The organism is Bifidobacterium scardovii JCM 12489 = DSM 13734, from assembly GCF_001042635.1.
Classification (GTDB): domain Bacteria; phylum Actinomycetota; class Actinomycetes; order Actinomycetales; family Bifidobacteriaceae; genus Bifidobacterium; species Bifidobacterium scardovii.
Genome location: NZ_AP012331.1, coordinates 628,553 through 686,223, shown reverse-complemented (window position 1 = coordinate 686,223; position 57,671 = coordinate 628,553). Strand labels below are relative to the sequence as shown.

Sequence of the window (57,671 nt, the reverse complement as noted above, 5' to 3'; positions counted from 1 at the left end):
CGCGTCGAGGACGAGCACGGCAAGCCGATCGAGGTGGTGACCGTGGGCGACGCGCGCCCGAGCGCGCAGACCGACGCGCTGCTCGACGCCACCCAGCAGGCGCTGATCAACGCGGTGACGCATGGCGGCGAGCCGATTTCCGTGTACTGCGAGGCGAAGCAATCCCAGATCGAAGTGTTCGTGCGGGACCATGGCGACGGATTCGACGTGGACGCGATCCCCGAAGGGCGGCTGGGCATCCGCGAATCGATCATCGGGCGCATCCACCGCCGCGGCGGCACGGTGGAGATCGTGTCGAGGCCGCAATGGGGCACCGAGGTGCGCATGCACATGCCGATCGCCGAGGAACGCGCCGAACGCTCCGGAGACCGTGCCCCCGATCGCACCTCCGACCACGCCACGGTTGCCGGCGACGCCGCGGCGGGAGATAATACCGAAGGCAGCACGCATGGCGGGATTCGTAGCGAGGAGCGAATATGACCGAGCAATCAACCGCACCGATCCGCGTGGCCGTCGTGGACGACCACGAAATGTTCCGGGCAGGCGTGATTTCCACGCTGCAACCGTATTTCGACATCGTCGGCCAGGCTCCCGACGTGGAGGGGTCGGTGGCGATGATCGCGACCACCAAGCCCGATGTGGTGCTGCTGGACGTGCACGTACCCGGCGGCGAAGGGGGTGGCGGTGCCGAGATTCTCACCAAGGCGCATCAGTACTCGCCGGAATCCGTGTTTCTGGCGCTGTCGGTGTCGGATTCGCCGCAGGATGTCGGCTCGGTGATCCGCGCGGGGGCGCGGGGCTATGTGACCAAGACCATCACCGGCAACGATCTGATCAATTCGATCCGTCAGGTGCATGAGGGGTATGCCGTGTTCTCGCCCAAATTGGCGGGATTCGTGCTGTCGGCGTTCCAGGGGGTGCCTGTCGGCGGCGAAGGGGGCCAGTCCGGCCGCGACGAGGAGCTGGACCGGCTGTCGGCCCGCGAGCAGGAGGTCATGCGGCTGATCGCGCGCGGATACACCTACAAGGAAGTGGCGTCGGAACTGTTCATCTCGATCAAGACCGTGGAAACGCATGTCAGTTCGGTGCTGCGCAAGCTGCAGCTGTCGAACCGCACCGAGCTGACCCGGTGGGCCGCCGACCGTCGGATCGTGTGAGGCCCCGCCGATACCGCACAAACGAGTATGGGACCCGGGCGATATCGCGCCGGATCCCATACATTCCCAAGCGGACAGGGCGAGATTCGAACTCGCGGTGGGTTGCCCCACAACGGTTTTCAAGACCGTCTCTTTAGGCCGCTCAGACACCTGTCCCTAGCCGTGCCGACAGGCACAGTTGTTCATTATAGCGGAGCGCCGAACAAAAACCCGTCCGCCCCGCGCACGCCGCAGGCCACCGCCGAAAACGACTGAGGGGAATCGCAGAACATATCTGCGATTCCCCTCAGTCGATTACGCTGGCAGCCCACCGGAGAAAACCGGAATCAGGCGGGAATCAGGCTTCCCACTTGGTCGGCTCGATGACCTCGCGGCCGCCCATGTAGGCGCGCATGGCCTTCGGGATCTCGATGGAGCCGTCCTTCTGCTGGTGGTTCTCCATGATGGCGACGAGCCAGCGGGTGGTGGCCAGCGTGCCGTTGAGCGTGGAGACCGGACGGGTCGAGCCGTCCTCGGTGCGCTCGCGGATGTTGAGGCGGCGGGCCTGGTACTCGGTGCAGTTCGACGTGGAGGTGAGCTCGCGGTAGCGGCCCTGGGTCGGTACCCAGGCCTCGCAGTCGAACTTGCGGGCGGCGGAGGAGCCGAGGTCGCCGGCGGCGGTGTCGATGATGCGGTACGGCACCTCGACCTTGGCGAGCATCTCCTGCTCCATCGAGAGCAGGTGCTGGTGCTCGGCGCGCGAGTCCTCCTGCTTGGCGTAGACGAACATCTCGACCTTGTCGAACTGGTGGACGCGGATGATGCCGGAGGTGTCCTTGCCTGCGGCGCCGGCCTCGCGGCGGTAGCAGGAGCTCCAACCGCAGTAGCGCAGCGGGCCATTGCCGAGGTCGAGGATCTCGTCCTCGTGCATGCCGGCGAGCGCCACCTCGGAGGTGCCGACCAGGTACTGCTCGTCGGGCTCGCGCAGGCGGTAGATCTCATCGGCGTGGGAGTTCAGGAAGCCGGTGCCGCGCATCACTTCAGGGCGCACCAGCGTCGGGGTGATGGCGAGCGTGAAGCCGTGCTCCTCGGCCTGGTCCACGGCCATGGTGAGCATGGCGATCTGCATGCGGGCGACCATGCCGCGCAGGAAGTAGAAGCGGGAGCCGCCGACCTTGACGCCGCGGCGCATGTCGATGCCGGCCACGCCGGTGCCGAGGGTCAGATGGTCCTTCGGCTCGAAGCCTTCGGCCGCGAAATCGCGGATCTGGCCGACCTTCTTGACGACCACGTAGTCATCCTCGCCGCCTTCGGGCGCTTCCGGCTCGACGATGTTGGACAGCTTCCACATCGCGGTCGTGTATTCCTCGGCCGCGGCGTCGGCGGTCGCCTTGTATTCGGACACCTTGGCGGCCAGTTCCTTGGTCTGGGCGATCAGCGCGGCCTTCTCGTCCGCCGGAGCGGCGGCGACCTTCTTGCCGATCTCCTTCTGCTGGGCGCGGGCGGCCTCGAACTCCTTGAGCGCCTCACGGCGCGCGGTGTCGGAGGAGAGCACCTCGTCGACGAGTTCGACGGATTCGCCGCGCTTGCGCTGCGACTCCTTGACAACATCAGCATGTTCACGAATGAATTGAATATCGAGCATAGCCTTAAGACTATCGCCGCAAGCCGACACGGGAGACGGTCCCCCGAAGCCGTTCGCGACGCCGCCAGGCGGTGGGACGTACGGGGGATGCACCCCTTACGCTCCTTATCATCGCGACGAACGTGCAGGAATCGTCGAATTTCGTCGGTTGCCAGCTGAATTGTTCCGCCGGTACGGCCACAATGGGAACCATGCCTAAGCCTGTTGTCATCACCATCGCCGCGATAGCGTTCGTTCTCGTGCTCATCATCGCGGCGGTGCTCGCCGTGCGCCTGTATCGCCGCCGCCGCTTGGTCGAGAGACTGGACGCGCGCGACGACGACCAGGTGCATTACGCGTTCATCGTCAATCCGTCCAAACCCCAGGCAGCGGAGCGCAAGCGCCATATCAAACGGTTCTGCGCGGCCAAGGGCCTCACGGAGGTCGAGTTCATCGAGACCCGGCTGGACAAGGACGGGCGCGCCTGCGCGCTGGAGGCGCTCCGCAACGGCGCCGACGTGATCGTGGCGGTCGGGGGTGACGGCACGGTGCGGACGGTGGCGAGCGCCGTATCGGGCACCGGGCACGCGCTGGGCATCATCCCCATCGGCACCGGCAACCTGTTCGCCCGCAATATGGGCATTCCGGTGGACGACATCGACGCGGCGCTGACCGTCGCCACCTCGCACGGCTCCCGCCATGTGGATGTCGGCCGCCTGACGCTGCTCGACGACAGGAACGCCGATCACGGCCACGCGTTCCTCATCATCGCCGGCATCGGCTTCGACGCGGTGATGATCGGGGATACCGATCCCGAGCTCAAGAAGAACATCAGCTGGCTCGCCTACTTCGTGTCGGGCGTCAAGAACCTGTTCGCCCCCAAATACCGCGGCAACGTGACGATCACCAGCGCGGACGGCAGCACGCACACGATCAGCGGGCTGGCGTTCCGCACGTTCATGGCCGGCAACTGCGGCCAGATCCCCGTGTTCTCGCTGATGCCGGACGCCTCGTACGACGACGGCATCCTCGATTTCGAGGTCATCGACACTTCGGGCGGCCTGCTCGGCTGGGCGAACCTGTTCGGCGACGTGGTACACCAGACGATCAGCGGCAAAGCCGGTTCGAGCCCGCTGTCCACGAATTCGACGATCGACCAGATCCAGGGCGTGAGCGCCGAGATCATGCTGGAGAAGCCGGTTCTGGCGCAGGTCGACGGCGACATGCTGCCGGCGACGAAGCATCTTCGCTTCGACGTGGAGCGCAAGTCGCTGTGCGTGCGCGTGCCGGAGGTCGACCCCGACCTGTCGGTGACCGGCATCATCCCGACGATCAAGGACTAGGCGCGCCCCGCCTGGGCGCTTCCGGGCGCTCAGGCGTCCGAAACGACGCGCGACACATGCAGCGCCAGATAGGCGATCTCGTCCTCGGTCAACGGCGACCCCAGCCGGATCCGCACCACGTCGGCAATGGTCGTGGCGCAGGACATTGCCTGGGGAAAGGACTGGCGGATGGATGCGATGATCGGTTCCGGTTCGTGGTCGAGCTGCTTGTTCTGGCTGATGCGCACGAACAGATACCGCAGATGCGTGATGAACCGCCCGACGTTCACGCTGTGCTGGTCCAGCGTGACGCCGTAGGTCTGCTCAATGACGGCGAGCATCTGCTGGATGACGCCCGTCATGCGGTAGGTATAGGACAGGTCGCCGGTGGAGAACCCGGCGTTGACCAGATGCATGGCGAGCGCGACCGCCTCGTTGGCGGGCAGGATGCCGTTCAGATTCCTGTTGAGCTCGGCGATCAGCCGCTCGGCCTGCGCATATTCCTGCGCGTACAGCGACTGCACCTCCACCTGCAGCGGATACTCGATCGCCGTGCCGTCCTTCAGCCGGCGCACGGCGCCGGTGATGTGGTCGGCCAGCGCCATGACCAGCGTTGGCTGTGATTCGGCTTGCGCCTCCAGCCCGACGCGGGTCATGGCATCGGCCACCAGACGGATGATCTCGGGCGGAATGCCGGCGAGCAATTCCGCCATATGGTCGGGATCACGGCCATCCGAGGGGACGAATATGCGTACGACCTTCGCGTCATCGACCTGCTGGCCGGGCCGGGCCTTGAAGCCCAGCCCTCGACCGGTGACGATCACTTCGCGCGTGCCGTCCGAGGCGAGCACGACGTTGTTGTTGAATACGCGAAGCACTTCCATGACGCCCCCCTTGCCAGATCCCTTTCGGCTCAGTGCTGGATGTCGAGCACCGGGTCGCCCGCGGCGACATCGACGCCCGTCCGTGGGGTGACGCCAGCCAGAGCGGCGGTATTGAGCACCGTCATCAGCGTCGTGGTGCTGTATCCCGCTTCCCTGACCTTATCAAAATCCACGGTCGCCAGCGTGTCACCGGCGTTGACACGCTGGTTTGCCTTGACCGCGACGGTGAATCCCTCGCCGTTGAGCTTGACCGTGTCGATGCCGACGTGCACGAGCACCTCGACGCCGTCATCGGTGGTGATGCCGAAGGCGTGCCCGGTTTCCGCGACGGTCTGCAGCACGCCGGACACCGGGGCGACCACGGTGGAGTCGGTCGGCTGGATGCCGACGCCCTCGCCGAGCGCGCGGGACGCGAAGACCGGGTCGCCGGTCTCGTCCAGCGAGATCACATGGCCGGCGACCGGGGCGTTCACCGTCGATTCGGCCGGTTCGGCGGGTTCGGCCGGCGTGGCCGGAGCAGCCGGAGCGTCGTCCGGCACGGCAGCCGGGGAGCCGGCGGGCGCCGCGGCCTCGGAGACGGCGGCCGGAGTCTCGGCCGACCCGGACCCGGCGGCGGCCTCAAGCTTGCGATCGGCCTCCTCCTGCGCGACACGGGCCAGCACCTCGGCCTTCTGCTCGGGGGTGCGGTAGTCGAGCATGACGATCAGGGCCATGGAGACGGCGAACGAGACGGCGATGGAGATGCCGTACACCCACATGCGGTCGAACACCGGCACGGTGAGCAGCGAGGTGAACGCGAACGCGGTGGTGGTCACGCCGCGCACGGATTCGCCGGACGCCACGACGGACGGGAACAGCCAGCCGAGCACGGCGATGACGACGCCGCCGACGCCGCAGCCGATGAGCATGCGCTTGTAGACCAGCTTGTAGCGCAGATGGATGCCGTACAGGGACGGTTCGGACACGCCGCCGAGCAGGCCGGCCGCAAGCGCGCCGATCGAGGTCTGGCGCATCTCCTTGTCCTTGTCGCGGATGGAGATGAACAGCACGCCGGCGGTGGCGCCGAAGCAGGCGAAGTTCCATACGCCCATCGGGCCCTGGATGAAGTCGTAGCCCATCGACTGGATGTTCATGAGCATGAGGGCGTTGAGCGGCCAGTGCAGACCAAGCGGCACGAGGAACGGGTAGAGCAGCGGGATCGCGATGGCGAAGACGAACGGCGCGTACGAGTTCATCCACGCGAGGATGACGCCAAGGCCGTTGCCGACCCACACGCCGAGCGGGCCGATGATGAAGGCGGTGAGCGCGCCGACGATGATCATGGAGAAGAACGGCACGAACACCAGCTGCACACTGTCGGGGATGATCTTCTTCAGGCCGTGGTAGACGAGCGCCAGCACGGCGGCCATCATCAGCGGCACGAACACGTTGCCGGAATAGTCCGACAGCTGCATCGGCAGCCCGAACACGGTGGCGGTGCAGTCGGTGGTGCCCAGCGTGGCGTTCTCGACGCAATGAACGGCGTCGCCCCACGTCTTGGCGTCGGACAGCGCGGCGAACTGCGGCGTCATGAGCATGGCCATGATCGAGCCGCCGAGCCACGGGTCGACCTTGAGCTTCTTCGACGCGTTGTAGGCGACCATGATCGGCAGGAAGTAGAACACGCCCTTCCAGATGGCCTTGATGAACATCAGGGAGGTGTTCGCCTCGTCGTTGGCGATCACGCCGAGCGAGATGAAGAGGTTGACCAGCGCGATGATGATCGACGCGCCGAGCAGCACGCCCAGGATCGGGCGGAACGAGTCGGCGAGGTACTCGAAGAACGAGTCGAGCCAGGCGACCTTGCCGCGCCCCTTGGCGCGGGCCGCGGCCTTGACGTCGGCGTTCGACATCGCGCCGGAGCCGGACTCCTTGGACGCCGCCGCGCCGCCCATGCTCGCCATCTGCGGCAGGTGCATGATCTCCTCGTACATGGAGGCGACCGCGCCGCCTATGACGACCTGGTAGCGGTTGCCGGACTGCGGGACCGCGCCGAGCACGCCCTTCATCGTCTCGAGGCGGTGCTGGTCCACCTTGCCGGCGTCGACGAGCTCGAAGCGCAGTCGTGTGGCGCAGTGGGTCAGGCTGGTGACGTTGCCCGCGCCACCGACGGCATCGATGATCTGCGATGCGGTTGATGCTGCCATCTGGGATTCCTTCCTTGGTTCCTGTGTTCCTCCGTTGCCCTCCGTCTTCGCAGGGCGCCGAACAACAAAAAAGACCTGAGATATGGCTATGCCACATCTCAGGTCTTGCGTCTCATTGACTTGCAACCCTGCAAAAGTAGAAGTTCATGTGCAGTATAGACCAATCGCCCAAGACCGACAAATACGGCGAGTCTCGTTCCACAACGACACACCATTCGCACAAAAAGCGACAATATTTAACATAAAGCTGCATACGTATCGGGAAAATCGTGGCAGAATAGAGGCATGGTAGCAAACAATGCGGGCATGCCCGCCACCCCAGCTGATCTGATCAACGTCGACGAAGTCATCGGCAAATACTATGACCTCGTCCCCGATCCGTCCGTTCCCGAACAGCGCGTCATTTTCGGCACCTCCGGCCACCGCGGATCGTCCCTGAAGACCTCGTTCAACGAGGCCCACATCGTCGCCATCACGCAGGCCATCGCCGAATACCGCAAGAAGGCCGGCGTCACCGGCCCGCTGTACCTCGGCTCCGACACCCACGCGCTGAGCGAGCCGGCCAAGAAGACCGCCATCGAGGTGCTCGTCGCCAACGGCGTGCACGTGCGCATCGACTCGCGCGGCGACTTCGTGCCGACCCCGGTCGTCTCCCAGGCGATCCTGACCCACAACCGCGCGGCCGACGGCACGCAGCGCTTCACCGGCGAGGGCCTCGCCGACGGCATCGTCGTCACCCCGTCGCACAACCCGCCCACCGACGGCGGCTTCAAGTACGATCCCGTCACCGGCGGCCCCGCCCCGGCCGAGACCACCAACGCCATCGCCGCCCGCGCCAACGAGCTGCTGGCCGACTACAAGAACGTCAAGCGCGTGCCCTACGAGGAGGCCGTCAAGTCCGAGTACGTCGAGGGCTTCGACTTCCGCGAGCACTACGTCGACGATCTGGAGAACGTCATCGACTTCGACGCGATCCGCAACTCCGGCGTGCGTCTGGGCATCGACCCGCTGGGCGGCGCGTCCGTGAACTACTGGCCGCTGATCAACGAGAAGTACGGCCTGTCCATCGGCGTGGTGCGCCCCGAGGTCGACCCGACCTGGCGCTTCATGACCATCGACCACGACGGCAAGATCCGCATGGATCCGTCCTCCCCGTACGCGATGAAGGGCCTGGTCGACGAGCTCAACGGCGGCGCTTGGGACAAGTACGATCTGGTCGGCGGCACCGACCCGGACGCCGACCGCCACGGCATCGTCTGCCCGAACTGGGGCGTGATGAACCCGAACCACTACATCGCCGTGTGCGTGGAGTACCTGTTCGGCGGCAACCGCCCGGGCTGGCCCGAGGGCGCGGCCGTGGGCAAGACGCTGGTCTCCTCCTCCCTGATCGACCGCGTGGCCGCGTCGATCAACGCGAAGGTCATCGAGGTCCCGGTGGGCTTCAAGTGGTTCGTCGACCCGCTGTTCAGCGGCGAGGTCGCGTTCGGCGGCGAGGAGAGCTCCGGCATGAGCTTCCTGCGCAAGGACGGCCGCGTGTGGACCACCGACAAGGACGGACTGATCCCCGACCTGCTGGCCGCCGAGATCACCGCCAAGACCGGCAAGAACCCAGCCCAGCTGCATCAGGAGCAGGTCGAGCGCTTCGGCGAGAGCTGGTACAAGCGCGTCGACACCCCGACCACGCTGGAGCAGAAGGCCAAGTTCGCCGCGCTGTCCGGCGACGACGTGACCGCGTCGACCCTGGCCGGCGAGGACATCACCGCCAAGCTGACCGAGGCGCCGGGCAACCACGCCAAGATCGGCGGCCTGAAGGTCACCACCAAGGACAACTGGTTCGCGGCCCGCCCCTCCGGCACCGAGAACATCTACAAGGTGTACGCCGAGTCCTTCGTCTCCCCCGAGGCGCTGGACAAGGTGCTCGACGAGGCCACCGAGGTCGTGGACAAGGCCTTGGGCGAGTGATCGCTCTGGGCGAGTGACCTCGCCACGGGCGAATCGCCACAGCCGATAACCGGTTGAAATCGCATACTGCGGTGGGTTCCGCGCGGACATGACGGTCCGCGCGGAACCCACCGCCGTTGTCGTTTATGGCGGCGGAACCCGCCGCATGATCCCGCTCATTCGTTCATTCGCTCGCTCATTCACTCCAGCGAGGCAAAACCACCCCAGCGAGGAAAAACCGCTAAGGTCCCGAGGGAACGCTCCTCTCAGAGCTCTTCCGGCGGAACATATCACTCAGAGGATCGACGTATTCCCCCACTCAGCGCCGACAGCGAGGAACAACGCATAGCCACCCACACCCACACCCCGCTGAGCACCGCCCCAGCAAAGCATATCGACTACAGGATCAACACCCTTCCCCGCACAAACCCCCATCGAAGAACAACGCACAACCACTCATGACGACGCCCCGCTAAGCATCACCCCAGCAAGGCATGCCACCTACAGGACCGACGTTCTCCCCCCGCTCAGCATCGCTATCGAGGAACAACGCATAGCCACCCACACCCATGCCCCGTCAAGCACCACCTCAGCGGGATACACCTCCTACAGGATCAATGCCCTCCCCCGCACAAAGCCCACCACCGAAGAACAACGCACAGCCTCTCACGACCACACCCCGCTAAGGACCATCTCAACGACGCACACCGTCTACAGGCCCGATGACCCTCCCCGCACAAAACCAATCATCGAAGGACAACGCACAGCCTCTCACATCCACGCCCCGCTGAGCACCATCCCAGCGAAGCACATCAGCTACAGGATCAGCACCTTTCCCCGCCAAGCACCGCCGTCGAAGAACACCGCACAGACCCTCATGCCCACACCCCGCTAAGGACCATCTCAACGACGCACACCGCCTACAGGCCCGATGGCCCTCCCCGCACAAAACCAATCATCGAAGGACAACGCACAACCACTCACGACCACGCCCCGCCGAACATCACTCCAGCGATGTACACCGTCTACAGGCCCGATGCCCTTCCCCGCACAAAGCCCATTTCCGAAGGACAACGCACAGTCTCATGCAGTCACACCCCGATGACCGCCACCTCAGCGAGGCATATCAGCTACGAGGTCAGCGCTCTTACCCGCCCAGCACCATCATCGAAGGACAACGCACAACCACTCACGACCACGCCCCGCTGAGCACCATCCCAGCGGGGCACATCAACTAGAGGGCCGATGCCCTTCCCCGCCCAGCACCGTCATCGAAGAGCAACACGCACAGACCCTCACAAAGACGTCCCGCCGATCTCCGCCCCAGCCGGCTTCGCCGATCCAGCCTTTCCACCGATCCAGCCTTTCCACCGGGAGCATAATATGCCTAATATGCCGAAAAATCGGCCTGCCAGAGCCAAGCAAAAAAAGGCCGTAGGCGCAATGCAATCCCGGCATTTGACAACAAAACTGCATCTGTTATGATTACAGTATCAAAACTGTAAACAAACCGATTACAGAATCCAAACGGCAAGGAGGAATCATGAACGGCGACTACTCGCTGGCGGTGCACGCACTGGTCTATCTGGACCATCGCGCGACGAACCTGCCCAGCCAGATCCTTGCCGACAACATCTGCACCAATGCGGCGCGCGTGCGCAAGGCGATGCGCCCCCTGGCTGCCGCCGGGCTCGTCTTCACCAAGGAAGGCCCGGAGGGCGGCTACGCCCTGGCCAAGCCGGCCGAAGCGATCACGCTGCGCGATGTGGCCGAGGCGGCCGGCGCCACATTCGTGGACGTCAACTGGACCCCGGGGGACATCCACGAGGACTGCCTCGTGTCGTCCTCCATGGGCGCGGTGATGGACGGCATCTACGCCTCGCTGAACGAATCCTGCCTCACCCAGCTGGAGCGCATCACCGTCCACGACATCACCAGCTGGATCTTCAACCACGGCGATGGCCAGAAGCCCGCGGCGGAGCCCGCCCCGGACGGCACACCGACAACCGACACGATCTTCACCCCACCAACCACAACCCCACCAACCACAACCCCACCCATTGCAACCCCACCAACCACCGCAACGCCGCCGACCGCGGCATGACCAACACGAAGGAACCACCATGAGCAGCACGCCAACCACCATCACCGCGGACGCCATGATCATCGGATTCGGCAAGGGCGGCAAAACCCTCGCCGGCAAGCTCTCGGCGGCGGGCCAGAAGGTCGTCGTCGCCGAAGCCAGCCCCGATATGTACGGCGGCACCTGCATCAACATCGGATGCCTGCCGTCGAAATCACTGATCCTCAGCGCCGAGCAGGCGCACCGCACCGGCGAGTCCCTGACCGGAGAGACCCGCGAGCTCGCATTCAAGAACGCCATCGCCGAGAAGCGACGCGTCACCTCGATGCTGCGCGGCAAGAACTACCACAAGCTCGCCGATCAGGACAACATCACCGTGCTCACCGGCAAGGCGCGCTTCGCCGGCAAACACACCGTGGAGGTGAGCACCGCCGAAGGCGTCGTCACCGTGGAGGCGGCGAAGATCTTCATCAACACGGGCGCCACGCCCCGCATCCCGGACATCCCCGGCATCGGCACCACGCCCGGCGTCTACACCAGCACCGGGCTGATGGATCTCGACGAAATCCCGCAACGGCTGGTGATCATCGGCTCCGGGTTCATCGGCCTCGAATTCGCCTCGATGTTCGCCGATTTCGGCGCCGCCGTCACGGTGCTGCAGCATAACGACGAATTCCTGCCGCGCGAGGACGAGGATATCGCCGCCGCGATCCGCGAGAGCCTCGAGCGCCAAGGCGTCAAATTCCTGTTCAATGCCAGCACCACCGCCGTCGCGCCGGCACCCGAAGGCGGCGTGCGCATGTCCGTCACCGTGAAGCCCAGGCCGGAGAACGCCCCGCAGTGCCCCTGCTGCGTCATTTCGGACCAAGACGACGAGGACGAGACCGACGGCGGCGCCGAGGCGCGGCTGTGCATCACCACCGACGCGGTGCTGGTGGCCACCGGCCGCGTGCCGAACGTGCGCGATCTGAACCTGCAGGCCGCCGGCGTGGAGCTGACGGAGCGAGGCGCGGTGAAGGTCGACGAGCTGCTGCGCACCACGGCGGACGGCATATGGGCCCTGGGCGACGTGAACGGCGGCCCGCAGCACACGTACATCTCCCTGGACGACTACCGGGTGGTGCTCTCGCAGTTCAACGGCTCGCCCCGCCCGTATACGGTGAAGGACCGCAGGAACGTGCCCTCGAGCACCTTCCTGCACACGCCCTACTCGCGCGTCGGCCTCAACGAGCGCGAGGCGAAGGCCGCCGGGCTGGACTACACCGTCAGGAAGCTGCCGGTCGCGGCCGTGCCGAAGGCGCAAGTGATGCGCCGGACCGAAGGATTGATGAAGGCGATCATCGAGAACGGCACCGACCGGATTCTCGGCGCGATGCTGTTCGCCGCCGAATCGCACGAGGTGATCAACATCGTCAAACTCGCCATGGATACCGGCGCGACCGCCGGAACCCTGCGCGACATGATCTTCACGCACCCGACCATGGCCGAGGCCCTGAACGACCTGTTCGCCTAGGTAGACACCCAGGGAACACCCCGCGCCCCGCCGCTCCGCACGCCCGACAACGGGCGGAACGGCGGGGCGTTCGGCGCCTTCGGCCCATCAGGCGAAACAGTAATAGTCATAATGACTATATGTAGGTATACTTTTAGCGGAAGCGTTCGGGGAACATCATGGCACTCCCGAACACGCACCGTCGTCGCGGCGCCACCGCCGCGGTCAAGAAAGGACCACATGATGAATGACCTGATGAATGGCGTGAGGAACGCCGTCAATCCCAAGCGCGTGATGCAGGAGCTGCTCGACTTCAAGGCGGGCGAGTTCGCGCTGATCGCGGTGATGCTGCTCGCGCAGATCATCTCCTTCGTCTTCGCCGGATCGTACGGCGCGGCGGACTGGATCGGCCTGATCTCCGGCATCTGCATCGTATTCAACCTGATTCTCGTCGACCGCGGCCGCCTGACGAACTACCTGTGGGGCTTCCTCGGCTGCGCCACCTGGCTGTGGGTCGCGGTGATGAACCACCTGGTCGGCGACATCTTCTCCCAGATCTTCTACGTGATCATGCAGTTCGTGGGCGTCTACGTCTGGCAGCGCCAGCTGGACCGCCAGAAGAACGCCGACTCCAGCAAGACCGAAGAGGTCAAGGCCCGCAACATCACCTGGTGGCAGGCGCTGCTCGCCGTCGTGTTCACCGTCGCCGTGTACCTGATCGTCGTGTTCACGTCGCACGCGACCGGCGGCGTGCAGATCTGGCTCGACGGCACGCTGCTGCCGCTGGGCATCATCGGCCAGGTGCTGATGATCTACGGCTACCGTTCCCAGTGGATCGCATGGCTGCTGCTCGACGTGATCAAGGTCGTGATCTGGTGGAACCAGCTCGCCGCCGGCGGCCCGGGCGCCATGTCGATGTTCGTGCTGCAGGTCGTCATGCTCGTCAACGGCTTCTACGGCACCTGGGTGTGGTTCCACAAGGACAACGTGATCTCCGAGGCGGCGTCCAAGCAGTCCCAGTCGGACGCCTCGAACACCTCCGTCGCGGCGGCGAAGGCCTGATATGCCAAGCTGCAACCTGTCCACCGCCCCACTCACCGGATCGCGCTTCGCCGTGGTCGTCAGCCGGTTCTCGCCGCTGCACGCCGGACTGGAACAGCGCATCTACGATCTCGCCTCCGTATACGACGGCGTGATTCTCGTGCTGGCCGACCGCCCGGATACGGATAGCGGACTGACCGGCCTGAGCGCGCGCAACCGCTATCGCTATCTGCGCGAGGCATTCAACGACGATCCGGCGATTTCGCCGCACAAGCTCATCGTGGACGCAGGCGTGGCGGACGACCCGCGCGCATGGGCCACGCAACTGCAGGACACCGTGATCGCCGCGGTGTCCGCCGACGCCGCGGCCGAAGCCCGGTTCACGGTGGAGACCGATCTGCGCGACGCCGACACGGCGCTGCGCGCGCAATGGGACTCCCCCGCGGACGACAATCCGCGCTGGAGCGTCGGCCCGTTCATCAACGGCTCGGACGCCCTGCAGGAATCGATATGCGCCGATCCGCACAACCGCGCGTTCTGGCCGGTGATCAACCACGCGTTCCGCCGCGAGTTCACGACCATCGTGCTCGTCGTCGGCAGCGCATCCGTCGGCAAGACCACCATGGTCACCCGGCTGTCCAAGCTGTACGATGCCCCGATCGCCGTCGAATACGCGCGCGAGTTCGAGGAGAGCTACAACGTTGACGACGACGAACTGACCGCATTCGACTACCAGCGGCTGATCCTGAGCAAATTCGGCCAGAACGAGCAGGCGCTGGCCTCCAGCGCGAACAACGGCATCGTGTTCCTCGACACGGACGCCATGGTCACCAAGACCTATGTCGAGCGCTATCTGCCGCCCGAGGAAGCCGCCAAGCTGGACAGCACCTTCGACATGGTGATCGAGCAGGAGCGCCCCGATCTGGTATTGGTGATCCCGCCGGTCACCGAGTATGTGGACGACGGGTTCCGTGCCATGCAGTGGGCATCCGACCGTTACAAGTTCCACGAGACGCTGATGCGCGTGCTGCACGATTCCCCGTATGCGGACCGTGTCGTCATGCTCGACGACAAGACCTTCGCCGAACGTGACGACCATGCGGTTCGGGTGATTCGCGAGCGCACGGGATTCGAGCCCCGGCCGAATCCGATCGCCGACTGACAACGCCGGCGCTTGCGTCGTGTTGAGGGGCGTGACGGCCTATTGATATGGGCCGTTACGCTCCTCAATGCATTTGCGGAATCGATTTTTGGCACGTTCCCGCCGCCAGACCCTACGGATCGCGGAGCGAGACCGAGGATGGGCGGTTCGATACCACCGGCCCCCCAGTCGGCTTCGCCGACAGCCCCTGATTGTTACATACGACTACAATACGACGTGCGCTTCGTGCACCGCTGAACGAACGATCCACCGCATCGTCCGTTCAGCGGGGGCTCGAATGATCGATTCCACGAATACACCACTAGAGTGGAGAACATGACGATTATGGCATCAACTGACGGCAGTGACCTAATGCCCCGCGCCATAAGTTCGTGTACTATATTTGGCTCCCCTCCCTGAAGGGGAGCTAGCCGTGCAGCGGCCTGAGGGGGCATTCCCGAAGAACGCCTGAATCAAGCCGATTCGTGCGCACTCCCCTCAGTCGGCTACGCCGACAGCTCCCCTCAGAGAGGGGAGCCAGAATTACTAAACGAATGAACGACGCAGGACACTGGGCAATCCGAATGCCGAGCCGTCAAACGGGCGGTCCGGCGGACCGACCGTAGGCGAGGTGAGCGGGCGCGCCACCAGCGCCCGCGAAGGGGCCACTCGGATTGACCAGAAAGCGAGCCAAGCATGACCATCACCGTATCCACCGACGGAAGCGCCCTGGGCAATCCGAATGCCGAGCCGTCAAACGGGCGGTCCAGCGGACCGACCGTAGGCGAGGTGAGCGGGCGCACCACCAGCGCCCGCGAAGGGGCCACTCGGATTGACCAGAAAGCGAGCCAAGCATGACCATCACCGTATCCACCGACGGAAGCGCCCTAGGCAATCCGAATGGCCCGATGGGCTGGGCCTGGGCCGACCACGCCCCCCACGCCGGAGGTAGGCCCGGCCATGAGCACCCGGGCGACTGCGACGCGGGCGGCGCCACGAACGGCACGAACCAGATCGGCGAGTTATGCGCGGTGCTGGAGGCTCTGCGGGCGCACCCGGGAACCGAACCGCTGATCATCGAAACCGATTCGCAGTATGCGATCAACTGTTCCACGAAGTGGGTCCATGGCTGGAAGAAGAACGGCTGGAAGAACTCGCAGAAGAAGCCGGTCAAGAACGCCGCGCTGATCAAGGCGATCGACGCCGAGCTGAGCCGCCGCGCCGGCTCGGTGAAATTCGTATGGGTCAAGGGCCATGCCGGCAACGCCGGCAACGAGAAGGTCGACGAGCTGGCACGCACCTATGCGTGCGACTGCCGCTCCGGCGCACGGGACGGCTACCTGCCCAAGGAGGGGTGGGAGTCGCTGCTCGCCTCCGAATACTCGAAGGGCACCGACGTGCCGGCCGACGCTCAGATGCTGATGGATGGCCACATTTCGGCCGTGGAATACCATCTTGGGCGCGGTGAATCCTCGGACGGCTCCCCCACGCCGGACGGGTCGAATCCCGCCGGCCCGACCGCCCCCGCACGCGGGAGCTCCGGAGCGCGACCCGGCTCGCGGTCGCTGGCCGACGTGCTGTCCGAACCCGAAGGCGTGCCTCAGGACCTGGGCGGATACACGGCGGGCGCCGCCGGCGCGGATGACGCCGCAGACAAGAGCGGTCCGCTCGATTCTCCCGCCACATCTGCCGACGACACCGGCGACGGCCGCGCCTCCGGATCGTCCGAGAGCACGGCTTCCCTGTCTTCCGACGCCGACAAGCACGACGGCGGATCCATCGACGCCCCCGCAGACGACTTCGGCTCCGGCAACGGGGACCAAGCCACGACCCCGTCCGCATCCCAGTCGACGACATCGACACCGCAACCGGTGCAGACAATGCAACCGGCCGCAAACCCGGCCACGCGACCGACCGTGCAGCCATCCGGCCTGACGGTGTCGGGCACGCTGCGATTCTCGCCGCCGCCGTCCTCCAGCCCGACGTACGACGGCACGCCGCGGCTGATCCGCGGACTCATCGCCGTGGAGGGGTACGTCGACGGGGATGGCACCATCACGCTCGAACAGGTGCCGTTCGCCATACGGCACTCGTGAACGCCCCGCAAGCGCCCAGCAACAAGCACCCAGCGAACGCCAACAAACGCCTGCAACCACCCGAGAACAGCCGTGAAACATCACATGAAACAATGCGTGGGGTCGGTATAAGACTGATCGAGCGGATGAATACCCTCGTAAAGCTTACATATCAGACCAATAACATGACTCAATGTCACATCAAGGAACAAATCGGATAGTATAGGATATGGGCTTCGCGCCTTCCTCGCGAAGCGACACTTCCGTCTAAGGAGCATTATGGACAAGGCACAGCAGGATGCACTGAAGAAGGCGGCCGGCATCGAAGCCGCCAAGCTGATCACCGACGGCATGATCGCCGGACTGGGCACGGGCTCGACCGTGCGCTTCCTCGTCGACGAGCTTGGCCGCCGCGTCAAGGAGGAAGGACTGCAGTTCACCGGCGTCACCACCTCCCGCCGCACGCAGGAGCAGGCCGAGGGCTACGGCATCAAGATCGTTGACGTCGACGACGTGGATCACATCGACGTGACCATCGACGGCGCCGACGAGGTCGACAAGAACTTCAACGGCATCAAGGGCGGCGGCGCCGCGCTGCTGTGGGAGAAGATCGTGGCCACCAACTCCAACCGCATTGTGTGGATCGTGGACGAGTCCAAGGTCGTCGACACCATCGGCAAGTTCCCGCTGCCGGTCGAGGTCATCCCGTTCGGCGCCGGCCACGTCATCAAGAAGTTCGAGGCCAAGGGCTACAAGCCGGTGCTGCGCCTCGACGCCGAGGGCAAGCCGGTGCGCACCGACGAGAACAACTACGTGGTCGACCTGCACCTCGAGCGCATCGACCACCCGGAGGATCTCGCCGAGGACCTCATCACCACGGTCGGCGTGGTGGAGCACGGCCTGTTCCTCAACATGGTCGACAAGGTCATCGTCGGCGACCCGAACGGCCCGCGCGTCATGACCAACGGCAACAAGTAGGATCCGCCCGACGGCCAAGGCCGGCGACGAATAGGCGAATCCACCGGATGATGGCGTCGTACCCAGCACGGGGTACGGCGCCATCATCGTTCTATGGGGCAGCACGCCGGCAAGACTCCCGACTCACGCTCCCGCCGGCGGGAGCTGGCTCGCGAAAGCGAGACTGAGGGTGGTCCGACGGCACCAGTCGCACCCAGCCGGCTACGCCGTCAGCCTCCCCCGACACTCCATGCAACGTGCACTTCGCGCACTGCTATGGACCGCATATGCCCGAACCTGCGCACACCTGGCCGACATACGAAAAATCCCCGCGAACCGAGGTCGAAACCCAGGTTCACGGGGATCCATACTGCTCGAAACGAGCGAAAGACTACTTGCGCTGGTGGCGAGTCTTACGCAGCAGTTTGCGGTGCTTCTTCTTGCTCATCCGCTTGCGGCGCTTCTTGATGACCGAACCCATCTCAGCCTCCGTTCCTAAATAATCGTTAAGATTGCAACTTGCCCAATAGTACACGCATTCTGGGACGAACGGAACCGGCGTTCCGAGAATCCTGAAAATTCCCGGCAAACCGGACGACCACCGGGCATGCCCGGACGGATCAACCCGTCACCTTACAGCGGAAACTCCTGATAGAACCGCTGCACGGCGGCCTTCGCGCCCGTCGCCTGGAACACCACGGTGTCGTTCTGCCACACCGCGATGGCCTTCTTCTCGTCGTTGGCATCCGTCTTGGCCACGTAGCTGCCGGTCGCGTTGCCGGAGACCTTGACGCTGCCCGAACCGAGCTCCTGGCCGGTGAGCGCGCCGGACAGCGCATCATACTGGTTCTTCGCGCTGTCGGCGGTGGACCACTGCGCGACGGTGAGCGTCACGTCCTTGGCCTCGTCGCCGGTGGAATAGGTGAGCGTGTACTGCTCCAGCGGCGACGCCGCATCCCACGCGTTGGTGGAGTCGGCCTTCGTGCGCGCATAGTTCAACACCGTATCCGGCATCGCCTTGAGCAGCTCGGAGGCGCCGTCCGGCAGCGCCACGGCATCGATGCTCGGCGTCGTCGGCTCCTTCTCGGTCTTGGACGACTGCTGCTGCGACTGCGTGGCGGAACCGCCGCCGTCCACCGTCTTGTTCATCGCCCACCCCGGCCATACGAAGGCGGAGAGCAGCGCCAGGATGACGACCAGCGCCGCGGCGACCACAACGGCGATCAGCTTGCCATGGGATGATGAGGCTATTTGCGTATTCGACATGATGCCGATTCTCTCACATCCACCTGACTCGTAACCCGCCCGCGCACCGCCCGCGCTCCCTCTCGCGCGCTACTCGCGCACCGCCCGCGCACCGTTGTCCCGAAAGCTCGATAGCGTCGCTGTCATGGCTAAGTCGTCCGTACAGTACCTGTGTTCCGAATGCGGTTGGAACGGCCCGAAATGGTATGGCCGCTGCCCCGAATGCGGGCAGTGGGGCACCATCGAGGAATTCCATGAGGCGCGCCCGGCCGCGGCGTCGTCGCGCACGGCGGCCCCGGGCCGTACCGCGCGCACGACGGCCGGCACGGTCTCCGCCCGCCACAGCGCCAGGCCCATCACGCAGATCGACACCGATACGGTGACGCGCATGCCAACCGGCTTCGGCGAATTCGACCGGGTGCTCGGCGGCGGCATCGTGCCCGGGTCCGTGGTGCTGATCGCCGGCGAGCCGGGCATCGGCAAGTCGACGCTGCTGCTGGAGACCGCCGGCAACATCGCGCGCGCCCAAGCCGCCGCCGGCGGCAAGGTGCTGTACATCTCCGGCGAGGAATCGGCAGCGCAGGTGCGGCTGCGCGCCACGCGCATCAACGCAGTCGAGGGCAACCTGCTGCTCGCCTCGACCACCGATCTGGCCACCGTGCTGGGGCTGATCGAGCAGGAGCGGCCGGCGCTGGCCATCGTCGACTCCGCGCAGACCATCGTGTCGCAGGACGTCGACGGCATCTCCGGCGGGTCCACGCAGGTGCGCGAGGTGGCGAGCGCACTGATCGACACGGCGAAATCCCTGGACGTCCCCGTGCTGCTGGTGGGCCATGTGACCAAGGACGGCTCGATCGCCGGCCCGCGCACGCTCGAGCATCTGGTGGACGTGGTCTGCCAGTTCGAGGGCGACCCGGAGACCGCGCTGCGCATGCTGCGCGCGGTGAAGAACCGCTTCGGCCCGACCGACGAGGTCGGATGCTTCGACATGAGCGGCGAGGGCATCGAAGAGGTGTCGGACCCCTCCGGCCTGTTCCTGTCCGCCGGCGAGACGCCGGTCGAGGGCACCTGCGTCACCTTCACGCTGGACGGCCACCGCAGCCTGCCGATCGAGGTGCAGTCGCTGGTCACCGCCTCGGTGCTGCCGACGCCTCGCCGCGCGGTCAACGGCGTGGATTCGAATCGCATCGCGATGCTGACCGCCGTGCTGTACCGGCACGGCAAGGTCAACCTGCTGGCGAACGATCTGTATGTATCCACGATCGCCGGCGGCCTGGCGAAGGAGCCGGCCTGCGATCTGGCGATCGTCGCCGCGCTGGCGAGCGCCGCGAAATCCAAGCCGATCGCGCGCACGACCTGCGCGGTCGGGGAGATCTCGCTGACCGGCCAGGTGCGCCCGGTCCCCCGGCTGGAATACCGCCTGCGCGAGGCGGCCCGCCTGGGCTTCACGACGGCCGTGGCGCCCGTGTCGCGCAAGCGGATCGCCATCGCCGGGCTGACGATCGTCGAGGTCGGCACGCTGCGGGACGCCCTGTCCGCGCTCAAGGTGGTCTGACTGCGGCATCGCGGCGGGGCGCGGCGGGGGCGCGGCCGGCGGAAGCTGACAGGAGCGCCGTGACGTGGCATGATGAATGCATACGAGCGCACGGAGGGCAAGGAGTACACGCGCATGACCGATTCGCGTTTCGCCGAATGGGCGATGGAATATTCGCAGCGCACGAACCGGTCGCTGGCCGGGACCGGCCTGTCGGGGGCGCCCGATGACCGGTTCGCGGACGCGGCGCAGCAGTGGGGCATGATCGTCGGGACGGCCCCGCGGCCGGTCGGCATCGCCGATGCCGGCGATACGGCCGCAACGGCCGCCGTCCCGGTCCCGACGGCCGACGATGCCCCGTTCGCCGTCGACGCGTCCGCCCCGCTCAGCCGCACGCCCGATGCCCGCGACTGGACCGGCGCCGAGGCGATCGCCCATGCCGAACGGCATATGCCGGTATTGCGCACGCTTATGGGAGAACTGTGCCGTGACGCCGATTTCCGGAACGTGCGCATCGCCGTATGCCTGGTGCTGGAGCCGAAGACCGCCGTATTGCTGCGCGCGCTGCGCCGCGCCGGAGCGACGGTCGGCGTGTTCTGCGACCCGGCCGAGACCGACCGGCGCGTCGCCGACCAGCTGCGTGCCGAAGGCATCGCCGTCGAGGCCGACGCCGAATGGACGCCCGAGCAGGCCCATCAGGGCGCGCTGCGCCTGCTCGACGAGATCCGCCCGCACATCATCATCGACGATGGCGCCAGCTTCTCCCGTCTGGCCGCCGCGGAACGCCCTCAACTGCTCGGCGATCTGATCGGCGTGTGCGAGGAGACCACCAGCGGCGTGCGCGCGTTCCAGGCCATGCAGGATGCCGGCCGACTGCCCTTCCCGGTCGTCGCGGTCAACGACAGCGTGCTCAAAACCGGCTTCGACAACGCGCACGGTACCGGCGAAAGCTGCGTGACCACCATGCAGGGCATTCTCGGAGCCAAGGCGTTCGCTGGCAGCCGGGTCACGGTGATCGGCTACGGCCCGGTCGGACGGGGGTTCGCGTTGCGCGTGCGCGCGCTCGGCGCGCGGGTCACGGTCTGCGACACCGACCCGGTCGCCGCGCTGCAGGCCGTGTTCGACGGGTTCGCGGCGCGGAGCATCGACGACTCGCTCGAGAACGCCGACATGGTCGTTTCGGCGACCGGCGTGCGGCACACCGTCACGATGCGGCACATGCGCCGCATGCGCACGGGCGCGGTGCTGTCCGTGATCGGCGGCATCGCCAATGAGATCGCGCTGGACGACATCCCCGGGTTCCGCCACGTGGCCGAATGCTGCCGACGCGACATCGCGATCCCCGATGGCCCGACCCTCACGCTCCTCGCTGAGGGCGACGGCGTCAACTACACCGCTGGCGGCGGCAATCCCATCGAGATCATGGACCTGAGCTTCGCCGTGCAGGCGAGCGCCGTGGCCTGGCTGCTCACGCATCGCGACGAGACCGCGCCCGGTCTCATGCGGCTGGGCGCCGCATCCGACCGTCGCATCGCCGCCGCGGCCCTCGCCGTACGCGGATTCGCCGCAAGTTCCGCCGAGCCCGACAACGGCTACGACTGGACGCTCACCCGTTTCGCCGACAGCGCCGGAACCGACCAGCCGCCCGCCGACCGGGCATCCGGCGGCCAGACCGGCCCCGACCATGCACAGGAGGCATGATGTCCGACGATTCCTTCGACCCGTTGTACGCGGCGGCCCATCCGGCGCCGCTGGAGTCGGTCACCCTGTACAGCGCCCCGCTGATCATCCCCGTGACCGGACCGGTGATCATGGACGGCGCGATCGCGGTCTCCGGCAGCCGTGTGGTCCACGTCGGCACGCGGCGGTGGGTGCTTGACACCCTCAAGCAGGATCTGGCACCGCACGGGCGCATCGACGAACGCCATTGGCACGGCGTCATCACGCCCGGCCTCATCAACGCGCACACGCACCTGCAGTACACCACCATGGCGCAGGTCGGGCAGGGCGGCTATGCCAACTTCCACGACTGGGAGCTGGCGTTCGACCAGGTGTACCGGCGCATCGGCGCGGAAGAGGGGGCGTGGAAGGCCTCCGCCGAGACCGGCGCGCGCATGATGGTCGAAAACGGCACGACGGCCGCGGCCGACATCGTCACCGACCCCGAGGCGGCCACGGCGCTGGCCTCGCAGGGCATGCACGGCGTGGCCTACTGGGAGGTGATGGACTGGAGCAACGAGGCCTGGCACAGCGCGGGCATCCGCAATCTGGTCGGCCATCTCGGGCGCATGCGCGAGGCCGACCTGCCGAGCATCGGCATCAGCCCGCACGCCCCGTACACGCTGGAGACCGCGCCGTTCGTGGATCTGCCCGACATCGCGCGCCAGCTCGACATGCGCCTGCACATCCATCTGGCGGAGACCCCCATGGAGGCCGGCAAGCGCGACACCACGCTGTCCACCTATTCGACGGCCGACTGGCGCAATGACGACTGGACCAGCTACCAGCAGCTGCGGGAGTCGGGCAAGGGGGCCTCGGCAGTCCAGTTCCTCGACCAGCTCGGCTCGCTCGGGCCGGACGTGCACATCGCGCACGGCGTGTGGGCAGACAAGGAGGACCGGCGCATCCTGCGCCAGCGCGGCGTCGGCGTGGCACTGTGCCCGCGGTCGAACCGCATCACCGTCACCGGCCGCGACGCCCCGGTCCGCAACTATCTGGAGGAGGGCAACCTGCTGGCCGTCGGCACCGACTCGCTGTCCAGCTCGCCCAGCCTCGACGTGCTCGACGACGTGGCCATGCTCTACGACCTGGCGCGCGAGCAGGGCTACGAGGGCGACGACCTGTCCCACCGGCTGATCCGCATGATGACGCTCGGCGGCGCGCAGGAGCTCGGCCTGCATGTCGGCGCCGGCCGCATCGGCCAGATCAACGCCGGCGCGATGGCCGATCTGGCGTTCTTCGACATCCCCGTCTACGTGGCCACGCCGCGCGGCATCGAGGACACGCTGGAGGTGCTGGTGCGCCACGGCGCCGGCACGAACCGCGCCACCGTGATCTCGGGGCGCGAGGTCTACAACGACGGCGCCTGGTGATCCGCCAGATCCCGTACCGCAATCCGATATCGCAATCCGATCGCAATCCCATACCGCAAGCAAGGAGCAGCACGATGAGCATCGCACTGGAAGACATGAGCCCCTACGCCCGTTCGGTGGTGTCCTCTCTGGGGTTGCAGGAGCACCCCGAGGGTGGCTGGTACACGCGCGACTGGGCGTCGCCGATCGACGGGAACATCGGCGGCCGCCCTCTGGCGTCGTTGATCTACTTCCTGCTGCCGGCCGGCGATGCCAGCGCATGGCACAAGGTCGATGCCGACGAGATCTGGCTGTGGCACGGGCCGGCGAACGTCACGCTGGAGCTGGGCGGCAGCGGGGACGCGCCGGCGGCCGATGCGGGCCAGCGGCGGACCGTGGTGCTGGGAACGGGGCTGCGCGGTGGGGATGAGGCCGGCCGGGGCGCCGCGCCGAGTGCCGCCGCACCGGTCGGTCACGCCATCGTGCCGGCCGGGGTGTGGCAGCGCACGGTGCCCGGCGCAGGCGACGCGCTCGTCTCCTGCGTGGTGAGCCCCGGGTTCACCTTCGAAGGATTCACGCTGCAGTAGGCGCCGCGGCAAGCGTGCCGTTCTCCATCAGCGCGTCGAGCGTGCCGAGCGTGACGGTCGCCGCGGCGTCGGCCGCGTTGACCAGGTCATGCTCGTGGCCGTCCAGCGATTCGTAGGATTCGCCGCAGCGGTTGCTGATCGAGCGGATCGCCAGGAACGGCACGCCGCACTTGGCGCTGACATGGGCCGCTGCGGCGCCCTCCATCTCCTCGCAGTCGGCGTGCACGCTCTCCACGATGTGGCGCAGCACGTCGGCGTCCGTGTTGAACTGGTCGCTGGTCGCGACGACGCCGCGCACGTAGCGGGGGCCGGCGCCCAGCCGCGGGGCGTGCCGCCCGTCCGCCCCGTCATCATCCATGTCCTGCCTGAGCGAAGGCACCTGCCGGTACCCGCCACGATCCAGTGCGCGTTCCGCGGCGACGACCAGTCCCTCATCGGAACGGAACCATTCCAGATACGGCGCGCATTCGGCGATGATCGGCGTGTTCGTCTCCAGATAGTGCAGCTCGGCGCCGACCACGATGTCGCCGACGCCAAGGCGCGGGTTCAGCCCGCCGGCGATGCCGCTGAAGATCAGCAGCTTCGGTTCGCAGCGGGCGATGATCAGCTGCGTGGCCGCCCCGGCGCTCACGGTGCCCATGCCGCCGATGCAGACCACCGTGCCGACGCCGCGATAGGTTCCCTCGGCGACCTCGACGCCGAACTCGTCATGACGGCGCACCCCTTCGAGCGCGGCGATGATGGGCGCTGCCTCCTTCGGCAGAGCGCACTGAATGGCGATGGTGATGTTGCTCATACGTCGATCGTGCCCAGCGGTGCAGACAAGGCCCCCGACATGCGGTAACGCATTATAACCAGCGTCCATAACCGCCCCTGCACGTTGGTTACAGGGGATGGATACACTGGGGCACGAGTGTCGTCGCGCCCTGGCACGGCGCATCACCGAAAAGAGGAAGGTACCTTCAATGAGCGCATTCACCATCATCAAGCGCACCGCGGCCGCAGCCCTCGCTGTGGCGTCGCTGGTGGCCGTCACCGCATGCGGCAGCAGCAACAGCGGCAACAAGGCCGAGACGGCCACGGATTCGAACGACATCACGCAGCAGACCATCACGCCGGGCACGCTGACCGTGGCCACCGGCGAGCCGGCCTACACCCCGTGGGTGCTCAACAACAAGCCGGAATCCGGCGAGGGCTATGAGGCGGCCCTGATCTACGCCGTCGCCGACAAGCTCGGTTTCAAGAAGGACAACGTCAAGTGGACCCGCACCACCTTCGACGCGGCCATCGCCCCGGGCTCCAAGGACTTCGACCTGAACATCCAGCAGTTCTCCATCACCGACGAGCGCAAGAACGCCGTGGACTTCTCCCCCAGCTACTACAACCCGACCCAGTCCGTGGTGGTGCGCAAGGACTCCAAGTACGCGTCCGCCACGTCGCTCGCCGACCTCAAGGACGCCACCATCGGCGCCATGGTCGGCACCACCAGCTATGACTTCGCCAAGGACAAAATCAAGTCCGACATCCAGACCTTCAACGACAACGCCGTGCTCGCCCAGGCGCTCGACGCCAACCAGCTCGACGCCATCGTGTTCGACACCCCGACCGCCGTCAACGTCGTGGAATCCAACCAGGTGAAGAACGCCAAGGTCATCGGCCAGATCCCGGGCTCCGAGGACCCGCAGGGCATGGGCATCGTGCTGCCGAAGGGCTCGAAGCTGACCGCCAAGGTCACCGACGCAGTCAACGCCCTGGAGAAGGACGGCACGCTTAAGAGCCTGCAGGAGAAGTGGCTCGCCGCGTACACCACCGACATTCCGGAACTCAAGTAGTCCCCGCGCCAACCGGCGCAGACAGGACCTATGAATCGCGCCGTGCCGGCAGGGCACGGCGCGATTTTTGCGTTATGGACGGACATGCCCCCGAGTCGCGACCCGTCCGTAACGGACAGGACATCATAATTGGGAAGATTTGGTGGTTGAATAACTACTATGCCACAACGTGAATCAACAGTCGCAAGCCACGTGAGCGAGGTCGAGCTGAAACGGCAGCAGTACCGCCGCCGCCAGGACCTGCAGTCCGTGGTCACCAGCGTCATCAGCACCATCGTGCTGGCCGTGCTGGCCGTCACCCTGCTCAAGATGTCTCCCGGATGGTCAAGGGTCCAAGAGTCGTTCTTCTCCGCCAAGTATTTCGTCTCGTCCTTCCCCGAAGTGCTCAAGGGATTGTGGCTCAACGTCGAGGTGCTGTTCTTCGCCGTGATCGGTGTGGGCATTCTGGGCACGCTGCTCGCCGTCATGCGCATCAGCCGGTCCCCGATCCTGTTCCCGCTGCGCGCGCTCGCGCAGATCTACACCACGGTGATGCGCGGCATCCCGATGATCGTCGTGCTGTACCTGATCGGCTTCGGCATCCCCGGTCTCGGCATCTTCGGGCGCATCCCGGCGTCGGTGCTCGGCACCATCGCCGTGATCATGACCTACTCGGCATACGTCGCCGAGGTGCTGCGCGCCGGATTCCAGGACGTGCACCCCTCGCAGCGCGCCTCGGCGCGTTCGCTGGGCCTGACCTCGGGGCAGACCATGCGCATGATCATCATCCCGCAGGCGCTGCGCAAGGTCGCGCCGGCGCTGATGAACGACTTCATCGCCATGCAGAAGGACGTCGGCCTGATCTCGGTGCTGGGCGCCGTCGACGCGGTGCGCGCCGCGCAGATCCAGGTGGCCAGCACCTACAACTTCACCCCGTACGTGGTGGCGAGCGTGCTGTTCATCATCATGAGCGTGCCGTTCATTCTGCTTAATGACTGGTATTCGGCGCGTCTGCGCGCCCGCGAGCTCAGTGGAGGCACGGTATGAGCACTCTGAACGATCAGCATTCGCCGGCACAGGGCGTTCCGGCCGCCGCGCCGGCAGCCAAGTCCGGCAGCGACGCCATCCTGCGGCTGGACAACATCCGCAAGTCCTTCGGTTCCACGCAGGTGCTGCGCGGCATCTCCTTCGAGGTGCGCCGCCATGAGGTCGTGGCGCTGCTCGGCCCGTCCGGCTCCGGCAAGTCCACGCTGATGAAGTGCGTGAATCTGCTCGAGCAGGTGGACGACGGCCAGATCTGGCTCGGCGACACCGACATCACCGACCCGCGGGCCAATCAGGACCGAATCCGCGCGCGCATCGGCGTGGTGTTCCAGCAGTTCAACCTGTTCCCGCACATGTCGGTGCTCAAGAACGTCACCCTGGCGGCGATCAAGGTGCACCATTGGGACAAGGAGCGCGCCGAATCGCGTGCGCTGGAGCTGCTCGACCGCATCGGCATGCGCGCGAAGGCCTCCGCCTACCCGGATCAGCTGTCCGGCGGTCAGCAGCAGCGCGTGGCGATCGCCCGCGCGCTGATGACCGACCCCGAACTGCTGCTGCTCGACGAGATCACCTCGGCGCTCGACCCGATGCTGGTCGGCGAGGTGCTCAACATGGTCGCCGAGCTCAAGGACCAGGGCACCACGATCCTGATGGCCACGCACGAGATGAGCTTCGCGCATGACGCGGCCGACCGCATCGTGCTGCTGCGCCACGGCGTCATCGCCGAGAACGGCACGCCGCGCGAGGTCATGGACGAGTCGCAGAACCCGGAGACCAAGGAGTTCTTCAGCCACTTCCGGCACTAGTGGGTTTGGTGCGTGCAGCTCTGCTCCCCTCAGTCGGCTACGCCGACAGCTCCCCTCTATGAGGGGAGCCATACGTTGCGTCAGGCGGTGAGGCGCTTGGTTTCCTCGACGTTGCGGGCCAGTTCGTCCTTCAGGGCGTCCACGCCGTCGAAACGCACCTGGGGGCGCAAGAATCCGGCGAATTCGATGCGCACGCGGTGCCCGTACAGGTCGAGCCAGTCATCGGTGACGGCATAGGCCTCGATCACCCGCTCGTGTAGTCCGGTCTTCTCGCTGAATGTGGGCTTGGTGCCGATCGAGATCGCCGCGGGCCACCGCCACGGCGAGTGGGGGGCGATGCGGGCGGTGTCGTCCGAGGCCACGCGGGAGGTCGCCTCGGCATCGCCGTTCGAGGGCACCGTATCGCGCTCCTCCCCCAGATCGACCAGCCAGCCGGCGTACACGCCGTCCACCGGCAGATACCCGACCACCGGTTCCTCGAGGTTCGCCGTCGGGAATCCGATGGTGCGCCCGCGCTCCTCGCCATGGATCACCGTGCCTTCGACGGCGTGGGGATGACCCAGAATCGCGTTCGCGTCGACGATGCGGCCCTGCCCAAGCAGATACCGGACATTGGTGGAGCTCCAGATACGCTGCTTGCGCCCCTGATGCTTCTTGCTCCACGCGCGCAGCTCGGCCTTGGTCATGCCCTCGGTCGGGTCCTTCGGCTCGCCCGGCTCGCTCGGCATATGCGGCGCCGCATCGGCCGGGATGCGCACGTATCCGGGGCCGCGGTCGTCCACGACGTCCAGTTCGAAGACGCCGGTGGCGAGCGCCAGGTTCTCGATCGCCTTGACGTCGCCGGCCCGATCCTTGCCCATGGCCGCATCCTGGCCGAGCACCAGCGTGCGCATGCCGATCTTGCCGACCAGCTGGCCGAGGAAGAAGCGGTAGGACTTGGCGGCGAACGCCAGCGTGTAGCGGACCAGCAGCACATGGTCGACGCCCATCTGGCGCATCAGACGGATGCGCTCGTCCACGCCGGTCAGCGCCTCGGTATCGGCGATGCCCTCATCGGGGTCCATGCCATGGTGCTCGGCGGCGTACCGGTGCACCAGTCCCGGGCGCGGGTCGAACAGGATCACCACGGAGAAGGCGCGCTCCTTGGCGGCCAGTTCCACCACCCGCTCGACGACCGCCCGGTGCCCCTGGTGGAACCCGTCGAACACGCCGACGGTCACCACGGATTTCTTGTTCGAGCTCAGTGTCGGCCATGCTACCAAGCCGGTCGGGTCGGGGGTGAGTCGGGTGATCTTCATGCTGTTCCTCTGGGTTCCTCTGGTCGGTTGCGCGGTGCCGCGCGTCACGAATCAATCGCATCCACTCTAGCAGCTCGTCCGTTTCTCGGATACCTGAAAAACTCCTCACGGCACCGTCGGACCACCCCAGTCGGCTTACGCCGACAGCCTCCACCGGCGGGGCACCATACGCTACCGCGCGCGTCAGGCGGCGAACACAGTCACCGGCTTGGCCTCGCCGCGCCCGGTGCGCTCCACGATCGCCGCGACGTCGCCGGTTTCCGGCACCACGGCGGCCGCGATGCCCTTGCCACCGCAGGGGATGCGCCTTCCGAAGCGCAGCTCGGCGGCGTCGTGCCCGCTGATCGCGACCGTCTGCATCGCCGCGGCGACCGCATCGGCCATGGTCAGCGCGCGGGACAGCAGCTCCTCGCCGGCCGCGTCGAGCACCGCGCGGTTCCGGGTCACGGTCTCCCCGTCGCGATTGGTGAAGGTGCGGGTTTCGACGTGCGCGGTCACGGCGTGGGCCGCATGGTCGCCGTCAAGCGCGAACCGGCCGACGCGCGTGCGGCGCAGTCGGGTCAGATGACCGCCGACGCCGAGCGTCGCGCCCAGATCGCGCGCCAATGCGCGGATATAGGTGCCGGAGGAGCAGCTCACGCGCACATCGAGATCCACCACCTGCGCCGCCGAGGGGAAGTCGTTCGCCGCCGCAAGCGGCGCGCCGGCACGGGACGCGTCCGTATACCCGTACCGCGCGTCGAGCACCGTGAACTCGCCGATCGTGACGGGGCGGGCCTTGAGTTCGACCGCCTTGCCTTCGCGGGCCAGGTCATAGGCCCGCTGGCCGTTGATTTTGATCGCGGAGAACGCATTCGGCACCTGTTCGATGTCGCCGAGGAAATGCTCCGCGATCGCGCGCTCCACGGCGGCGCGATCAGGCATCCGCAGGTCCGCATCCTCCTGCGTACCGTCCCGCCGGGTACCGTGACCGGCACAACCGGCAGACGCCGCCGGGCCGTCCGGCGCGATCGGCGTGCCGTCGGCGTCGTCGGTGTCGGTGGACTGCCCGAGCCTGATCGTCGCCTCGTACGTCTTGTCGTGGTCGACGATGTAGTTGAGCAGGCGCGTGGCGTTGCCGAAGCCGATGACCAGCACGCCGGTGGCCATCGGGTCGAGCGTGCCGGCGTGGCCCACCTTTTTCGTATGCAGCGCGCCGCGCGCGGCGGCCACCACGTCATGGCTGGTCACGCCCTGCGGCTTGTCCACGATCAGCAGCCCGGACGGCTGCGGCCCTTGCGATGCCATATCCACTCCCCTTGTGTCAGAACCGCGGCGTACCGGGCTGCGCGCCGGTCAGGCCGCGCTGCCGGATTCCTCGGACCCGTCGAATTCCTCGACCTCGACGGCGTCGCCGTACCCGTCGTCCGGATCATCGGCATCGTCGGATTCGTCGTCGTCAAAATCGTCGTCGAAATCGTCGTCATCCTCGTCGGGATGCTTGTACGGATCGGCCTCGCCGGCATAATGCGCGTTCGAGCGGGCCTTGGCGAGCTCCTCGTCGCGCTTGCGCGCCACCAGAAGAATGTCCTCGATCTCGGTCGCCTCGCCGGGCACCTCGTCGAAGATGAACTGCAGCTGCGGGGTCAGGCGCAGACCGGCCTTGGTACCGACCAGCGTGCGCAGACGGCCTCTCGCCTGGTCTAGGGCCTGCTTGGCGCGGCGGCGTTCGCCGTCCTCCTTGCCTTCGTGCCCCAGCTGCGTCCAGTAGATCTTCGCGATCTGCAGATCGTTGGTGACGCGCACTTCGGTGATCGTCACGTTCGCAAGGCGCTTGTCATGCAGCTGCGCCTCCATCGACGAGGCGACGACGCGCTGGATCAGCGCGGCGATGCGCGCGGCGCGCGGGTTCGTTCCTGCCATCAGTGTTTCCTTTGCACTCGATTTGAATGGTGATACATGGATTTCTTGGGTTCTATCGTCGCACATCCCCCGGCCCATGCCACGGCCCGTCAATGGCCTGACAACGGCGAAGCGCCCGCCGCCGTAAGGGGACGGGCGCTTCGCACGCGCTCTCGCATGGCACCGGGCCGCGGTGTCCGCGCGCCCGGCCAGCCGAAGGAGCCGGCCGTTGGCCTACTTGCGCTCGATCTCGCGCATCTCGAAGGTCTCGATGATGTCGCCGATCTCGATGTCGTTGAAGGAGCCGAGGTTGATACCGGCCTCGTAGCCCTCCGCGACCGAGGTGACGTCGTCCTTGAAGCGACGCAGCGAGGAGATCTCGAGGTCGTTGACCGTGGCGACGCCGTTGCGCAGGATACGGCACTTCGTACCGCGCTTGACCTCGCCGTCCTGCACCATGACGCCGGCGATGTTGCCGAACTTGGAGGAGCGGAAGATCTCGCGGATCTCGGAGTGGGAGGTGGTGACCTCCTCGTATTCCGGCTTGAGCATGCCCTTGAGGGAGGCCTCGATGTCCTCGATGGCCTTGTAGATGATCGAGTAGTACTTGATCTCCACGCCCTCGCGCTCGGCGAGGTCCGCGACCTGGCGGTTCGGACGCACGTTGAAGCCGATGATGACGGCCTTGTCGACCGTGGCGAGGTTGACGTCGTTCTGGGTGATCGCGCCGACGCCGCGGTGGATGACCTGGATGCCGACCTCGTCGGACACCTCGATCTTCATCAGGGAGTCCTCCAGCGCCTCGACGGAGCCGGACGAATCGCCCTTGATGACGATGTTGAGCATGTCGACCTCGGACTTGGCGAACTGCTCCTTGAGGCTCTCGAGCGAGACGACCTTGCGGCGCTTGGCCAGCTGGGCGGCACGCTCGGTGGCCTGGCGCTTCTCGGCGATCTGGCGGGCGGTGCGGTCGTCCGGAGCCACCAGGAACAGGTCACCGGCGGTCGGCACGGAGGTCAGGCCCAGCACCTGCACAGGCGTGGACGGCGCGGCCTCCTTCATGTGCTGGCCGTTCTCGTCGAGCATGGCGCGCACGCGGCCATAGGACGTACCGGCCACGATCGCGTCGCCGACGTGCAGCGTGCCGGACTGCACCAGCACGGTAGCCACGGCGCCGCGGCCCTTGTCGAGTCGGGCTTCGACGGTGGCGCCGCGGGCGTCCATATCCGGGTTGGCGCGCAGATCGAGCTCCGCGTCGGCGGTGAGCAGCACGGATTCGAGCAGCTTGTCGATGTTCGTGCCCTGCTTGGCGGAGATGTCGACGAACATCGTGTCGCCGCCGTACTCCTCCGGCACCAGGCCGAACTCGGTGAGCTGGCCGCGCACCTTGTCGGGGTTCGCGCCCGGCTTGTCGATCTTGTTGACCGCCACGACGATCGGCACGTGGGCCGCCTGCGCGTGGTTGATGGCCTCGACGGTCTGCGGCATCACGCCGTCATCCGCGGCGACCACGAGGATCGCGATATCGGTGAGCTCGGCACCGCGGGCACGCATGGCGGTGAACGCCTCGTGGCCAGGGGTATCGAGGAAGGTGATCTTGCGCTTCTGCCCATCGAGATCCACGGTCACCTGGTAGGCGCCGATGCGCTGCGTGATGCCGCCGGCCTCACGGGCGATGACGTTGGTGTTGCGGATCGCGTCGAGCAGTCGGGTCTTACCGTGATCGACATGGCCCATGACGGTGACGACCGGCGGACGCGGCTTCAAGTCCTCGTCCTCCTGCAGCTCCTCGTCATCCAGGTTGATGTCGAACTGCTGCAGCAGCTCCTTGTCCTCCTCTTCGGCGGACACGATCTTGATGTTCCAGCCGATTTCCTCGCCGAGGATCTGGAAGGTCGACTCGTCGAGCGACTGCGTGGCCGTGGCCATCTCGCCGAGATGGAACAGCACGGTGACCAGCGCGGCCTGGTTGACGTTGATCTTCTCCGCCAGATCGGCCAGCGAGGCGCCCTGACGCAGCTTCACGGTCTGGCCGTTGCCGGTCGGGATGCGCACGCCGCCGATGACCGGAGCTTTCAGCTCCTGGAACTCCTGACGCTTCGCAAGACGGTTCTTGCGGGCCTTCGAGGACTTGCCGCCCTGACGTCCGAACGCGCCTGCGGCGCCGCCGCGGCCTCCGCGGCCGCCGGTGCGCGCGGGACCGTTGCTCGGCGCGCCGCCGCCCTGATAGCCACCCTGGCCGGAGCCGCCGAAGCGGTTGCCGCCCTGACCCGGACGACCGCCCTGGGCGCCCTGGCCCGGACGACCCTGAGCGCCGCCCTGACCCGGACGGTTATGGCCCCACTGGCCGGGACGCGGTGCACCCTGGGCACCCTGGCCCGGACGGCCACGGAAACCGCCGCGGCCCTGGCCCGGACGGCCGCCACGGCCGCGACCCTCGTTGTTGTTCGCGGTGGGGCGGGCCATCGGATGCGGACGCGGGATGTCACCCGGCGTAGGCGTATGCATGCCCTGCTTGCGGCTGAACGGATTGTTGCCCGGACGCGGCCCCGGCGTGGGCTGGCCGCCCTGGTTCTGGCCCGGATTCGCGTTCTGCAGCGACTGCGGGCGGGGCGCGTGCGGCATCGGGCCGGACGAACGCCCGTCATTGTTGCGCGGCGCATGGTTCATGCGCGACTGGCCGTTGCGGCCGCGGTTGTCGCGCCCGCCGTCACGGCCGTACTCGCGGTCGCGGCCGCCGTCACGGCCGTATCCGCGATCGCGCCCGCCCTCGCGGTTGGGACGCCCGTCGCGCTGCTGCGACGGCTTGGAGTGGGCCGGCGACGCCGGCTTGGGTGCTGCGGGGACCGGAACCGCCTGCGCGCCCGGCTTGGGGGCATGCGGCTGGGCCGAAGTGTGCTGACGTGCCGCAGGGGCAGCCGGAGTCGGCCGCGCCGCGGGTGTGGCCGGCGTGGCCTTCCTGGAACCACCAGCCGGCTTGTTGTCGGACTTGCCGTCGGCAAACGCCGCCTTCAGACGGCGGACCACCGGCGCTTCCACTGTAGATGATGCCGACTTGACGAATTCGCCCATATCCTTGAGCTTGGCAAGGACGTCCTTGCTTTCGACGCCAAGATCCTTGGCCAAATCATACACGCGTGCTTTCGCCACTAATATTTCTCCTATCTGGACCGCGCGTATGGAGGCGCGGTCAATGTTCGATTGTCGAGAGCCTACCCTGTCTCATCGTGCGACCATGATCGTGCTACCTCGTTCTGTAAAATCAAGGCATGGCCGCAGAAGGCGGCCACGCTCGGATTCCGTGACCAGCATACTCGTGCCGGTGGATGTGCGTGGCGACACGGCCCCATCACGCGCCGGGGCCGCGGGCGATGATGCCCGCGGCCCCGGTGACGATACCTCGTCGGCCGCCGGACGGCGCCGCCATGCGGTGCCGCGGCGCGTCGGCGTCACTTGTCGGCTGCCGCCGTCTTCTTCGCGTGCGCCTCGGCGGATTCGATGCCGATCTTCCAGCCGGTCAGCTTGGCGGCAAGACGGGCGTTCTGCCCCTCCTTGCCGATCGCCAGCGACAGCTGGTCGTCGTGGATGAACGCGATGGCGGTCTTGTTCTTCTCGCTGATCACCTGCACGCCGGTCGCGACGGCCGGGGACAGCGCGGACGCGACGAACTTCGCCGGATCGTCGGACCAGTCGACGATATCGATCTTCTCCGGGCCGAGGTTCTCCATCACGGCGCGCACGCGGGCGCCGCCGGGACCGATCAGCGCGCCCTTCGGGTTGACGCCCTCGGTGTTGGCCTTGACGGCGATCTTGGTGCGGGCGCCGGCCTCGCGGGCGATGGCCATGATCGACACCGCGCCGGACACGAGCTCGGGCACTTCGCGCTCGAACAGCTGGCGTACGAGTTCGGGGTGGGAACGGGACACGACGATCTCCGGCCCCTTGAGCCCGCGGGCCACGTTCACCACGTAGACGCGCAGACGCTCGCCGTGGCGGTAGCGCTCACCCGGCACCTGCTCGCGGCGGGGCAGGATCGCCTCGACGTCGCCGATGGCGACATGCACGTTGGTCGGGTCCTTGGCGTCCTGCTGCACGATGCCGGTCACCAGCTTGCCCTTCTGGCCGGAGAATGCGCCGAACACCCGGTCGTCCTCCGCCTTGCGGAACAGCTGGGTGAACACCTGGCGCGCGGTGGCGGCGGCGAGGCGGCCGAAATCGCGCGGGGTGTCGTCATACGGCTCGCCCAGGGTCGGGGCCGGATGGGGGTTGTCCTCGGTCGGTTCGGTCGGGATTTCGTCCTGCGCCCACACGGTGAAGGTGCCGGCGCGGTTGTCCAGCTCCACGCGGGCGTGCTTGGAGGCGTGGGACGTTTTGAGATACGCAAGGCGCAACGCTTCCGACAGTGCCGCATCCAGCGTCTCGGGGTCAATACCTTGCTCAGCGGCGAGCTGATGCATTCCTGACAGGTCCAGTTCCATGGGTCAAGACCTCCTATTTGAAGTTATTCCGAGCGCTAGGGCCCTGATGGTCACAGTCAGATATTAGTGTAAGTGCTTATGCAGACACGTCTTCGGGATTCAGCGCGCAGCCAAGCGCCGTGCAGGCGTGTCCTCGCCGCCGCGCTCTCGATGGCGATGGCGGCCGGGCTCGCCTCCTGCTCGGCGCCCCGGTATGCGGGCAGGGCCGAATCGGAGCAGCGGATGAGCCCCTGCGAAAGCGCGTATTCCACGGCGACGGAGGTCATGAGCACGCTGCACGCGGACGGCTGGCAACCGCTTGGCGCGCGCTATGCGGCCGCGCTGACGGCGCAGGACCAGTGGATCGACGTCGCCGCCGAATGCACCGATCGCTTCGACGAGGGCACGATCCGTGCGGCGCAGTCCCGGCACCTGTTCCGCTCAATCGCCGGCCGGCTCGGCATCGAAACCGGCGGCGGCGAAATCACCCTCTCCGACGTGTCCGCCCTGTCCGGCACGGATGTGCTGGATATCGCCGGAACCGTGCTCGACGGCATGGCGCTGGCGGAGGACCGCGCCGGATTCTCCGCGGAGATACTGACGGCCCGCGGCGCGAGCGGCGCTTCGCTCGCCCTGTCGAACGGGCACAAGACCACCGGCGAGCGCCTGATCTCGCTGGCCGGGACCAAGCCGGCCGACGACCCGCGGCAGAAGGTCTACGAGGTCGGCGCGCTGCTCGCGAATCCCGTGACGGCGACCGACCCGGCCAATGGGCTGCGCGCCTCGACGCTGGCCGTGGTCGAGGCGAACTGCGCGCGGGAGGAACTCGCCGCCGTCTCCGGCGAGACCGGGCAGGTCGGAACCGACGAGGCATCCGGCACGTCTGGCACGTCCGGCGACTCCGGCACCGGCTCGGGCAGCTCCGGCGACTCCGCATCCTCCGACACGGCGACCCGGACCGATGCCCTGCGCACGCTCGCCCGGCTGATCGGCTCGCGACTCGATCTCGCCTTCGAGGCCGGATACCCCGCCACCGACCACGCGCTGTTCGACGACTGACCGTGACCCTCCCGGCCCCGGGGTTTCCCTCCCGGAGCCGCCCGGAGCCAGCCAAAACACCCCAAAGAGCTGTCCGAAACTACGCGCCCGTCGAATCGCGGGCCACCACCTGGAACGGCACGTGCCCGTGCATGACGCCGTCATCGGCGCCATCCCCGGCATTGGCGTCGATCATGCGGATCATCCGGTCGATGACCTCCCGCGCCATCGCGGGAACGTCCATCCGCACCGTGCTGATGGACGGATTGGAGTACTCGGCGAAGGGAATGTCGTCGAACCCCATGATCTTCGCGTCCCGGGGCACCACGATGCCGTGGTCGGCGAACTCCCTCAGCGCGCCCATCGCTATGGTGTCGGCCAGACACAACACGCCGAGCGAACCGTCCCACCGTTCGCCGGGCACGCGGTTCAGCAGCTCGGCCGCGGCCTGCCGGCCGCCCTCCAGCGTCCACACGCATATGATGCACTGGTCCCGTTCCAAGGCCAGCCCATGCTCCTCGAGCACGCGCGCGATCGCCGCCAGGCGCTTGGGGCCGAAGCCGTTGCCGCTGGCCCGCGCCGCCTCCTGATCGTCCGGATGGGCGGCGCCGAGCACCACCACGCGCCGGCATCCCGCCAGCACCAGATGCTCGGCTGCCGCGGCGGCCCCCTGCGCGCATGCGGTGTCCATGGAATCGACGTTGACGAACGATTCGCAGTCGCCGATGACCAGCACCGGCCTGCCGGGATTGTGCTGCGCCACCTGGCTTTCCGTGATATTGGGCGCGTCGAGGATGACGCCGTCGTAGATGAGTCCGGGGCCCGGATTCAGGGCCCGCATCTCCTCCTGCTGGGACTGCAGGGACTGCCTCACCACCACCTGGTACCCCCGCTCCAGCGCGGACTGGGTCAGGTATTTGGCGACGCGGGCGTGGAACGGCACCTCGAAATCATCGACCACGATCTGGATGATGCCGCTGCGCCGGTTGCGCAGCATGGTCGCCGCCACGTTGGCCTGGTACCCCATGCTCCGGGCCACCTGCTTGATCCTGGCGCGGTTCGCCTCGCTGACCTTCGGCTTGTCCCGCAACGCGTTGGACACCGTCATCAGCGAGAACCCCGTGGCGCGGGCCACATCCGCCAGCGTGACCGGCCCGGACACCCCGGCCGCCGGCGGGGTACCCCCTTCTTGCACCTGATCGACCATAGCCTTCATCATAATCACCCCGTCACCGGCCTCCCGGCCACCGCGTCGCCCCCACCCAAGCCCAGGCGGAGGGATTCACGCCGGCCGCCCCGCGGCGAGACGGATCGCCTTGTTGCGGGCGCAGTAGACCGCGAGACACAGCGAATACCCGACCACGCCAAGCAGGTCGGCGGTCAGCAGCGAAAAGACCATGCACGCGCCGAGATACGCCATCACCCCGCGCGACACCGTGGCGGCGCGCATGCCGCGCAGCGCGATCACGATCGGCACCACGCCAACGGCCGCTACCACGAACCCGTATATCTGCGCCACGTAGATGACCGAGCTGACGCTTTCGGCCCCTTCGCGCAGCAGCCCGCGGCTCTCGAGCACCGCGTAGCTTTCGCCGCGGAACCACCCGGCATACATGAACACGGTGATCGCCGCCATGACCACGTCGTACGCGCCGACAGCCAGCAGCACCGCCCGTTCGGCGGTCCGGGACAGCGCGCCGCCCTTGAGGCCCTTCTTCTCCAGGCCCACGGCGAGCAGCAGCGGGATGATGATCGTCAGCGGCACGCTGATGACCACGAAGATCAGCGTGTGCCACAGATCACGCCAGAACAGCGAGAAGAAGTACGAGTCCGGGTCGAAGATGCGCGCGAAATTGCCCAGACCGATGAACTGCGGATCGCCGATCATGTTCCATTTGGTGAACGCCAGATAGAGGACGAAGACGATGGGGATGATGCCGAAGATCGCGAAGATGATGAAATGCGGGAGGATGTATGGCATGGCGTGCCATATCGATTCGCGCCGTTTCATCGAATTCGAACGCCGTTGCTCCAGCGACGCCCCGATGGCCGTTGTGCTCATGTCAAACCTTTCTTGTGATGATCGTGACGGTGCCATTGCCGTATGAGTCATGTTGTCGCTCGTTTCCTGACCGCTGCGCGATCACGTCTGGTCCTGGATTTCGATCTGGCCCTTGATCGTCTTGTCGAGGGCCTTGAGACCGTCGTCGAGCGTCAGGTTGCCGTACACGATGTCGTTGTAGAGGTTCCATGCCGTCACCGCATACCCTCCGTAGAGGTAGTTGGACGTTCTGATGACGTCGCGCTCCTCCTGGGAATTGGTGAAGCTGGCCTGGATGAGCTTCTGGTATTCGGGGTTGTTCAGATCGCGGTAGGCGGGCGAGATGGAGCCGACGTAGGCCCAGTCCATCCAGTGCTCGTACACGTACTTGATGAACTTCGCCGCGGCGCGGGAGCGCTCGGGCGGCCGCTTGGGGTCCTTGATCTGCATCCAGTTGTTCTGGTACAGGAAGTTGGAGAAGTTGTCGGTGCTGTACTGCAGGGTGTTCACTTCCGCGATGTTGTCCTTGCCGAGGGTCTCGGCCATGTTGCCCTGGCCCCAGGTGCCCAGCTGGGCGAACACCGCGTGGCCGGATCCGAACGCCTGCATGCTGTCGACGCTCAGCGGGGCCACCACGCCGGACTCGACGGTTTCGCGCAGGGCCTGCATCGGCTTGCGCCACGCGTCCGAGGTGGCGTCGTCCATGCTGGTCTCCAGCGTGCCGCCGGCGCCGTACAGCAGCGACATGAACGCCCATGGCAGGTTGCCGTACGCCATGCCGTAGATGTCCTTGGGCAGCACGCCCTTGAGCGACTTGACCTCGTCGATGGTGACGAAGCCGCCCTCGATGATGTGCTCGAGATGGTACTGTTCGACCAGCGACTTGTTGTAGTAGATGGCCATCTGGTACATGTACAGCGGGATGCCGTACGCCTTGCCGTCGAACATGACGTTGTTCCACGCCTGGGGCAGGTAGTTCTTCTCGTTGAGCTCCGGCGCCACCTTCTGCCAGTCCTCGATGGTGTTGAGGATGCCCGGGGAGTGCATCACCGCCGTCTTGAACTGGTTGGCGATGACCAGGTCGGGGATGCTGTCGCCGGTCTGCGCGACGGAGTAGATCTTCGTCATCAGATCCTTGTCCTGCATCGGCTGGAACACGATCTTGTACTCGGGATCGGTGGCGTTGTAGTCGTTGATGATCTTCTGCATGGCCGGGCCGTCGTCGCCGATCAGGCCGTTCCAGAAGTACATCACCTTGGCGTCCGCGGTGGAGCCGCATCCGCCGACCGCGAGCAGCATGCCGATCGCCGCCGCCGCGCAGGTCAGCGGTCTGACGATGCCTTTCGACACCCGCGACCACCATGTCGCGGACCCGCTGCGTGCGTTTCCTTTCATAATTCCTCCATTACCGTGCGGCCGTGAGGGATTCAACGGCGAATCCCTCCGGCGGCCGACTCGTTCTTTCTGCTTGTCCTCATGACGATGATCCACCGCCGCGATTCCCCACCGTCATGTCCGGGGCCGGCGCATAGCCGCCTCCTTACGCCTGCCGTTCCAAAATGATCATGGAGACCGCGTGCGCAGGCATGCGCCACGTCACCATCGTCTCGCCCTTCTCGGCGGATACCACCCGGTCCGGCTCGTACCGTTCGAGGGCGTCTGCCCGCTTGATCCGCTCGTACCGCTCCCCTCGCGGGTAACGCGGACCCCCCTCGGCCACCCACTGCGCGTAGGCGTTCGAGTGGTCCGCGTCGATGCGGTAATGGGTGCACCGGTACGAGCCGGGCGCCAGACCGGTCACCCGCAGTTCGACCTCGCTCTCGTCGTTGCGGTCGATGTCGTCGCAGTGCGCATACACCAGGATCTGCACGGCGCCGTCCGAGCGCGACACCAAGCCGGAGACCACGGTCTGCGAGCCTTCGCCGGTGTACTTGCGCGGAGCGGCCAGTCCGAAATCGGCGTCCACGGCCCGGTCGACCACGATGTCCGCGACGGCGTCGCTGCATAGCCCGATCGCGTCATCGCCCATGCGGCTCAGCAGCTCGAACGCATTGAACACCGCCTTGTTGATGCCCTGCGTGGAGAAGGTGCGTGTGCCGGTGAAGCACTCCTCCTGCGGGAACATGAACGCCCATGCCAGCGGGCATACGCAGGATCCGTACCGGCGCCCCAGTTCGAGGATCTGACCGTATGCGGCGGCGACGTACGACGCGTAGTACTCCGTGTTGCGGAACCGCATGTTGGCGTTGTCGTTGAGGCCGCCGGCCGCCCAGGTGTCGGGGTCGGCCTCGGAGAGCGCCACGTCGAGGCCGGCGTATCCGGCCTCCGCCATGAGCTGCAGCCCGGTGCGCACCTGGTTGACGAGGTTGCCAACGCTGGGCACCGCCTTGGCGACGTTGGGGTCGGCGAAGAACTCCGCGCCCTTGACGTGGAAGGTGACGAAATCCAGACGGGTGCCGGTCTCGCCGCCGCACGCGTTGGTTCCCGTCTTGCAGTGGCGCAGGAACGCCTGCATGGCCTCGCGCCCGGCGCCCTGGTCGAACACGCCGGCCACGGTCGGCCCGCCCAGCCTGGCCTGCGGCAGGACCCCGTGGAGCGCCTGTTCGGTCACGTCGAACAGCCTGCAGTAGTCCTCGATCGTTCCGGACCAGTAGAAGATGTCCGGCTCGTTCCACAGCTCGAAATACCATGAGGCGACGGCATGCGCCCCGTAGCGCTCGGCGAGGTGGGCGGCGGTCGCGCGGATCAGATCGGCCCAGCGGCCATAGTCCTTGGGCGGGTAGCTCCAGCCGATCTCGCGGTAGGAGCCCATGCCGGCCCCGGAGGGAAAGTCCTTGTACCGGGGTCGGCCAGGTCCTCCGGCATGAACCCCAGCTCCACGAACGGCAGGTTGCCCGATTCCAGGATCGCGTCGAGGATCAGGTCGTAGTAGGTGAAGCCGTAGACCGCATTGCCTTGCGCGTCCTCGTGGTACACGTTGGTCGAGCCGAATTTCGGCGAGCCGACGCAACTGCCGTTGCAGAAGGTGAAATGCGTGCGCACATAGTACGGGGCATCCCCGAGGGCGCCGAATTTTCCGAGCAGTTCCTTGCCCTCCGGCATATAGGTGTAGTTGCATTCGTCGTATCCGATGAATCGCCACGCATGATCCATCGCGCCGACAACGGTGCCGGCATCGACTTCGATATGTCTCGTCTTGCTCAAGACGTTCTCTCCTTAGCCCGTAGTTCAACCGCGAACCAGGTCCATCGATTCGGCGCTCAACCTCGGACGCTTAACGATAAACTAGTGACTAGTTTAACGTTATTTCTTTTGCTGTCAAGTCGGACTCCCCTCTTTTTGGCATTCACATGGCGCCCATCGCTCGCAGCCGACCGGCGAACGCTCCCGAATCACACCCGTTTCCCGATCCGAGGGGCAGAATAGCCCCTCCGTCGCCTTCATTCCGCGATCTGAGGGGCATCCGGACGCGGCCCCGCATCCCAATTCCAAAGGATCCACACCGCAAATGGCGCAATGGGAGTTATAACATGCCCCTCAGATCAAAGAACGAAGACGACGGAGAGGCTATTCTGCCCCTCAGATCGAGAATCGATGGAGATACTGCGTCTTTGCATGGAACACGATCCCGCGGGATCGGAATGGCGCCCCGGCAAACGCATCGGCAACGGCTCTGCCGCATAAAAAAACCGGATGCCGGGGCAAACCCCGGCATCCGGTCGTCGAACGCGCCGATCAGACCAGCTGATGACCCGCCGCGCAGTACAGATCCCACCAATCCTGGCGGTCGAGATCGATGTCCGCGCCGGCCGCGATGCGCGCGAGCCGCTCGGGGTTCATCGTGCCGGCGACCACCTGGATGTTGGCCGGGTGGCGCAGTATCCACGCGGACGCGATCGCGTCCTTGCTGACACCGTATTTGGACGCCTTGTCGGCGAGCGCCGCGTTGAGCTCCGGGAAATGCGGATTGTCCACGAACGGGCCGTATTCCGTGCCGGACTGGAACGGGCTCCACGCCTGGATCGTCATCCGCTTCAGGCGCGAGTACGGCAGGATGCCGCCCGTGATGTCGGCGGCCCCGCCGCCTGCCCTGTTGAAATGGATCTCGGCGTCCAGCATCTGCGTGTGCATGAGGCCGAACTGCAGCTGGTTGACCTCGAGCGTGACGCCGAGCGCCTGCTGGAGCATCTCGATCTGCCACGGCCCCATGTTGCTCACGCCGAAGTGGCGCACCTTGCCGCTGGCGAGCAGCTCGCCGAACACCTCGCCGACCTCGTCCGGGTCGACCAGCGTGTCGATGCGATGCAGCAGCACCGAATCGACGTAGTCGGTGCGCAGGGCCTCCAGCTCGCGGTCCAGCGAGGCGAGCAGATGCTCGGCGGAGTAGTCGTAGCGCAGCCCGTCGCGGTTGTCGTCGCTGCGCACGATGCCGAATTTGGTCTGGATGAAGATGTCCCTGCGCGCCACGCCGACCGACGTCCACGCCGCGCCGAACGCCTCGGAGCTGGCGTGCACCCGGTGGGCGGAGAACCCGTAGATGTCGGCCGTGTCGAAGAAGTCGACGCCGGACTCCAGCGCCTGGCTCACCACGGCCTTGGACTGCTCGGCGTCGAGCGCGTCCATGCGCATCACGCCGAGCGCCACGCGCGAGGCCGTCATGCCGCTGGTGCCGATCCGCTGTCGTTTCATATGATGTTCCTTTCCGTAGTGTCTGTGCCGTAATGCCCGTGCCGCCGGGGAGCGGCCGTCACTTCACGTGGATCGCGGTCCAGGAGACCGGCGGCAGGGTCACGCGCACGGTGCCGGATGCGGCGTCGAGTGTGGCCGTGTCGTTGGGGCGCGGGGTCACGCGGGTCTGTTCCGCCAGCGTGTTGCGCGCCCACAAATCGTCGTCGTGCAGGGTCTGCGCCTCGACGGCGGAGAATTCGCCGCCTTCCGGCAGGCTGATCTCGAACTCGGCGGCGTCGTCCATCGACCGGTTGACCGCGAACACGGTGACCGTGCCGTCCGCCCCGCGCACCGCCACGGCGTTGAGCGAGGGAACCTCGCCGTACGCGGGCGTGTCGAAGGTGCCGGACGTGAGCTTCGGCTCGAGCACGGTGCCGCCCTTGGCGTACTTCGCGGTCAGGGAGAACGGGTAGAAGGTGGTCTGGCGCCACGCCGGGCCGCCCGGCTCGGTCATGATCGGCGCGATCACGTTGACCAGCTGCGCCAAGCTCGCCGCGTGCACGCGGTTCGCGTTCTTGAGCAGCGTGATCATCAGGTCGCCGAACACCACGGCGTCCACGGCGCTGTAGACGTCCTCCAGCAGGCGCGGGGCGACCGGCCAGTTGCCGATGCCCTCCGGGTTGCGGCTGGGCTCCTCGTTGAGGTACCAGACGTTCCACTCGTCGAAGGAGATGAACACGTCATGCTTGCTCTTGAGGCGCGCCTTGGTCGCGTCGATGGCCGAGGCCACGTCGCGGATGAAGTTGTCCATGTCGACGCCGGCGGCGAGGAAGCTCTTCATGTCGCGGGTGCCGTCAGGCTGCAGTTCGGGGTGGTAGTAGGCGTGGCAGGACACGAAGTTGACGTTCTCGTAGGTCTTTTCGAGCACGGTCTCCTCCCATGCGCCGAAGGTGCCCATCACATGGCTCGACGACCCGCAGACCACCAGTTCCGCATCCGGGTCGATCTGCCGCATGCCGGCCGCGACCGATGCGGCGAGCGTACCGTAGTCCTCGGCGTTCTTGTGCCCGAGCTGCCACGGCCCGTCCATCTCGTTGCCGAGGCACCACATGCGGATGCCGAACGGCTTGTCGGCGCCGTTGGCGCGGCGTTCGTCCGACAGCTTGGTACCGCCGGGGATGTTGGCGTATTCGAGCAGGTCGAGGGCCTCCTCAAGGCCGCGGGTGCCGAGGTTCACGGCCTCCATGAGCTCGTTGCCGCCCGCCTTGTCCAGCCATTTGGCCATCTCGTGCAGGCCGAACTCGTTCGTCTCGGTGGAGTGCCACGCCAGGTCGAGCCGGCGCGGGCGGCTCTCCTTGGGGCCGACGCCGTCCTCCCAGCGGTAGCCGGACACGAAATTGCCGCCCGGGTAGCGGATCGTCGTGGCGCCGAGCTCCTTGACCAGATCGATGACGTCCTGGCGGAAGCCGTCCGCGTCCGCGCTCGGGTGCCCCGGCTCGTACAGGCCGGTGTACACGCAACGGCCCAGATGCTCCACGAACGAGCCGAACAGGCGGTCGTTGACCGGCGCCACGGTGAACGCGTCGTCTACGACCAGGGATGCGGATGCGGGTTTGCTGTCATTCATTGGTGCTGCCCTCCTTGGAGCGGTGAATGGACCGAATGCGGGTTGGAACATCATCGTTGCCGCACAACGGGCCGGCAGCGCCCGACATATTTCAGTACAACTTTGTATTCAACGATATTAATGATAGTTGGATCGCACTCGACACGCGATCGTCCCGACGCCGCGGGTCGCGCCGCGTCGCCAGCCCGAGCGCGATCGCCGCGTCAGGACAGCCCGCCCGCCGCGCCGGATCGCACCGCGCCGAAGGTCGTCGTGCCGCGACGCTCGATCACATAATCCGTCGATACCGCGCGCACGGCCCGCGTGTCGCCCATGATGCGCTCGATGAGCATGTCGACCGCATACTCGGCGTACCGGTCGAGGTGGGAGTTCACCGTCGTCAGCGCCGGATCGCAGTGCCGGGACTCCTCGATGTCGTCGAATCCGCTGATCTGCACGTCGTCGGGGATCCGCCAGCCGTGCTCCTTGAACGCGTGCAGCGCCCCCAAGGCCAGCGCGTCGTTCAGGCAGACCACCGCGCGGGAGCGGGCGTCGCGGAACGCCGGAACCGACAGCAGGTGAACCGCGCCCCGGATGCCGCCGTTGACGTCCCACCGCTCGCCGCCGACGATCACGTCCGTGTCCACCACGGCTCCGGCATCGGCGAACGCCCGGTAATACCCTTGGGTGCGCAGCTGGCGGGTGCCCTCCCGCAGCGCGAGCACATCCCCCAGCCGCCCCTCCCGCACCAGATCGTCCGGGGCGCCGATCAGGCCGACGCACTCGACCCCCTGGCCGATCAGCATCGCCGTTATCTCGCGGATGGGCTGGAAATTGGGCATGGTGACGCTGTCGACCAGCCCATGGGACAACGATTCGCCGGTGAGCACGATGGGGTACCGCTGCTTCAGCACACGGCCGCCATCCGCAAGGGGCCGGTCAGGATAGTAGATCCAGCCGTCGGCGTTGACCCGGTACGTCTCCGCGATGATGCTGTCCAATCCCCCGCCGCCATAGGTGTCGATCACGACGCCGTAGCCGCGTTTCCGCGCCGCTTTGATGATCTCGCCGGCATACATGGAGGCCCAAGGCTGGTCGAAATCCATCACGGCCAGGCCGATGAGCTTCGTCATGCCGGTTTTGAGCGAGCGCGCCGAGTAGTTCACGGTGTACCCCAGCCTCGCGATCGTGTCCTTCACCCGCTGGCGGGTCTCCGGGCGCATGCTGCCGGCGTCGTTGATGACGTTCGATACGGTTTTTATCGAGACACGCGCCTCTTTGGCGACATCGGCGATCGTCACCTTCTTCATTGCGCCGCCTTCCCTCAGGGCGTTTCAGGACGGATGGGCGGCAGCGCACCGGCCGCCGCCCGCCGCTACCGTTGTATCTCAATGATATTAACCGAGTGGGGATCGACATCGACACGCATGCCCGGATGGTACGCCCCCAGATCGCGCGTCGCGATGGAGACATCGGTATGGCCGATGTCGTTGTAGGATTCCTCCGACGGGCCGTTCAGCGTCAGCATCGTCACCTTGCCGTGCGGCGCGAGCTCGTCCAGCGAGATCTCCAGACCATGCGCACGGGCACGGTCGCGGGACGATACGGCCAGCGCGACGGCATGCCCGTCCTCCCAGGTCGTGGACAGCACGTCCAGCGCCGGCACCGTCACGTCGGCGCCCGAGGGATCGGCGACCGTCACCGTGTCGCCGCCCGCGCACCAGTCGTCCAGCACCACGTCGCCGAGATGGTTCGCGTACAGGTCGAAGACGAAGTAGGTCGGCCGCAGCACGATGCCCTTCGGGTGGACGAAGATGCACCCCCGCGTATTGACCAGCGGCGAGAAGCACGCCATGCCGACGGAGCGGCAGTTGCGGTTCAGCACGTTCAGGAACCCCGCGGAGAACACGGCGTCGGCCATGGTGTACAGACTGTTGTCGTCGTTGCCGTCGCGGGGCGTAAGGTACTCGTCCTTCGTCACGCCCTGCTCGATGGTCACGGCCTTCGGATGGTACCATTCGCGCAGGTTCCATTCGTCGAAGGCGATGCGGATGCGGTCGCTCAGCCCCAGCGCGTCCAGCAGACCGCGGACCTTGACGATGTTCCCGTCCAGATCCGTCATCATGCCCACCACCTGGTCGAATTTCGACGCGTTGTTGGTCTCGTGGATCGCATCCCAATACTGGTGGATCGAAATCCAATCCAGATAGTCGCTGCACTGCCGCAGCAATCCTAGGTTCCAGTCGACGTCCGGCAGGGCCGCCGCGCTGAGCTCGACCGTCGGGTCCACATGCTTGATCATCTTGGCCGCCTCGCGCACGAAGTGCCCCCACTCGTCGCGGGTCTTCGCCCCGATCTCCCATGCACCCCAGTTCTCGTTGCCGACGCTCCAGTACTTCACGGCGAACGGTTCCCTGCTGCCGTTGGCGATCCTCATCCTGGCATAGCGGCCTTCGTGGTCAAGGTTGCAGTACTCGACCCAATCGCTCATCTCCTCCTGCGTGCCGGTGCCGGCATTGGTGCAGATGTAGGGCTCGCAGCCGATGGCGCGGCAGAACTTCACGTACTCGTCCGTGCCGAAGGTATTGGGATCCTCGACGCGCCACATCTTGTCGAACACCGGCTCGCGCTCGGCGCCGACGCCGTCGAGCCAGTGGTACGACGAGACGAAGCAGCCTCCCGGCCAGCGCAGGATGGGCACGTCGAGCCGGCGCACCGCCTCGATCACGTCTTCGCGCAGCCCGTCGCCGTTCGACAGCGGCGATCCGGGATCGAAGACCCCGCCATAGACCTGGCGGTGGAAATGCTCCAGGAACTGGCCGTACAGCATGCGGTCGCGCACGCCGATACGCCGTTCGGCGTCGATTGTCACCTTCATTGGCATTCCTTTCTTCTGTTCGAGCTTCCGCTCAGGCCTTGACCGACCCGGCCGCCAGACCGCCAACCCAGTACCGCTGCAGCAGCAGGAACGAGATGACCAACGGGACGATGGAGACGAACGCCCCGCATGTCACCAGATTCCATATCTGCTCGGCGCCCGAGCCGGCGCTGGAACGCGCCTGCCACTGGGTGAGTCCGACGGTGATCGGGAACAGCTTCGGGTCGGACAGCACGACCTGCGGCAGAAAGAAGTTGTTCCAGCAGCCGACCACGGACAGCAGGAACACCGTGGTGATCGCCGGCGTCATGATCGGCAGCGATATCTGCAGGAACGTGCGCAGCTCGCCGGCTCCGTCCACGCGGGCCGCCTCCATCATCTCATCAGGCAGGGAGCTCATGCAGTAGATGCGCATCAGATACGTGCCGAACGGGGAGAGCAGCGACGGGAGCAGCACCGCCCACACCGTGTTCGTCATGCCGACGTTCGACATCAGGATGAACGTGGGGATGACCAATGCCGTCGCCGGGATCATCAGCGCGCCGAGCACGATGTTGAAATAGACGTCCCGTCCCTTGAACTTGTATTTGGCGAACCCATAGCCGGCCATCACCGAGATGATCGTCGCGCCGACGCCTCCGACCAGGGCGTAGAAGAAGGAGTTGAATATCCAGCGCCAGTAAATGCCGTTCTGGTAGGTGGAAAGCTGCTTGAGGTTGTTCCACAGCGCGAATTTGCGGTCGAACCACATCGGCCCGGCGCTGCCGAGGAACAGGCCCGAATTGGATTTGGTGGAGGCCACCACCAGCCACCAGACCGGCATCAGGAAGTACACCACCGCAATGGCCAGAACAAGATACGGGATGACGTGGGACCCGGTCCTGATCTGGCCGGCGGCCGCATTCCGACTCCGATTGCGCGCACCCATGATTCACTCCCCCAATCCGGACTGCTTGCGGGTAAGCCGCATGAAAATGATGCTGATGACCACCACGATGAGGCCCAGCGCGAACGACACCGTCGCGGAGTAGTTCACCTGGTTGTAGTTGAACGCCAGCGTGTAGGCGTACATATTCGGCGTGTATTCGGGCGGTATCACCGACTGCGCGTTGTTGCGCAGCACCATCGGCTCCGTGTAGAACTGCAGCGTGCCGATCAGCGAGAAGATCGTCGCCATGACCAGCGAGCTGGAGACCATGGGCGTTTTGATCCTCGTCGCGATCTGCACCTCGGTGGCGCCGTCGATCCTCGCCGATTCGTACAGCTCATGGGGAATCGACTGCAGCGCGGAATAGATGATCACCATGTAATAGCCGGTCCACTGCCATGTCACCACGTTGACCAGACTGCCGAACAGCCCTCTCGGCGACAGGAACGCCGGGGCCTGCAGCCCCAGCAGATCGAATATGGAGGCGAACGGTCCCATATCCTTCGAGTACAGGAATCCCCACATCAGCGCGCCGATGACCCCGGGAACCGCGTAGGGAAGGAATATCGCCAGGCGCGACCCGGCGGCGAACCGCGTGCGCAGTGAATCGATGATCAGCGCGAAGATCAGGGCAAGCGCGATCTGGATGGGAACCATGACCGCGGTGTAGACCAGCACGCGCCCCATGCCCTGCAGAAAAATGGGATCCCTGAAGGCCCGCGCATAGTTCTTCAGACCGGTGAACACCGTCCCGCGAACCTGCGTGTATGAATACAGCGAGACATAGAACGCGTAGACCATGGGCACGATGAGGAACACCACGAACACCACCGCGAAGGGAGCGGTGAAGAACCACCCCCACCGGTTGGCCCGCTGCGCCGCCTGGCCGCTCCGGCGCGGAGCCCGTACAGCTTTGCTTTGCGACATATCGGATTTCGCTTTCCCGCGTGACGGTGGGGAGGGCGGGGCCTGCAGCAGGCCCCTTTCCCCGCCATCGGCGATGTTGGTGGCTACTTCTTCACCGTGAAGCCCTGCTGGCCGGCATAGTCCTCCAGCGTCTTCTGCAGGTCGGTCATCGTGGACGAGACGTCGGCGCCGTCACGGACGATCTTGGTGAAGGCCTTGGTCTGCTCGTCGTACGCGTAGGTCTGGAAGGGCAGGAAGCTGTAGCCCTTGTACCCTTGGGCGATCGGCGCGAGGACGTCGTTGACCTTCTGGTTGTTCAGGAACGGCTCCTCGTAGTTGATGAAGTCGTCCGACTCCAGCTTCGAGTTCATCACCGGGAAGTTGCCGGAATCCTTGACGGCGACTTCCTGGTTCTTGTCGGAGTCCCACAGGCCGATCGCCACCTTGGCCGCGGCCTCCGTGTGCTTGGCCTGGTCGGTCACGGCGAGCGTGGAGCCGCCCTGGTTGACCATCGGCGTCGAATCATCCCACTTCGGCGCGTCGGTCACCTGCCAGACCGCCCCCTCCTGCGCGCCGCTGACGCCCTTGACGTAGCCGATGAGCCACGAGGCGTTCACCACGGTCGCATACGATCCGTCGACGATCTTGGTGTACCAGTCGTTGCTGTAGCAGTCGTCGGTGGAGACGATGCCCTCCTTGACGAGGTTCTGCCAGTACGACATGACGTCCTTCACCTCGGTGGACGTCAGGTCGATGCCGACGTCCTCGGGATTGCTGACGTCGTAGTCGTACACCTTCGCGTTCTTCTGCGCGAACAGGGCGACGTTCATCGCGGTGCCGTTGGGCGCATAGTTGCCGATGTGCCCCGGGAAGCCCTTCTCCTTCAGCTCCTTGCCGGCCTTGGCGTACTCGTCCCAGGTCGTGGGCACCTTGACCCCGTACTTGTCGAAGATGTCCTTGCGGTACATCATGGCGAACGGGCCGGCGTCGCTGGGGATGGCGTACACGGCCTTGCCGCCGCCGAGCGTGACGTCGTTCCAGCTGCCCGCCGTGTACTTGCTCTTCTCCTTGTCGGCGCCGAACTGCGAGATGTCGACAAGATGCTTCTCCGCGCCGGACACGTACGACGGCAGGATCTCGGCCTCGACCTGCATCACGTCCGGGGCGCCGCTCTTGGCCTTGAGCGCCGTGTTGAACTTCTTGTAGGCCTCGCTGCCGTTGCCGACGTTCGTCCAGCAGACCTGTACGTCGTCATGCGCCTCGTTGAAATTGTCGACGACCTTTTCGACCGCCGGATACCACGCCCACAGCGTCACCTTTTCGACGCCCTTCTTCTTGACCGTGTTCTGGCACTGCGCATTGTCGTTCGCCTTGGGATCGTTGTTCGCGCCGGACGCCGCCCCGTTGGCGCCGCCGCCGGCGCCGCATGCCGCCATCGACAGCACCGCAGCCCCCGCGGTCACCAGCGCCATGATCCTTCTTGCCTTGCTCATCAATACTCCTTCGTATCTTCCTGTGAAACCCGCCGATCCGATCAATCGGCGACCAACGACATGGCCGGAACCGCCATGCGGTTCACGGCAGTGAATGCCGGCGTCATCATCGACGCCGAGCACAAGAGTGCTATTCGGTATATGGGGCGATTGACCAGCCCATGCATGGCCGAGGCACACGCCCGCCACGCCGCCGATCAGCCCATCATCGTTTCAGCGAAACGTCATTCCCGCAGCACTTGCACGAGGCGAGCCATCAGAGACAACCGGAATGCGTCGCATTCGAACCTTCCGCGCGCCCGGTCGAATCCAGTCATCATGTCATGTCTGCCTCCTCAGCCGTCAGCGGCATGCGCCATCACCGATAAGACAACGTTGTACTTATGACGGCGAAGCAACCGAGTCCTATGCCTCCCCGCCGGACCAGCGTCCAAGACCGCCCGGAATCCGTTTAGTACAACCTTGTACTTTCTACGACACCAATCATACGACCGCCGGGCGGCGCCCGCAAACCCCATTAGTACAACCTTGTACTAATGGCTTGTTTCCAACCGACACGCCGAAGGAATGCGCCCGTCGGCGGACCGGCGTGGACCGCCCCCTTGGCCAAGAGCTTTCCGCCACAAGATGGCGGGTCAGACTCACTTGGCACGGCTCCAGAGAGAGGTTCCCGCCACAAGGTGGCACAGACAATGCCGCAAGCGGTCTCAACAGGAGCTTGCCGCCATATGATGGCTGGTTTGGACCGCTCGGCACTACCTTAGCGAGAGATGCTTGCCACCGAGAGGCGTAAAAAGCTTGGCGAGGAACGCCAATGAGAACTTCTCGCCGCAAAGAGGAGAATTCGACTCGCCCAGCGCTATCTCAACAAGAGATTTCCGCCACCAAGAGGCAGGAACAGCGCCAGAAAAAGTCCTGACGAGAACCTTCTACCGCAAAACGGCAGATTCGGCTCGCTTGGCATCACCCCAGCGAGAGGTGCTTGCCACCGGGCGGCACAAAAAGCTTGGCGAGGAATACCGACGAAAGCCGCCCGCCATAAGATGGTGGATCCGGCTCGCTGGACACCGCACCAGCAAGAGGTTCCTGCCACAAGGCGGCGCATCCGGCGCTCGGAGAAGTTGCACGGTTCCTTCCTATAGACCCCCTATAGGCCATGGGCCCTCCATAGAGCGCCACCGTCGATACCACGCCAACCATCTCAGCCTGCTTCGCGATCCAGCTCCCGGCAACGGAAGCATGCCGGCTCATCACAACGACAACCGCGGAAACAAAAACAAAAACCCGGAGCCGCAACGGCTCCGGGTCTGTGGCGGATAGGGCGAGATTCGAACTCGCGGAGGGGTTAGCCTCACACGCTTTCGAGGCGTGCTCCTTAGACCGCTCGGACACCTATCCATGTGCTGCGAAAAACGCAACTTGACTATTATAAGACGAATTTCGGATTATGCAAATGACATCAATATGGGCGTGGCACGGAATGCATCGCGCATCCCTCGCCACGCCCATATCACGGAGCCGGCACCATCACGGAATCGGCGTCAGAGAGCCGAGGCTACTTCTTGGAGATCTGGTCCAGCAGCAACGCGTTGTCGTAACCGAACGACACGTTCTTCAGGGTCGGCACGGAGACCGCGGTGGCGTTCATGTACCACAGCGGGATGTTCGGCAGGTCCTTGGCCAGCAGTTCCTCGCCCTGCTGGTAGTACTTGTTCGCCTCCTCGGACGACGGGGACGCCAGCGCCTTGTCCATCAGGGCGTCGAAGTCGGGGTTCTTGTAGTCGCCGTAGTTCGCGCCCTTGCCGTCGGCGGTGGACGAGTCGTACAGCTGCACTAGGTAGTCGTCGGCAGCCGGGTAATCGGCGGACCAGCCCATCATGTACGGGGTGTCGGTCTTGCGGTTGTCCATCATGTCGGCGAGCTCGCTGAAGGTCGGGATGACCGTCGTCTCGGCCTTCACGCCCAGATCGTTGTTCAGCGTGTTGACGATGGCGTCGCTGGCCTCCTTGTAGCCGGCCAGGTCGGCGCTGTACGTCAGCCTCAGCGGGCCCTCCCACGGGGAGATCGCGTCGGCCTGCTTCCACAGCTTCTTCGCCTCGGCCGGGTCGTACTTCATCGCGTCCTTGCCTTCGAGCTTGTCGGTGTAACCGGGGATGGACGGGGCGATGAAGTCGACGGCCGGGGTGCGCGTGTCGTTGAAGATCTTCTTGCAGATCGACTCGCGGTCGATCGCCAGCGAGATCGCGCGGCGGCGCAGACGGCCTTCCTCGTTCATGCCGAAGTGGTCGAGACGGTCGGGGATCGTAATGAACATGACGCTGGAGCCGGGCTGGCTGTAGCCCTTGATCTTCGTGTCGCTCATGAAGGTCTTCATGGCGGACGACGGCACGCCCGACATCACGTCGAGGTTGCCGGCCTGCACGTCGGCGTAGGCGGCCTTGGTGTCGGTGTACACGCGGTACTCGATGCCGTCGTTCTTCACCTTGCGAGAGCCCTTGTAGTCGGCGTTGCGCGAGATCGTGATGCTCTTGTCGTGCTCCCACGAGTCAAGCTTGTACGGGCCGTCGCCGATCGGCTTCTCGCCGAACGCCTCCGGGTCCTTGTAGAACGCCTCGGGCAGCGGCATGTACGCCGTGTATCCGAGCATGGTCGGGAAGGTCGAGTTCGGCGCGTTCAGCGTCACGACCAGCGTGTGGTCGTCCTTGACGTCGAGGCCGGACAGCTGCGCGTTCTTGTCAACGCCCTTCTTCTGCAGATCGTCATAGCCCTTGATCGACGAGAAGAACGACGAGGCGATCTGCCCGTTCGTGGCGTTCGCGGTGTAGCTCCACGCCTTGGCGAACGATTCGGCGGTCACCGGCTCGCCGTTGGTGAACTTCCAGCCGTCGTTCAGCATGATCGTGAACTGCGACGAATCGTCGTTGGACTTGATTTCCTTCGCCACCTCGTTGGTGGTGGTGCCGTCCGAGTTGTAGGTGACCAGACCGGAGAACAGCTCGCGCAGCACGAGGAACGCCGGGGTCTCGTTGGTGTTGCCCGGGATCAGTTTCGATTTCGGTTCGATGGTCGCGTACGAGATCACGTTCTTCTCGGCGGCGGCCTCATTGGACGTCGAGGACCCGCATCCGCTCAAAGCCATCGCCGAAGCGCATAGCGCGGCGAGCCCGGCGGCGGCCTTCTTCCAAGACATGTTCATGTTTCCCTCTTTCCTTACGGATTCGGGGAAGACGCCGTGTACGGAGCCATGTCAACGCCGCAGCAAGATACCGCGCCCGGAGGCTCGGCATATGAGATATCCCCCGAATGGGGCTTTATGCTAGCGCCGCAATGTTGACTGGCATATTTCGCGTCCATAATATGAATGGCGCCAAACGGCGGCGGTACGGACGGGGGAAGGAATCGATGAAGCCGCCCCGACGCCTACAGCAGCTGCTCGTGCACCGAGGCGTTGACCCATTGGTGCTGCGTCACGTCGCAGCCCGAGAAGATGCCGATGTCGAGCATGCAGTCGCGGTAGTCGCGTCCGTGCGCGATCGTGATGTAGTTGTCGTCGACCATGCGGTTGTGCGTCGGGTCGAGACCGATCCACCGCCCGTCGTGGTACACCTCGACCCATGCGTGCGTGGCGCCCTCGCCGCCGAGCAGACCGGCGATGTACCGCGCGGTCAGTCCGACGTGGCGGCAGACGGACAGCATCACATGCGCGTAATCCTGGCACACGCCCTTGCGCTGGGCGAGCGCCTCCTCGGCGGTGGTGCGGATCGTGGTGGACGCCGGCGTGTACGTGAACGCGCGATACACCTCGTCCATCACCTCGCGCGCCTGGTCGACCGGCGTCGCCCCGGCCGGCAGCGCGGCCAGCCTGCCGCGGCACACGTCGATCATGGCCTCGACGCACGGGCCGGGAATCGTCAGCGCCGAATTGAACCGGTAGAGCGGCTTGTAGATCTCCGGCTTGATGTGCTCGTTGTCCACGAACGCGATGCCGGTCACCGCATAGTTGAACATGGTGTGCGGCTCGGGGATGAACCCGGTCATCACCACGGAATCGAAGGAGTCGATGGTGGTTTCCAGCTCGACCTCCGGCTCGATGGCGACCTCGACGTCCACGACCTGCTGGCGGGGCCCCGTCGCCGGCACGCATCGCAGCTGAAAGCGGTGGTCGGTGACCGGCGAGCTGAACGACAGCTTCATCTCGTAGTCAAACACCAGTTTCTTCATGGATCGCGACTCCTCAAGTTGGCGGACCGTCATCGAAAAAGTCCACTCCAGTGTAGCAGAACGGTTTCGGTCCCTTCGCGGCGGCAATGCCGCCGAAGCCGGCGCGGCACGGCGCCCGCCGGCTCACGCTGCGGGCGCCGTGCCGGCCGGCCGGCTATCACGGGCGCTTGGCATCCATGTTCATGGCGTTGAGCATGCCGGCGTCCTTGGCATCGCCGGTGATGGCCCGTCCGCCGAAATCGTCGAGAAACGCCTGCAGGCGCTCGGTCAGCTCCGGGTACCCGCGCGCCGGCAGCTGGCCGAGCAACCAGCCGACCCCCGAGGCGAAGCACTGCGGCAGCGGCAGCCCGTCAAGCATGTGCGAATACGTCTCCAGCTTGCGCAGCGGCGCGGTCATGTCGTCCATCCGCAGCTGCAGGCGCGTGTACAGGTCGATGCGTTCCAGGTACTTGCCGATGAAGATGAACGCCTTGAGCGTCGGGTCGACGGTCGAGTTCTCCACGCCGCCCCAGAACGCCAGCATGTCGTCGGCGATGTCGCGCTGCTTGTAGATGTCCTCGGCGCTGGCGGACCGTTCGTCCGCATCGGTGATGTTCGTCACCGCCAGCTCGATGTACTGCAGCAGGCGCGAGCTCAGCTCCGGCCTGAGCACCACCGCGTTGTTGAACGCGGCGACGATTGCGCTGCGCACCGAATCCGGATTCGTGCCGTCGTACAGGAACGCGTGGATGAACCCGTCGAAATCCTCGAAGTCCTCGGGCAGGTCGAGCGCGCGGGCGAAAGGACGGAACGCGTCCACATCCGTGTCCATCACCCGGTCATAGAACGGGAAGAACTGCAGCAGCGTGGTGAACGCGCGCTCGGTGTAGCGGCCCAGCCAGTACAGGTTATCGGCCTTCGAGGCGGTGACCAGCGACAGCGCGTGATGGCGCGAATGCGGGATCAGGCTCACCGAGGCGATCTCGCCGTCGTGCCGGTCGCGGTCACGGTCGCCGTCGCTCGGGGCCAGCACCCAGGTGTCCTTGAACCCGCCGCCCTGCGACGAGTTGACGATCATCTGCCCGGGCACCGACGAGTACCTGGTCAGGCCCGAATACCACACATGGGTGTTCTGCCCGGTGACCACGAACGCGCGCAGGTCGCATTTGCGAGGGCTGGCCTCGCCGGTGGCCGGGTCGACCACCTCGATGTCGCGGAACTGGATGACCTCCTGGGCGATGAAGCGCCGCGGCTCGGCCTTGATCCGGTCGGCCAGCTCCTCGCGCGCCGCATGGTCCAGGCTGGAGCCGAACACCACGCCGTACCCGCCGGCCTCGGCCACGTCCTTGATCACGAGTTCGCCGAGCCGGTCGAGCACCTCGCGCCTGTCGGACTCGAACATCGGCATGTACGTCGGCGCGTTGTCGAGGATGGGCTCCTCGCCGAGATAGTACTTGATCATCTGCGGCACGAAATAGTAGATCGCCTTGTCGTCGGCCGCCCCGTTGCCCGGCGCGTTGATGATCGCGACGTTGCCCGAACGGTATGCGGACAGCAGGCCGGGCACGCCGATCACCGAATCGGGGTTGAACGCGAACGGATCCAGGTACTCGTCGGACAGGCGGCGGTACACCGCGCCGACGCGGTGGCGCCGGCCCGCATAGTCGAGGAAGTACAGCTTGTTCTCCTCGACCTCGAGGTCCTCGGGAAACGCCAGCGCCGCGCCGGTCTTCTCCGCCAGATACGCGTGCTCGAAGAAGGCGGAATTGTACCGGCCCGGGGTCAGCACCACGGCGATGCCCTCGGTGGAGACGAAATCCATGGCCTTGCGCAGCAGGCGCGGGTAGTCGCGGTTGTCGCGCACATGCACCTCGCGGAACAGCTTCGGGTTCGTGCGCCGCTCGATGTCGCGCGCGAACAGCGGGTAGCTCGCGCCCGAGGGGATGCGCAGGTTGTCCTCGAGCACCCACCAGCGCCCGTCCTCGCCCTGCACCAGGTCCTCGCCGGCGATATGCGCGAAGATGCCGCCGGGAGGCGTCACGCCGTTGACCTGCGGGAAGTAGCCGGCCGAGGTGTACACATACTCCTCGGGCACCACGCCGTCGTGGATGATCCGCTTGTCGGAGTACACGTCCTTGAGATAGGCGTTGAGCGCGTTGACGCGCTGCTTGAGCCCGGCCTCCAGGTGGTCGAACTCGTCGGATTCGATGATGCGCGGGATCGGGTCGTAAGGGAACAGCCGGTCATGGTATTCGCCGTTCTTGTACACGCCGAACCGCACGCCGTTGCGGCTCAGC

43 protein-coding genes, 2 tRNA genes and 1 pseudogene (2 of these 46 running past the window's edge) are annotated in these 57,671 nt (G+C 65.9%); 18 read left to right on the top strand and 28 right to left on the bottom strand.

Features of this window, described 5'->3' with window-relative positions; all coding sequences use genetic code 11:
- Both BBSC_RS02825 and BBSC_RS02820 read left to right on the top strand, forming a co-directional pair.
- Window positions 1-480: the end of an ATP-binding protein gene (locus tag BBSC_RS02825; protein ID WP_065422495.1), read on the top strand. The gene continues 915 nt to the left of window position 1, outside the view; 480 of the gene's 1,395 nt are visible here — the last part of the coding sequence; its start codon lies beyond the left edge, outside the window; its stop codon occupies window positions 478-480.
- Window positions 477-1,157, top strand: a complete 681-nt coding sequence (locus tag BBSC_RS02820) for a LuxR C-terminal-related transcriptional regulator (RefSeq protein ID WP_033516448.1) — start codon at window positions 477-479, stop codon at window positions 1,155-1,157. Before BBSC_RS02825 ends, BBSC_RS02820 begins: the two co-directional genes overlap by 4 nt.
- 71 nt (window positions 1,158-1,228) lie before the next feature.
- Here the strand turns inward: BBSC_RS02820 and BBSC_RS02815 are convergent.
- Together BBSC_RS02815 and serS are read right to left on the bottom strand one after the other, a co-directional pair.
- Window positions 1,229-1,313: transfer RNA gene (locus tag BBSC_RS02815), tRNA-Ser, on the bottom strand.
- Window positions 1,314-1,494: 181 nt separating this feature from the next.
- On the bottom strand, window positions 1,495-2,781 hold the full coding sequence (gene serS, locus BBSC_RS02810; RefSeq protein ID WP_033516450.1) for a serine--tRNA ligase: 1,287 nt from the start codon (window positions 2,779-2,781) through the stop codon (window positions 1,495-1,497).
- A gap of 191 nt (window positions 2,782-2,972) precedes the next feature.
- Between serS and BBSC_RS02805 the strand changes: the two genes are divergently transcribed.
- Window positions 2,973-4,103, top strand: coding sequence for a diacylglycerol/lipid kinase family protein (locus BBSC_RS02805; protein ID WP_033516452.1), 1,131 nt, complete (start codon window positions 2,973-2,975; stop codon window positions 4,101-4,103).
- Between the two features lie 29 nt (window positions 4,104-4,132).
- Here the strand turns inward: BBSC_RS02805 and BBSC_RS02800 are convergent, their stop codons facing one another.
- Together BBSC_RS02800 and BBSC_RS02795 are read right to left on the bottom strand one after the other, a co-directional pair.
- Window positions 4,133-4,966 carry a PRD domain-containing protein gene (locus tag BBSC_RS02800; protein ID WP_033516454.1) on the bottom strand — a complete coding sequence of 278 codons (834 nt, stop codon included), beginning with the start codon at window positions 4,964-4,966 and terminating at the stop codon, window positions 4,133-4,135.
- 29 nt (window positions 4,967-4,995) lie between these two features.
- A complete protein-coding gene (locus tag BBSC_RS02795) occupies window positions 4,996-7,152 on the bottom strand; it encodes a glucose PTS transporter subunit IIA (protein ID WP_033516456.1) in 2,157 nt (718 codons plus the stop codon).
- A gap of 285 nt (window positions 7,153-7,437) precedes the next feature.
- Between BBSC_RS02795 and pgm the strand changes: the two genes are divergently transcribed.
- The 7 genes and pseudogenes from pgm to rpiA all read left to right on the top strand — a co-directional run bounded on the left by pgm (window position 7,438) and on the right by rpiA (window position 17,903).
- The gene (pgm, locus tag BBSC_RS02790; RefSeq protein WP_033516458.1) at window positions 7,438-9,114 is read left to right on the top strand and encodes a phosphoglucomutase (alpha-D-glucose-1,6-bisphosphate-dependent); all 1,677 of its coding nucleotides are present in this window, start codon (window positions 7,438-7,440) and stop codon (window positions 9,112-9,114) included.
- A gap of 1,522 nt (window positions 9,115-10,636) precedes the next feature.
- Window positions 10,637-11,056: pseudogene (locus BBSC_RS02785) on the top strand (RrF2 family transcriptional regulator); the annotation flags it as partial.
- Between the two features lie 160 nt (window positions 11,057-11,216).
- Entirely contained in the window at window positions 11,217-12,689 is a 1,473-nt protein-coding gene (locus BBSC_RS02780; RefSeq protein ID WP_033516460.1) for an FAD-dependent oxidoreductase, read from the top strand.
- Between the two features lie 219 nt (window positions 12,690-12,908).
- Window positions 12,909-13,730, top strand: a complete 822-nt coding sequence (pnuC, locus tag BBSC_RS02775; RefSeq protein WP_231648946.1) for a nicotinamide riboside transporter PnuC — start codon at window positions 12,909-12,911, stop codon at window positions 13,728-13,730.
- A gap of 1 nt (window position 13,731) precedes the next feature.
- On the top strand, window positions 13,732-14,871 hold the full coding sequence (locus tag BBSC_RS12755) for an AAA family ATPase (RefSeq protein ID WP_052109226.1): 1,140 nt from the start codon (window positions 13,732-13,734) through the stop codon (window positions 14,869-14,871).
- A gap of 833 nt (window positions 14,872-15,704) precedes the next feature.
- On the top strand, window positions 15,705-16,946 hold the full coding sequence (locus tag BBSC_RS02765) for a ribonuclease H family protein (protein WP_033516462.1): 1,242 nt from the start codon (window positions 15,705-15,707) through the stop codon (window positions 16,944-16,946).
- A 258-nt stretch (window positions 16,947-17,204) separates the two neighbouring features.
- Window positions 17,205-17,903: a ribose-5-phosphate isomerase RpiA gene (gene rpiA / locus BBSC_RS02760; protein ID WP_033516464.1), complete on the top strand. Its 699-nt coding sequence runs from the start codon at window positions 17,205-17,207 to the stop codon at window positions 17,901-17,903.
- A gap of 370 nt (window positions 17,904-18,273) precedes the next feature.
- On the opposite strand, the gene BBSC_RS13165 is transcribed toward rpiA, so the two are convergent.
- Complete coding sequence (locus tag BBSC_RS13165) at window positions 18,274-18,363, bottom strand: 30S ribosomal protein bS22 (RefSeq protein ID WP_004268639.1); 90 nt, start codon at window positions 18,361-18,363, stop codon at window positions 18,274-18,276.
- A gap of 152 nt (window positions 18,364-18,515) precedes the next feature.
- Window positions 18,516-19,148, bottom strand: a complete 633-nt coding sequence (locus tag BBSC_RS02755) for a hypothetical protein (protein WP_033516466.1) — start codon at window positions 19,146-19,148, stop codon at window positions 18,516-18,518.
- 124 nt (window positions 19,149-19,272) lie between these two features.
- Between BBSC_RS02755 and radA the strand changes: the two genes are divergently transcribed.
- The 4 genes from radA (at window position 19,273) to BBSC_RS02735 (ending at window position 24,319) form a co-directional block, all read left to right on the top strand.
- Entirely contained in the window at window positions 19,273-20,682 is a 1,410-nt protein-coding gene (radA, locus tag BBSC_RS02750) for a DNA repair protein RadA (protein ID WP_033516468.1), read from the top strand.
- Between the two features lie 114 nt (window positions 20,683-20,796).
- On the top strand, window positions 20,797-22,362 hold the full coding sequence (locus tag BBSC_RS02745; RefSeq protein WP_046725978.1) for an adenosylhomocysteinase: 1,566 nt from the start codon (window positions 20,797-20,799) through the stop codon (window positions 22,360-22,362).
- Window positions 22,362-23,753: an amidohydrolase family protein gene (locus tag BBSC_RS02740; protein WP_033516470.1), complete on the top strand. Its 1,392-nt coding sequence runs from the start codon at window positions 22,362-22,364 to the stop codon at window positions 23,751-23,753. The genes BBSC_RS02745 and BBSC_RS02740 overlap by 1 nt, the downstream gene beginning before the upstream one ends.
- A 74-nt stretch (window positions 23,754-23,827) precedes the next feature.
- Window positions 23,828-24,319: a cupin domain-containing protein gene (locus BBSC_RS02735; protein ID WP_033516472.1), complete on the top strand. Its 492-nt coding sequence runs from the start codon at window positions 23,828-23,830 to the stop codon at window positions 24,317-24,319.
- On the opposite strand, the gene BBSC_RS02730 is transcribed toward BBSC_RS02735, so the two are convergent.
- Window positions 24,306-25,115 carry a 5'-methylthioadenosine/S-adenosylhomocysteine nucleosidase gene (locus BBSC_RS02730; protein WP_046725967.1) on the bottom strand — a complete coding sequence of 270 codons (810 nt, stop codon included), beginning with the start codon at window positions 25,113-25,115 and terminating at the stop codon, window positions 24,306-24,308. The two genes, BBSC_RS02735 and BBSC_RS02730, sit on opposite strands and share 14 nt — an antisense overlap.
- 169 nt (window positions 25,116-25,284) lie before the next feature.
- Here BBSC_RS02730 and BBSC_RS02725 point away from each other — a divergent pair, with 169 nt between their 5' ends.
- The 3 genes from BBSC_RS02725 to BBSC_RS02715 all read left to right on the top strand — a co-directional run bounded on the left by BBSC_RS02725 (window position 25,285) and on the right by BBSC_RS02715 (window position 27,980).
- Window positions 25,285-26,151, top strand: coding sequence for an ABC transporter substrate-binding protein (locus tag BBSC_RS02725; RefSeq protein WP_033516475.1), 867 nt, complete (start codon window positions 25,285-25,287; stop codon window positions 26,149-26,151).
- Window positions 26,152-26,310: 159 nt separating this feature from the next.
- Window positions 26,311-27,177, top strand: coding sequence for an amino acid ABC transporter permease (locus BBSC_RS02720; protein WP_033516477.1), 867 nt, complete (start codon window positions 26,311-26,313; stop codon window positions 27,175-27,177).
- Window positions 27,174-27,980 (top strand): amino acid ABC transporter ATP-binding protein, encoded by an 807-nt coding sequence (locus BBSC_RS02715; RefSeq protein WP_231648947.1) that lies wholly within the window; start codon window positions 27,174-27,176, stop codon window positions 27,978-27,980. Before BBSC_RS02720 ends, BBSC_RS02715 begins: the two co-directional genes overlap by 4 nt.
- Window positions 27,981-28,060: 80 nt before the next feature.
- On the opposite strand, the gene ribF is transcribed toward BBSC_RS02715, so the two are convergent.
- The 5 genes from ribF to nusA all read right to left on the bottom strand — a co-directional run bounded on the left by ribF (window position 28,061) and on the right by nusA (window position 35,637).
- On the bottom strand, window positions 28,061-29,278 hold the full coding sequence (ribF, locus tag BBSC_RS02710) for a bifunctional riboflavin kinase/FMN adenylyltransferase (RefSeq protein ID WP_033516479.1): 1,218 nt from the start codon (window positions 29,276-29,278) through the stop codon (window positions 28,061-28,063).
- 183 nt (window positions 29,279-29,461) lie between these two features.
- Window positions 29,462-30,565, bottom strand: a complete 1,104-nt coding sequence (locus BBSC_RS02705) for a tRNA pseudouridine synthase B (protein ID WP_033516481.1) — start codon at window positions 30,563-30,565, stop codon at window positions 29,462-29,464.
- A gap of 48 nt (window positions 30,566-30,613) precedes the next feature.
- Window positions 30,614-31,180 carry a 30S ribosome-binding factor RbfA gene (rbfA, locus tag BBSC_RS02700; protein WP_033516483.1) on the bottom strand — a complete coding sequence of 189 codons (567 nt, stop codon included), beginning with the start codon at window positions 31,178-31,180 and terminating at the stop codon, window positions 30,614-30,616.
- 213 nt (window positions 31,181-31,393) lie between these two features.
- Window positions 31,394-34,309 (bottom strand): translation initiation factor IF-2, encoded by a 2,916-nt coding sequence (gene infB, locus BBSC_RS02695; protein ID WP_033516485.1) that lies wholly within the window; start codon window positions 34,307-34,309, stop codon window positions 31,394-31,396.
- 299 nt (window positions 34,310-34,608) lie between these two features.
- Window positions 34,609-35,637, bottom strand: a complete 1,029-nt coding sequence (gene nusA, locus BBSC_RS02690) for a transcription termination factor NusA (protein WP_033516487.1) — start codon at window positions 35,635-35,637, stop codon at window positions 34,609-34,611.
- 264 nt (window positions 35,638-35,901) lie between these two features.
- On the opposite strand from nusA, the gene BBSC_RS02685 reads away from it, so the two are divergent.
- Window positions 35,902-36,675: a hypothetical protein gene (locus tag BBSC_RS02685; RefSeq protein WP_051923105.1), complete on the top strand. Its 774-nt coding sequence runs from the start codon at window positions 35,902-35,904 to the stop codon at window positions 36,673-36,675.
- A 79-nt stretch (window positions 36,676-36,754) separates the two neighbouring features.
- On the opposite strand, the gene BBSC_RS13160 is transcribed toward BBSC_RS02685, so the two are convergent.
- The 16 genes from BBSC_RS13160 to BBSC_RS02600 all read right to left on the bottom strand — a co-directional run.
- Entirely contained in the window at window positions 36,755-37,873 is a 1,119-nt protein-coding gene (locus tag BBSC_RS13160) for a LacI family DNA-binding transcriptional regulator (RefSeq protein WP_081892814.1), read from the bottom strand.
- A gap of 63 nt (window positions 37,874-37,936) precedes the next feature.
- Window positions 37,937-38,716: a hypothetical protein gene (locus tag BBSC_RS14150; RefSeq protein ID WP_231648948.1), complete on the bottom strand. Its 780-nt coding sequence runs from the start codon at window positions 38,714-38,716 to the stop codon at window positions 37,937-37,939.
- Window positions 38,717-38,797: 81 nt separating this feature from the next.
- Window positions 38,798-40,090 carry an ABC transporter substrate-binding protein gene (locus BBSC_RS02665; protein WP_081892813.1) on the bottom strand — a complete coding sequence of 431 codons (1,293 nt, stop codon included), beginning with the start codon at window positions 40,088-40,090 and terminating at the stop codon, window positions 38,798-38,800.
- Window positions 40,091-40,235: 145 nt separating this feature from the next.
- Entirely contained in the window at window positions 40,236-41,507 is a 1,272-nt protein-coding gene (locus tag BBSC_RS02660) for a GH39 family glycosyl hydrolase (protein WP_033516489.1), read from the bottom strand.
- The gene (locus BBSC_RS14340) at window positions 41,441-41,899 is read right to left on the bottom strand and encodes a GH39 family glycosyl hydrolase (RefSeq protein ID WP_033516491.1); all 459 of its coding nucleotides are present in this window, start codon (window positions 41,897-41,899) and stop codon (window positions 41,441-41,443) included. The genes BBSC_RS02660 and BBSC_RS14340 overlap by 67 nt, the downstream gene beginning before the upstream one ends.
- A 531-nt stretch (window positions 41,900-42,430) precedes the next feature.
- Window positions 42,431-43,384, bottom strand: a complete 954-nt coding sequence (locus tag BBSC_RS02650; protein ID WP_033516493.1) for an aldo/keto reductase — start codon at window positions 43,382-43,384, stop codon at window positions 42,431-42,433.
- A 58-nt stretch (window positions 43,385-43,442) separates the two neighbouring features.
- Entirely contained in the window at window positions 43,443-44,990 is a 1,548-nt protein-coding gene (gene arfA / locus BBSC_RS02645) for an arabinosylfuranosidase ArfA (protein WP_033516495.1), read from the bottom strand.
- 203 nt (window positions 44,991-45,193) lie between these two features.
- The gene (locus BBSC_RS02640; RefSeq protein ID WP_046725968.1) at window positions 45,194-46,279 is read right to left on the bottom strand and encodes a LacI family DNA-binding transcriptional regulator; all 1,086 of its coding nucleotides are present in this window, start codon (window positions 46,277-46,279) and stop codon (window positions 45,194-45,196) included.
- A 65-nt stretch (window positions 46,280-46,344) separates the two neighbouring features.
- Window positions 46,345-47,847: an alpha-L-arabinofuranosidase C-terminal domain-containing protein gene (locus tag BBSC_RS02635; protein ID WP_033516497.1), complete on the bottom strand. Its 1,503-nt coding sequence runs from the start codon at window positions 47,845-47,847 to the stop codon at window positions 46,345-46,347.
- 31 nt (window positions 47,848-47,878) lie between these two features.
- Complete coding sequence (locus BBSC_RS02630; protein ID WP_033516499.1) at window positions 47,879-48,775, bottom strand: carbohydrate ABC transporter permease; 897 nt, start codon at window positions 48,773-48,775, stop codon at window positions 47,879-47,881.
- Between the two features lie 3 nt (window positions 48,776-48,778).
- Entirely contained in the window at window positions 48,779-49,702 is a 924-nt protein-coding gene (locus BBSC_RS02625) for a carbohydrate ABC transporter permease (protein WP_033516501.1), read from the bottom strand.
- Window positions 49,703-49,785: 83 nt separating this feature from the next.
- Window positions 49,786-51,174, bottom strand: coding sequence for an ABC transporter substrate-binding protein (locus BBSC_RS02620; RefSeq protein WP_033516502.1), 1,389 nt, complete (start codon window positions 51,172-51,174; stop codon window positions 49,786-49,788).
- A 1,310-nt stretch (window positions 51,175-52,484) separates the two neighbouring features.
- Window positions 52,485-52,572, bottom strand: a tRNA-Ser gene (locus tag BBSC_RS02615).
- Window positions 52,573-52,729: 157 nt separating this feature from the next.
- Complete coding sequence (locus BBSC_RS02610; protein ID WP_051923111.1) at window positions 52,730-54,364, bottom strand: peptide ABC transporter substrate-binding protein; 1,635 nt, start codon at window positions 54,362-54,364, stop codon at window positions 52,730-52,732.
- Window positions 54,365-54,594: 230 nt separating this feature from the next.
- A complete protein-coding gene (locus tag BBSC_RS02605; RefSeq protein ID WP_033516506.1) occupies window positions 54,595-55,395 on the bottom strand; it encodes a transglutaminase family protein in 801 nt (266 codons plus the stop codon).
- Between the two features lie 157 nt (window positions 55,396-55,552).
- Window positions 55,553-57,671: the 3' portion of a circularly permuted type 2 ATP-grasp protein gene (locus BBSC_RS02600; RefSeq protein WP_033516508.1), read on the bottom strand. Its footprint extends 65 nt past the window's final position; 2,119 of the gene's 2,184 nt are visible here — the last part of the coding sequence; the start codon falls outside the window, past its right edge; it ends in the stop codon at window positions 55,553-55,555.

Excerpts from the sequence above, each read along its gene's own strand:
- BBSC_RS02820 (WP_033516448.1), top strand. The coding sequence starts at position 477 with ATGACCGAGCAATCAACCGCACCGATCCGCGTGGCCGTCGTGGACGAC.
- serS (WP_033516450.1), bottom strand. The coding sequence starts at position 2,781 with ATGCTCGATATTCAATTCATTCGTGAACATGCTGATGTTGTCAAGGAG.
- BBSC_RS02805 (WP_033516452.1), top strand. The coding sequence starts at position 2,973 with ATGCCTAAGCCTGTTGTCATCACCATCGCCGCGATAGCGTTCGTTCTC.
- BBSC_RS02800 (WP_033516454.1), bottom strand. The coding sequence starts at position 4,966 with ATGGAAGTGCTTCGCGTATTCAACAACAACGTCGTGCTCGCCTCGGAC.
- BBSC_RS02795 (WP_033516456.1), bottom strand. The coding sequence starts at position 7,152 with ATGGCAGCATCAACCGCATCGCAGATCATCGATGCCGTCGGTGGCGCG.
- pgm (WP_033516458.1), top strand. The coding sequence starts at position 7,438 with ATGGTAGCAAACAATGCGGGCATGCCCGCCACCCCAGCTGATCTGATC.
- BBSC_RS02780 (WP_033516460.1), top strand. The coding sequence starts at position 11,217 with ATGAGCAGCACGCCAACCACCATCACCGCGGACGCCATGATCATCGGA.
- pnuC (WP_231648946.1), top strand. The coding sequence starts at position 12,909 with ATGATGAATGACCTGATGAATGGCGTGAGGAACGCCGTCAATCCCAAG.
- BBSC_RS12755 (WP_052109226.1), top strand. The coding sequence starts at position 13,732 with ATGCCAAGCTGCAACCTGTCCACCGCCCCACTCACCGGATCGCGCTTC.
- BBSC_RS02765 (WP_033516462.1), top strand. The coding sequence starts at position 15,705 with ATGACCATCACCGTATCCACCGACGGAAGCGCCCTAGGCAATCCGAAT.
- rpiA (WP_033516464.1), top strand. The coding sequence starts at position 17,205 with ATGGACAAGGCACAGCAGGATGCACTGAAGAAGGCGGCCGGCATCGAA.
- BBSC_RS13165 (WP_004268639.1), bottom strand. The coding sequence starts at position 18,363 with ATGGGTTCGGTCATCAAGAAGCGCCGCAAGCGGATGAGCAAGAAGAAG.
- BBSC_RS02755 (WP_033516466.1), bottom strand. The coding sequence starts at position 19,148 with ATGTCGAATACGCAAATAGCCTCATCATCCCATGGCAAGCTGATCGCC.
- radA (WP_033516468.1), top strand. The coding sequence starts at position 19,273 with ATGGCTAAGTCGTCCGTACAGTACCTGTGTTCCGAATGCGGTTGGAAC.
- BBSC_RS02745 (WP_046725978.1), top strand. The coding sequence starts at position 20,797 with ATGACCGATTCGCGTTTCGCCGAATGGGCGATGGAATATTCGCAGCGC.
- BBSC_RS02740 (WP_033516470.1), top strand. The coding sequence starts at position 22,362 with ATGTCCGACGATTCCTTCGACCCGTTGTACGCGGCGGCCCATCCGGCG.
- BBSC_RS02735 (WP_033516472.1), top strand. The coding sequence starts at position 23,828 with ATGAGCATCGCACTGGAAGACATGAGCCCCTACGCCCGTTCGGTGGTG.
- BBSC_RS02730 (WP_046725967.1), bottom strand. The coding sequence starts at position 25,115 with ATGAGCAACATCACCATCGCCATTCAGTGCGCTCTGCCGAAGGAGGCA.
- BBSC_RS02725 (WP_033516475.1), top strand. The coding sequence starts at position 25,285 with ATGAGCGCATTCACCATCATCAAGCGCACCGCGGCCGCAGCCCTCGCT.
- BBSC_RS02720 (WP_033516477.1), top strand. The coding sequence starts at position 26,311 with ATGCCACAACGTGAATCAACAGTCGCAAGCCACGTGAGCGAGGTCGAG.
- BBSC_RS02715 (WP_231648947.1), top strand. The coding sequence starts at position 27,174 with ATGAGCACTCTGAACGATCAGCATTCGCCGGCACAGGGCGTTCCGGCC.
- ribF (WP_033516479.1), bottom strand. The coding sequence starts at position 29,278 with ATGAAGATCACCCGACTCACCCCCGACCCGACCGGCTTGGTAGCATGG.
- BBSC_RS02705 (WP_033516481.1), bottom strand. The coding sequence starts at position 30,565 with ATGGCATCGCAAGGGCCGCAGCCGTCCGGGCTGCTGATCGTGGACAAG.
- rbfA (WP_033516483.1), bottom strand. The coding sequence starts at position 31,180 with ATGGCAGGAACGAACCCGCGCGCCGCGCGCATCGCCGCGCTGATCCAG.
- nusA (WP_033516487.1), bottom strand. The coding sequence starts at position 35,637 with ATGGAACTGGACCTGTCAGGAATGCATCAGCTCGCCGCTGAGCAAGGT.
- BBSC_RS02685 (WP_051923105.1), top strand. The coding sequence starts at position 35,902 with ATGAGCACGCTGCACGCGGACGGCTGGCAACCGCTTGGCGCGCGCTAT.
- BBSC_RS13160 (WP_081892814.1), bottom strand. The coding sequence starts at position 37,873 with ATGATGAAGGCTATGGTCGATCAGGTGCAAGAAGGGGGTACCCCGCCG.
- BBSC_RS14150 (WP_231648948.1), bottom strand. The coding sequence starts at position 38,716 with ATGAGCACAACGGCCATCGGGGCGTCGCTGGAGCAACGGCGTTCGAAT.
- BBSC_RS02665 (WP_081892813.1), bottom strand. The coding sequence starts at position 40,090 with ATGAAAGGAAACGCACGCAGCGGGTCCGCGACATGGTGGTCGCGGGTG.
- BBSC_RS02660 (WP_033516489.1), bottom strand. The coding sequence starts at position 41,507 with ATGGGCTCCTACCGCGAGATCGGCTGGAGCTACCCGCCCAAGGACTAT.
- BBSC_RS02650 (WP_033516493.1), bottom strand. The coding sequence starts at position 43,384 with ATGAAACGACAGCGGATCGGCACCAGCGGCATGACGGCCTCGCGCGTG.
- arfA (WP_033516495.1), bottom strand. The coding sequence starts at position 44,990 with ATGAATGACAGCAAACCCGCATCCGCATCCCTGGTCGTAGACGACGCG.
- BBSC_RS02640 (WP_046725968.1), bottom strand. The coding sequence starts at position 46,279 with ATGAAGAAGGTGACGATCGCCGATGTCGCCAAAGAGGCGCGTGTCTCG.
- BBSC_RS02635 (WP_033516497.1), bottom strand. The coding sequence starts at position 47,847 with ATGAAGGTGACAATCGACGCCGAACGGCGTATCGGCGTGCGCGACCGC.
- BBSC_RS02630 (WP_033516499.1), bottom strand. The coding sequence starts at position 48,775 with ATGGGTGCGCGCAATCGGAGTCGGAATGCGGCCGCCGGCCAGATCAGG.
- BBSC_RS02625 (WP_033516501.1), bottom strand. The coding sequence starts at position 49,702 with ATGTCGCAAAGCAAAGCTGTACGGGCTCCGCGCCGGAGCGGCCAGGCG.
- BBSC_RS02620 (WP_033516502.1), bottom strand. The coding sequence starts at position 51,174 with ATGAGCAAGGCAAGAAGGATCATGGCGCTGGTGACCGCGGGGGCTGCG.
- BBSC_RS02610 (WP_051923111.1), bottom strand. The coding sequence starts at position 54,364 with ATGTCTTGGAAGAAGGCCGCCGCCGGGCTCGCCGCGCTATGCGCTTCG.
- BBSC_RS02605 (WP_033516506.1), bottom strand. The coding sequence starts at position 55,395 with ATGAAGAAACTGGTGTTTGACTACGAGATGAAGCTGTCGTTCAGCTCG.